Origin of the sequence: Oligoflexus sp. (assembly GCF_035712445.1) — a bacterium.
In the GTDB taxonomy this organism is placed as follows: Bacteria; Bdellovibrionota_B; Oligoflexia; order Oligoflexales; family Oligoflexaceae; genus Oligoflexus.
Map to the genome: position 1 here is coordinate 1 of NZ_DASTAT010000008.1, position 50,923 is coordinate 50,923.

General features: G+C 54.0%; 31 protein-coding genes. 18 read left to right on the top strand and 13 right to left on the bottom strand.

The window, feature by feature from the left end; genetic code table 11:
* Window positions 1-1,766: hypothetical protein (locus VFO10_RS00945; protein WP_325136784.1), on the top strand; the 1,766-nt coding region annotated here is incomplete at its 5' end.
* On the opposite strand, the gene VFO10_RS00950 is transcribed toward VFO10_RS00945, so the two are convergent.
* On the bottom strand, window positions 1,763-2,530 hold the full coding sequence (locus VFO10_RS00950) for a DUF3025 domain-containing protein (protein WP_325136785.1): 768 nt from the start codon (window positions 2,528-2,530) through the stop codon (window positions 1,763-1,765). The genes VFO10_RS00945 and VFO10_RS00950 overlap by 4 nt on opposite strands.
* A 494-nt stretch (window positions 2,531-3,024) precedes the next feature.
* Here VFO10_RS00950 and VFO10_RS00955 point away from each other — a divergent pair, with 494 nt between their 5' ends.
* The 8 genes from VFO10_RS00955 (at window position 3,025) to VFO10_RS00990 (ending at window position 21,111) form a co-directional block, all read left to right on the top strand.
* Window positions 3,025-3,804: a tRNA threonylcarbamoyladenosine dehydratase gene (locus VFO10_RS00955; RefSeq protein ID WP_325136786.1), complete on the top strand. Its 780-nt coding sequence runs from the start codon at window positions 3,025-3,027 to the stop codon at window positions 3,802-3,804.
* Window positions 3,805-4,209: 405 nt separating this feature from the next.
* Entirely contained in the window at window positions 4,210-5,121 is a 912-nt protein-coding gene (locus VFO10_RS00960; RefSeq protein ID WP_325136787.1) for a hypothetical protein, read from the top strand.
* Between the two features lie 19 nt (window positions 5,122-5,140).
* Window positions 5,141-6,385 (top strand): hypothetical protein, encoded by a 1,245-nt coding sequence (locus tag VFO10_RS00965; RefSeq protein WP_325136788.1) that lies wholly within the window; start codon window positions 5,141-5,143, stop codon window positions 6,383-6,385.
* Between the two features lie 78 nt (window positions 6,386-6,463).
* Complete coding sequence (gene gloB, locus VFO10_RS00970) at window positions 6,464-7,267, top strand: hydroxyacylglutathione hydrolase (protein ID WP_325136789.1); 804 nt, start codon at window positions 6,464-6,466, stop codon at window positions 7,265-7,267.
* A gap of 156 nt (window positions 7,268-7,423) precedes the next feature.
* On the top strand, window positions 7,424-13,474 hold the full coding sequence (locus VFO10_RS00975; protein WP_325136790.1) for a non-ribosomal peptide synthetase: 6,051 nt from the start codon (window positions 7,424-7,426) through the stop codon (window positions 13,472-13,474).
* Window positions 13,471-14,268 (top strand): alpha/beta fold hydrolase, encoded by a 798-nt coding sequence (locus VFO10_RS00980; RefSeq protein ID WP_325136791.1) that lies wholly within the window; start codon window positions 13,471-13,473, stop codon window positions 14,266-14,268. Before VFO10_RS00975 ends, VFO10_RS00980 begins: the two co-directional genes overlap by 4 nt.
* A complete protein-coding gene (locus VFO10_RS00985) occupies window positions 14,265-18,938 on the top strand; it encodes a polyketide synthase (RefSeq protein WP_325136792.1) in 4,674 nt (1,557 codons plus the stop codon). The genes VFO10_RS00980 and VFO10_RS00985 overlap by 4 nt, the downstream gene beginning before the upstream one ends.
* Before the next feature lie 283 nt (window positions 18,939-19,221).
* Window positions 19,222-21,111 (top strand): phosphoenolpyruvate carboxykinase (GTP), encoded by a 1,890-nt coding sequence (locus VFO10_RS00990; RefSeq protein ID WP_325136793.1) that lies wholly within the window; start codon window positions 19,222-19,224, stop codon window positions 21,109-21,111.
* Between the two features lie 44 nt (window positions 21,112-21,155).
* Here the strand turns inward: VFO10_RS00990 and trxA are convergent, their stop codons facing one another.
* Complete coding sequence (gene trxA / locus VFO10_RS00995) at window positions 21,156-22,007, bottom strand: thioredoxin (RefSeq protein WP_325136794.1); 852 nt, start codon at window positions 22,005-22,007, stop codon at window positions 21,156-21,158.
* Between the two features lie 91 nt (window positions 22,008-22,098).
* Between trxA and VFO10_RS01000 the strand changes: the two genes are divergently transcribed.
* Both VFO10_RS01000 and VFO10_RS01005 read left to right on the top strand, forming a co-directional pair.
* Window positions 22,099-22,998 (top strand): acyl-CoA thioesterase II, encoded by a 900-nt coding sequence (locus VFO10_RS01000; RefSeq protein ID WP_325136795.1) that lies wholly within the window; start codon window positions 22,099-22,101, stop codon window positions 22,996-22,998.
* Window positions 22,999-23,118: 120 nt separating this feature from the next.
* A complete protein-coding gene (locus VFO10_RS01005) occupies window positions 23,119-24,441 on the top strand; it encodes a hypothetical protein (protein WP_325136796.1) in 1,323 nt (440 codons plus the stop codon).
* A 3-nt stretch (window positions 24,442-24,444) separates the two neighbouring features.
* On the opposite strand, the gene VFO10_RS01010 is transcribed toward VFO10_RS01005, so the two are convergent.
* The 6 genes from VFO10_RS01010 to VFO10_RS01035 form a co-directional block, all read right to left on the bottom strand.
* On the bottom strand, window positions 24,445-26,490 hold the full coding sequence (locus VFO10_RS01010; RefSeq protein ID WP_325136797.1) for a hypothetical protein: 2,046 nt from the start codon (window positions 26,488-26,490) through the stop codon (window positions 24,445-24,447).
* Window positions 26,491-26,495: 5 nt separating this feature from the next.
* Window positions 26,496-27,323 (bottom strand): cytochrome c3 family protein, encoded by an 828-nt coding sequence (locus tag VFO10_RS01015; RefSeq protein WP_325136798.1) that lies wholly within the window; start codon window positions 27,321-27,323, stop codon window positions 26,496-26,498.
* A gap of 1 nt (window position 27,324) precedes the next feature.
* Window positions 27,325-28,632, bottom strand: coding sequence for a hypothetical protein (locus VFO10_RS01020; protein WP_325136799.1), 1,308 nt, complete (start codon window positions 28,630-28,632; stop codon window positions 27,325-27,327).
* Window positions 28,633-28,833: 201 nt separating this feature from the next.
* Window positions 28,834-29,274: a hypothetical protein gene (locus tag VFO10_RS01025; RefSeq protein WP_325136800.1), complete on the bottom strand. Its 441-nt coding sequence runs from the start codon at window positions 29,272-29,274 to the stop codon at window positions 28,834-28,836.
* Window position 29,275: 1 nt separating this feature from the next.
* Complete coding sequence (locus VFO10_RS01030) at window positions 29,276-30,565, bottom strand: NAD(P)-binding domain-containing protein (protein WP_325136801.1); 1,290 nt, start codon at window positions 30,563-30,565, stop codon at window positions 29,276-29,278.
* Window positions 30,566-30,715: 150 nt separating this feature from the next.
* Entirely contained in the window at window positions 30,716-31,570 is an 855-nt protein-coding gene (locus tag VFO10_RS01035; RefSeq protein WP_325136802.1) for a hypothetical protein, read from the bottom strand.
* A 107-nt stretch (window positions 31,571-31,677) separates the two neighbouring features.
* On the opposite strand from VFO10_RS01035, the gene VFO10_RS01040 reads away from it, so the two are divergent.
* The 3 genes from VFO10_RS01040 (at window position 31,678) to VFO10_RS01050 (ending at window position 33,491) form a co-directional block, all read left to right on the top strand.
* Complete coding sequence (locus VFO10_RS01040; RefSeq protein WP_325136803.1) at window positions 31,678-32,103, top strand: hypothetical protein; 426 nt, start codon at window positions 31,678-31,680, stop codon at window positions 32,101-32,103.
* A gap of 112 nt (window positions 32,104-32,215) precedes the next feature.
* Window positions 32,216-32,611 (top strand): hypothetical protein, encoded by a 396-nt coding sequence (locus tag VFO10_RS01045; RefSeq protein ID WP_325136804.1) that lies wholly within the window; start codon window positions 32,216-32,218, stop codon window positions 32,609-32,611.
* Between the two features lie 223 nt (window positions 32,612-32,834).
* Window positions 32,835-33,491 (top strand): inorganic pyrophosphatase, encoded by a 657-nt coding sequence (locus VFO10_RS01050; protein WP_325136805.1) that lies wholly within the window; start codon window positions 32,835-32,837, stop codon window positions 33,489-33,491.
* 3 nt (window positions 33,492-33,494) lie between these two features.
* Here VFO10_RS01050 and VFO10_RS01055 read toward each other — a convergent pair whose 3' ends face one another.
* The 4 genes from VFO10_RS01055 to VFO10_RS01070 form a co-directional block, all read right to left on the bottom strand.
* On the bottom strand, window positions 33,495-36,149 hold the full coding sequence (locus VFO10_RS01055) for a 7TM diverse intracellular signaling domain-containing protein (RefSeq protein ID WP_325136806.1): 2,655 nt from the start codon (window positions 36,147-36,149) through the stop codon (window positions 33,495-33,497).
* A gap of 1 nt (window position 36,150) precedes the next feature.
* Window positions 36,151-38,982, bottom strand: coding sequence for a 7TM diverse intracellular signaling domain-containing protein (locus VFO10_RS01060; RefSeq protein WP_325136807.1), 2,832 nt, complete (start codon window positions 38,980-38,982; stop codon window positions 36,151-36,153).
* 104 nt (window positions 38,983-39,086) lie between these two features.
* Window positions 39,087-40,334, bottom strand: a complete 1,248-nt coding sequence (locus tag VFO10_RS01065; RefSeq protein WP_325136808.1) for a DUF1552 domain-containing protein — start codon at window positions 40,332-40,334, stop codon at window positions 39,087-39,089.
* A gap of 3 nt (window positions 40,335-40,337) precedes the next feature.
* A complete protein-coding gene (locus tag VFO10_RS01070; protein WP_325136809.1) occupies window positions 40,338-42,653 on the bottom strand; it encodes a DUF1592 domain-containing protein in 2,316 nt (771 codons plus the stop codon).
* 169 nt (window positions 42,654-42,822) lie between these two features.
* Between VFO10_RS01070 and VFO10_RS01075 the strand changes: the two genes are divergently transcribed.
* Window positions 42,823-43,764, top strand: coding sequence for a hypothetical protein (locus VFO10_RS01075; protein WP_325136810.1), 942 nt, complete (start codon window positions 42,823-42,825; stop codon window positions 43,762-43,764).
* Between the two features lie 7 nt (window positions 43,765-43,771).
* On the opposite strand, the gene VFO10_RS01080 is transcribed toward VFO10_RS01075, so the two are convergent.
* The gene (locus tag VFO10_RS01080) at window positions 43,772-44,356 is read right to left on the bottom strand and encodes a hypothetical protein (protein WP_325136811.1); all 585 of its coding nucleotides are present in this window, start codon (window positions 44,354-44,356) and stop codon (window positions 43,772-43,774) included.
* 329 nt (window positions 44,357-44,685) lie between these two features.
* Here VFO10_RS01080 and VFO10_RS01085 point away from each other — a divergent pair, with 329 nt between their 5' ends.
* The 3 genes from VFO10_RS01085 (at window position 44,686) to VFO10_RS01095 (ending at window position 50,851) form a co-directional block, all read left to right on the top strand.
* Complete coding sequence (locus VFO10_RS01085; protein WP_325136812.1) at window positions 44,686-45,531, top strand: hypothetical protein; 846 nt, start codon at window positions 44,686-44,688, stop codon at window positions 45,529-45,531.
* A gap of 53 nt (window positions 45,532-45,584) precedes the next feature.
* On the top strand, window positions 45,585-49,565 hold the full coding sequence (locus VFO10_RS01090; protein WP_325136813.1) for a zinc-dependent metalloprotease: 3,981 nt from the start codon (window positions 45,585-45,587) through the stop codon (window positions 49,563-49,565).
* 302 nt (window positions 49,566-49,867) lie between these two features.
* Window positions 49,868-50,851 (top strand): hypothetical protein, encoded by a 984-nt coding sequence (locus VFO10_RS01095; RefSeq protein WP_325136814.1) that lies wholly within the window; start codon window positions 49,868-49,870, stop codon window positions 50,849-50,851.
* The last annotated feature ends 72 nt before the right edge of the window (window positions 50,852-50,923 follow it).

A 50,923-nucleotide genomic window follows, 5' to 3' on the forward strand; every position in this document is an offset into this window, starting at 1 on the left:
AGTTTTTAAAGCTCGAACCGATTGCCGTCACGACAGATGATAATCTTATTCATGGGTGCTGGACCTTTCTTGTCGGGCCGCACGATGCGATTTATTGCATGGGTTCATACATAAACGAGATTTCACAACTCGTCGATAAAAAATGGGTTCGGCTTCCTAATGCTGTTGATCCGACTGAAAGTACAAAATCGTTGGCATTGGAATGGCGAATTCTAAGTAATGGATGGGTTGCAGGCGTATCCACTACCGACCTGTTCCTTTGGAACGGCATCTCATGGACACGAACGACTCTGAACGTCACGGATGAATTCTCGGGATCTCCTGATCTTATCGAGGATTTTAAAGGAGACCTGTGGATTTACGGAAGGTCAAAACAGGCTGAGGCATATGGATTGTATAAGATCGCTGGCGACGCGGTCATATCGTTTCCAGCACCTTCATGGCTGACTCATATTTTTATCCAGATCTCGCATCCGAAATCGTTCGATGGTCTGAATTACTTTCATGCGGGTGCCTATACATTCAATTTCATGACAGAAACATGGGAGCCGAGCCGCTTTCCTGTGCAGGACTCTGGCGAGAATGATAGCCTGCATCCCATGATGAACGATTCAAACAATACTTTTACACTACTTGGTAACAAGGGATTTTTCGAGAGCAACAACGATCTATTGTACTGGCCGATTAAAAGCTTAGGGCATGACGCGCGATCTCAAGGGCAAAGCATCGAACGCGCAGACAAGCTCCTATATTTCATCGACAACTCTAGACCCAATAATTTGAGTCGATTGGTCCGCATCAAGACAAGTTTTGTCTCGTCCTTTGATTCCAGCATGACCGGATCTGCTGATAGCCACGCTACCGGAAGCTGGAACACCACGGACGGACATACGATTGTAACCTTTTATGATGGAACTCAGCTTGAAATCTCAGCCGATCGAATCGAGAAGAAGAAAACCCCAGAAAACTTCCGGGATGCTCTCCAGGTCTTCGCATTGAAATCCGGAGGATACTGTATTTCGCGCGTTAATGGTTATTGGCTCTACGAACCTGAATCGAACAAATACGAAAATTTCGCTCTCGATGATGGCGGACGAGGAAGCCTGCACCAATGCACAGAAGACAGTTCAGGACGTCTTTGGTGGTTTCATTTTTTTGAAAATACGCTTCACGTTTATGATGGCGTAAGGCCGAAGTCTGTGCCTATTCTTCTCAAGGATGGCGAGACCATTAAGGCGATTAAGGCTTTGGCTGGCTATTCCAATCTCCTGATTGCAACAAGCCAACGTTTGGTCCTTTTGGACTCTGATGATCAAATCCAGAGAGTCATCACTTTAAATGAGATCGCAAGTGATGGACAGATTACCGCTCTAGAGAATGCAGTCATGTTGAATAATCAGGAAGTACTTGTTCAGGCTGAAAATCCAGGCAAGCTCAAGATCTTTTTTACCATAGATCTGTTAACAGGTGTTTCTACACCAGAAACCGAATTCAAGAGGATCGTTGGTGACTTTGGGTTGATTCGGTCCGCTCAATGGAACGATACGACTTTCGTTCTTATGGGCGGCCCCAAAGCAGTTTTTATGCAAAGAATTAACCGCAAATGGAAAGAGTTAGGAAACAACATATTCGACTACCAGCACGTCATGATTAACAAGGCCGCCAAACCCTGGTGGTTTACGGTCGACACATCCGGTCGCCTATGGTTCATAGCCTCGCCTTCTCCCTACACCTTCGGTCGCGTCGACCCAGACCTCGCCCCTTAACAGAGCACCCCATCCAAAACAAAAGTCCCGAACCTCCCCCGAGGTTCGGCCATCTCCCTCAGCACGCGCGCCAGCGCCTGATCTTTCTCTTCCCACTCAAGCATCTCAACCACCAACACACTCGCCGTCAGATTCCGTCCGCCCTGATTCCACACTTCCATAAGCCCATGCCCGAAAACCTCGAACCGCTCCAGCCTTCCGCGCGCATACTCCATTTTCCCTGCAGTATCCAGTCCACGCATGAGTTCCCGCACTGCACCGGCATCCTCCCCCGCTCCACAAAAATAAACCAAACCACCCTCATCAAACCGCGTCAGCGCATCCGTCAAATCATTTCGCAGATTCCCCGTCACCGCGGGAGGCATTTCCAAATAAGACCGATAAGCCCGCTCATGCAGCGCAAACTTGGAACGAGGAAAACGGAGCCACACCAGGGAATTAAAATAATCATGCAGGTTCCTCTCCCGCATCGGGATCTGATGATCTTCAAGGATGGAAGCTTCATACCGCCGCAGAGTAGGCCGCCCGGCCTCGCGTTTTTGCTTCGTGAGATTCCGCTTCCGCCTTTGTCCGATCTTGATTTCCGGGAACAGACGTAAAGCATGGGGCAGTGTTTGAAAGACAGGATGCTCATCAAATTTTTTCTGCCAGAACGGAACATCCGGCCAATCATTCTCGGTGAGGATCTCGGGAACGCGGTCCCAAAGACCTTGAAGACGCGGATGCTCGGCCATGAGCCGCAGGCTTTGCAGTGGATATTTCAAACTGGCTCACTCCATCAGCGGAAAGCCCAGACTTAACATAAAAGAAGCCCGCGGTTCAAAAGAATCCGCGGGCTTTTTTGTGTTGGAATGTCATCTCGTCTCTTTTGCCCCAGGCCTGCCGCTGCTTGCTCAGCCGCAGGAACGAGCGCTTCATTCATTATGGTTATAATCCCGCCCCAGCCCCGGGCGCGAGGTTAAAAGAACAATGTGTTCTGTGAAGCCTATTACGAGTGAACATGTTGATTCGCATGACGATATTCACTTATGACGCGGAAAAAAGTCAGAAGGTTATCCACAGGCCCGGTGGAAAACTCCCCAAAGCTCAAGCGGAAGTCGGCTCCCAGCAAGGCTTTGTCCGATATGCTCATTTTTTGTGCAGACAGGCTCTTCCTGCCGTCCACGGCTGCTTTTCTGACACAAACGAGGAATTCCTAATGACAGACCGCTCGGGGTTGGATAGGAAAGAATCCTTATGCTCGACAGGATGATGCAACATGGATGGTTTTCAACAGCGCTTTAATGGAATCGCTCGCCTTTATGGCGAAGCTGCACTCGAACGCTTTCGTACAGCCCACGTGGCAGTCATTGGTGTGGGCGGCGTCGGTTCATGGACCGCCGAAGCCTTGGCGCGCAGCGGTGTGGGCCGGCTGACTCTGATCGATCTGGATGAAATTTGCGTCAGCAACAGCAATCGTCAGCTGCATACGCTCACAGAAACCATAGGCCAAAGCAAGGTCAAGGTCATGGCCGATCGTTTGCGCGCGATCAATCCTGAATTAAGGGTCGATGCCGTGGAAGATTTTTTCACGAGCAGCACAGCCGCGCAACATCTCGCTGACGGCTTTGATGGCCTGGTCGATGCCATTGATAGCCTGAAAAACAAGTGTCTTTTGATCGCTCGCTGCCAGGAGCTGCGCATTCCCCTCGTCACAGTCGGCGGTGCAGGCGGACGACGCAATCCAGCCAAGGTGCAAATCGCCGATTTATCCCAGACGAGCAGCGATGGACTTCTTCGCCAGGTTCGGCGTGAACTGAGACACAGCTACGCTTTTCCCAAAGAGGGACTCTTTCATATTCCAGCCGTCTTCAGCACCGAGGCTCCCGTATTTCCAACTCCCGAAGGCGGCGTTTGCGATAAACCCCAGGCCGGACAAGGCGGCAAAGGCGGATGCGAGCAGGGCTATGGGGCCGCGAGCTTCGTCACCGGCGCTTTTGGTTTTGCTGCGGCATCCGCCATGCTCGATGAACTTCTGCGCGACCCCAAAGCCTCATAACTTTGGCCCGCGACCTGCAGTATCCATGGGGGAAGGGCCCCGAACCCTTCTTTACAAAAGCTGTAAGAATCGAAAGATTCAGGAGTTTCGCGCAACGAGTTGAGCATCAATCGAAATCAGACAAGAGCCAAAACCTCTTTAAATTCAAAAAGCTGCCGCGAATAGAGCCGATAGTCCGAGGACGATGGCTTTCCATCGCTTTTCTGCTCGGCATTTTATCCAATGCTTTCAGTGATTTAGGCGACAAACTTCCCCCAACTCCGAATTCGAATCACGAACACTGATCACTCTCCCTTCCCTTCGAATCCATTAACTCACATGAATTTCAGAGCTTTTCCCTCATCCTGCGGCGGTCCTGTCCTTGCAAAATGGAAAGGGCATACACGAACGGTAGGAGGACTTACCATGAACCGTCCTTTCCAGGGCATGATCCTCACGATCTGCGGTCTCCTCGGCTTTTCCTGCGCCGAAGAAAAAAACCCTTATAAGAATCGCTATGAGACAACCGGCACAACAGGTGGAGCCAGCGCGGCCACCGGCACCGGCAATGCGTCTGTGGATAGCAGTGGCGCTCCCGTCGCCACCGCCAGCGAAGCCGAAACGAAAACGGCCGCCAACACCGAAGCCATTGCCAAGGAAAGTTTAAACGCGGTTCAGATGATCTGTGGCAATCAGCCGAGCCTTGCAAAATTTGCAGCCGAGATGGCTGTCCTTTGCGTCAACGGCCAACCCTCGCAAGCCTTCGCCAATGCTCTGGCGGCGCCTTATAAAGGCGGTGCCAATCCTCCTTTGGTCCTCGTGAAATCCGTGGATAACAACGGCATCAGCGAATTCATTCTGCTCGCCGTTCTTGAAGTTCCCAAACCCATCGCCGATGTCTTTGCCAAACGCGATCTGACTCATAAAGGGACGATGACCGAAGGCAATGCCACCGTCACTCAAACAGAACTCGCGGCCACTCCAGGCAACGGCGCCGAGCAGCTCGGCAGCTACGATGTGAAATTTGATCTGAACGTCCGCGTCGGCATCATCAATGTCGCCGATACCCGCATTCTGCAGCAGGATTTCGTGAGTCTGACGCCGGATAAATCCTTGATCGCTTCGATGAGCTATCTGAAAGCCGGCGCCGCCGACAACACCGATAACATCCTCGCCAACTCGGTTTCCTTCTGGATTGGCGACAAGAATACGACCAAGCTGATCTCGGTCAACCATCAGATGGTGGATAACCGGGGCCAGGCCGCGACCGCCGAGACCACAGTCACCTCGATCGGCCGCCGTACGATGACAGATACCTACACCATGTTCTCGCAGTGAAAAATAGAGGGGATCGTCCATGCGCAGGCTTAAGGCAAGCTTCACGAAAAAGGCCAGAGGTACACTGATAGGCTTGACGTTTGTTTGCAGCGCTCACAAAGCGCGCGCCAACGACATCTTCGATTATCAGGGCGCCTATACCCACGCGTCTGGTGGGGCCGGCGTGACCATGAGCCGCAGTGGAGAAGCGATCCTCCATAATCCAGCCAATCTTTGGGCCAGCCCGACGAGCGACGCCTATGTGGATTTCGCTCCAACCAACCTGAAATATCAGGTCACGACGCCCAGCCCGAATATCAAACCAGGAACGATCAACGTGCCTGTGCTGCCTCTGACCTCGGTGGGCGGCAGCGTAAAGGGCTACACCGGCCCCTTGAGCTTTGGCTATATGTTCGTCCCGACCGGCGTCGGCAGCACGGTGAAGGTCGAAGATTTTCCCATCGCTGTCAACGGCCAGTATCAGACCGCTACAATCAATTCGACTCAAAAAGGTTTTCGCTTCGGCATCGGCTCGGCTTATAAAGTCATGCCTAATCTTTGTCTCGGCTTCAGCATCATGAATAACTACAGCAGCAACAGCACCAAGATCAGCGTCGGTGGCCAGGATTTCCTGGAACTCGAGAATAAATCGAGTTCTTTGCACCTGGCTCTGGGCGTTCGCTATGAAATCGCCTCGATCGCGACGCTGGGTTTCATCTTCCGTCCTTCGACCGATATGCATTACACGCTGAAACTCAAGGCCCTGGGTTCGGACACCCAAAGTTTCTACCGCCGCGATTATCGCCCGACTCTCTATGGCGCCGGCGTTCACAGTAAACCCCTGGGACGCTTCGAGCCTTATCTGCAGTATTCCTACGAGCGCTGGACACCAGCCACCTTCTATGCCCAGGCCCCGACCCAGGCCGTCAGCGGGACCGCGCCTGTGGAATATCTGAATACCCACAGCTATGTGATAGGCTCGCGTTATGCGCTGCACGCCAGCCGCCATCTGTCCTTTGCCTATAGCCATTTTACCAAAAACAAAGGCTCGGGCATCATGGACCCATCGGGTCAGGTGGCCATGCAAGGCCGTGGTGCACAGGATTTTGAAGCCCTCGACCGCACGCATTTGACGGCAGGCCTTGAACTCAACACCAAGCCGGCCGACTGGTTGATCTATAGCAGCTATATCCACGGAACCGCCGAAAGCCCTGAAAATACCCCAAGCGCAGGGTTCTATGAGATGACCGCACTCATGGTCGGCCTCGGCTATGTGAGCAAATAGAGGTCTGTTTGGATCGACGGACTTGCAGGACGCGCGTAAAAAGTTCAGAATGAGTTGCTTCTTGCGGAAGGACCCGACATGACAGCTCATCGCCTCATTTGTGACATTCAGGGCTTGCAGCTCTTCCAATTGCCCGTTCTCACGGATAATTATATTTATATACTCCACGATAGACCCAGTCACCAAACGGTCGTGATTGATCCGGCCGAGGCCGAGCCCGTTATTGAATTTTTGGAAACTCGTGGCTGGACGGTCGATGCTATCTGGAATACGCATCATCATGGCGACCATGTGGGGGGCAATCGGATTCTGCAGGAAAAATACGCCTGCGCGATTTATGGCTCCGAATTTGATAAAGATCGCATCCCGGGCATCACCCAGACCGTCAAGGATCAGGATGAATTTTTACTCGGAACCTGGCGCGTCGATGTCATGGAGACTCCGGGTCACACGCTGGGACACTGTGTTTATCATATCCCCGCGGCTGATATTCTCTTCTGCGGTGATACGCTCTTCGCGCTCGGCTGCGGCCGTCTCTTCGAAGGCACGGCGGACCAAATGTGGAACAGCCTTGCGAAGATTCGTAGCCTGCCCGGAACAACCCGCGTCTGCTGCGCGCATGAATACACTCTGAGCAACGCCCGTTATGCACAGAGTCTCCCGTCCTATGCGCTCGGTCTTTTGAATTACATTGCCGAGCTTCAGTCTCTCCGCAGTCGTGGCGTTCCCACGGTCCCCACGCAGCTGGCGGCAGAAATTGCCTACAATCCCTTTCTGCAGGCGGATCAAACTCCGATGCGCGAGGCGATCGGCCTCGCATCAAACCCAGCCGCTCAGGTGTTCGCCTGGCTGCGTACCGGCAAGGATAGTTTCAAAGGCTGATAGGCCTTTGGTCCTTTCGAAAAAAAATCAGCCCTTCCCCTGTGCTTTTCCTTCAACTCTTTTTGGTTGCTTACAAACCAGTAAAGATCATTGCGTCTTGCGTCGAAACCTAAGAGCGGAATGGTCCCGAAGAACCTGGTTTTCGTGAGGCGTACTGTGAGCACATGGCCTTTCAAAAAAGTGAAGCTCCAAACTCCGGTGGAACGTTTGGTCTGCAGTGTTCCTTTGCCCCGTGGATGGCAAGGCGGCAGTCAAGGAACAGGGGAGCCCCGATGGGAAGCCGCCCTGATCCGCATGACGGAAAATTGGGATGCCGCGCGCTTCGAAAAGAAAATGCAGGCGGTGCTGGAACTCTTCCCGCTTCTGCGCGCTTCCTTAAGCCCGGAAGGCAAGGCCCTCGCGATTCGGGAAACCCAAAAAGTCCACTGGCGTCTGCTTGATCAGGCCGATCTCCTGGAGCAGGTGCTTCACAAAGGCTGGAATGAAGAGGTCAACGCGCTGATCCGCATCGATAGAGCACAGGGTCAACTGTGGGAAGCCCTGGTGGCCGTCACGGATGAAGGCGGATTTTTAGTCTGCCTCGCAGCGCATACATCCATCGCCGATGCCGGCATGCTGCATGCGGCGCTGGCTCATCTTGAATTGCAGTTTAAGATGCTGGCCCCCTCGCCCACGCAGCGCGAGATCATGGCTCGCGAACGACTCGATATTCTGCAAAAAACGGCCTGGGCCAATGCTCAGAAAATGTCCGAGTCCCATGCTCCTCAGCTGCCTCCGAGTCTTCCCAGGAAGGCCCATGAGCCTGGAAAAAGCGGCAGCTGCTCTTTCCGTCTGCCGGCTCACTCCTGGCAAAAAATGAGCGATCACGCCCGCAGTCTTGGTCTGCCTTCCTTTACGGTGGCGGCGATTTTGATGCGTGCGGCTTTGCAGAGACTCTTCCCCGACGATATAGGTCCCATTCTTTTCAAAAACAGCCTCCGCTTCCCCAAAACCCCGCATGTGACATCCAGCAGCGGTTGGGAGGCCCTTCAAGTCGCCTGCAGCCTAGACAATAATTTTACCGACTTCCTGCGCGCCGGTGAGCAGGCGGCTTGGGTGCCCATGCCGCATCCTTCCGATCAAAAATGGGCCGCTGGACTTTGGGTGGGTGTGGGGCTTTTGCCTGCATCCAGCGAAGCGCAGCAGCTCCGCATTCTGAGCAGTGATGCCGGTCCTACCGATCTTCTGTGGCTTTGCCCCGATGGAGATGGCGAAACGTTCCTGACCTGGAGCGATGGCGTCTGGGATTCTGAAGTTCCGCTCAGCCTCGCTGCGCTACTCAAAGAACTCGCGGAAATGTGGAGCGAGTCGGTGGAACAGCCGCTGAAGGCCTTGCCTACCGAACATATCATTCTGCCCCTTTGGCAAAGGTGGAACAGCACATACCAGGCCTGGCCTTTGGAACAAACCATTCCCCAGCTGCTTGCCCCTTCGCTGCAAAAAGCCGGCGACGCGATTGCGATTCGCAGCCGCTCGGGTGATCTTAGCTATCGACAGCTTGATATGCAGTCGAAACAGCTCGCGCTTTGGCTTCAAAGCCAAGGTCTTGGTCCCGGGGATCTGGTCGGAATCGCTCTTTCCCGCACGCCGGCGATGCTCGTGGCCCTGCTCGGAGTTCTGCGCGCCGGTGTCGGCTATGTGCCACTCGACCCAGAGTTTCCAGCCGATCGCCTGCAATTCATGATGAAAGACTCCAAAATCAAAGGAGCCTTCTGTGAAGAAAGCATGCGGCCTCTGATCGAGACCACCTGCAGCGCGTGGGTCTGGAATGAAGTGCAAAGAAAATTGCCGGAGCATATGGCTGATCAATGGCAGGACCCCGGTCATGATCCTTCGTCGATCGCCTATGTGATTTATACCTCAGGATCCACGGGACAGCCCAAAGGCGTGCTGCTCGGTCATCGTTCGGTCGTGAACTTCCTTCTCTCCATGCAGGAAGCTCCAGGGCTCAGCAGCTCGGACCACGTCCTGGCCGTCACGACTCTTTCGTTTGATATTGCCGTTCTGGAGCTCCTGCTCCCGCTCCTCTGCGGCGCGAGTCTCTATCTCGTCAGCGCCGAGGAAGGCAAGGACGGCAATCTTCTGAGGCACCTTGTGGAAGAGGAAGGCATCACCTGCATCCAGGCCACGCCTTCAAAACTCCGGCTCCTCTTGGACGCAGGCTGGAAAGGCTCGAAAATCCGCAAAGCTCTTTGTGGAGGGGAACCCTTCCCGCTCGATATCGCGCGACGCCTTCTGCCGATCGTGGACGAAGTCTGGAACATGTATGGTCCGACGGAAACCACAGTGTGGAGCACCATCCATCGCATTCAGAAAGCTGACGGCCTTATTCCGATCGGACGGCCGATCGCCAACACAGCCATTTATATTCTGGATGAAGAACTCGCGCCCGTCCTGCCTGGTGAGAAAGGTGAAATTTTCATCGGCGGTTCAGGCCTTTCTCTGGGCTATATGGGCCGTAACGATCTGACGGCCGAACGCTTTCAGATGATTCCGTCCGTCTCTGCTTTGGCCTATAAAACAGGGGATTCGGGCCGCTTCCTTTGGAACGGTGAGCTCGAAATCTTTGGCCGGCTCGATCATCAGGTGAAGCTGCGCGGCTATCGTCTGGAACTCGGTGAAGTCGAAGCCGTGATCGCCAGCATGCCGGGCGTCGAGCAGTGTCTCACAGCTGTGAAGGACTTTGGTCCGGATGATCCGCGGCTTGTGGCTTATGTGGTTGCAACGGCGGCCTTTGATGAACGGCAGATTCGTCAGCTGGTCAAGGATAAACTGCCGAACTATATGCTGCCGGCGCATTATGTTGTGCTAGCAAAGATGCCGCTTCTTCCGAATGGAAAAACGGATCGGAAGCAGCTGCCACATCCTTTGGAACAGCGCGACACGCAAAAGCCTGCAGCGCCCGAAGTGAAGGCCGCAGCCGAGCCAGCGCCTGTGGTCGCGACCCAGGCTCCCGAACCAACGCCCGTGGTGAAGAAAAATCCCGACTCACTTCCCACGCAGGCGACAGCCCCGATGCCCATCACACCCTCGCAGGCCCGGATGCTCTTCGTCGAGGATTTTTATCCCGACACGACCGTCCATAACCTTGTGAGCGCCTGGCAGATTCAGGGGGCCATGGATTTCCAGGCCTTCCGCCGCGCTATCGAAGCTTTGATCATTGAACAGGAAAGCCTGCGCATGGCAGCCGTTCCCACCGATGATGGCTATGCCCTTCAGCTCAGCCCGCCCTTTGCACCCGAACTCCGCATTCATGGACGGGAGAAACCCAATATGAGTCTGGACGAGGTCAAGGCCGCGATCATCGATCTTTCCCGCGAAAAACTCGATCCTACCCAGGTTCCGAATTTCCGCATGGGGCTTTTCCGTCTGAACACCGATTCGAGCGTGTTCTTCCTGATCACCCATCACATATTCTGGGATGGTTTTTCCTACGGAGTTCTTTGGAAGAGCATTCAGCGCCTTTACAAGGAAGTCCTGGTCTCCGGCCGCGCCACGCCGCAGATCCCGGCTTTCAATTTCTCGCACTATGCCCGTCAGCGCCAGGCGGAGCTTGAAGCACCGCATATCCGCGAGGAGATGCAGTACTGGATGAACGTCTATCAGGACATTCCTGAGCCGCTGGAACTGGCCTACGACTTCAGCCGCCCGGCTCAGCTGAATCACAAAGCCTCCACGGCCTGGATCCCTTGGGATCAGGCTCTGGATACCAAGCTTCAGCATATAGCCAAGACCCTGGGCTGCACGGTTTATCACGTGCTGCTCGCCGCCTACTACACCCTCCTCTATCGCGTGTCCGGACAGGGCGATCTTGTCATCGGAACTCCCGTGCATGGGCGCCAGCAGGTGGAAGTGTTCGAACTGCTCGGCAACTTTATCAATGTGGTGGCTCTGCGGCAGAAACTGGATCCTGCCATGAAGTTTGTGCAGCTGATCGAACGGGTCAAAGCCATGACTACCGAGGCCATGACGCACAGTGATCTGCCCTTTGAGAATATCATCGCGGCTTTGAAACTGACGCGCGATCCGGGCCGTACACCGCTTTATAACAGCATGTTCTTCTATCAGGATCAATCCCTGCAGCGTGTTCAGTTCGGTTCCACCATCGTGGAGCATATGCGTCTGCCCAACACCACGGTCGATACGGATTTGATTCTGTGGGTCGAGCGCCATGCGCAGACTACCTATGCAGGTTTCAATTTCCGCCTCGACCTTTGGGAGCAGGGCACGATGGAAAGCCTGGCGCTGAGTTTCCGTCAGCTCCTCGATGCCCTCCTGGCGAATCCCGAGCAGGATTTAACGCAGCCTCTTCTGGTCTCTCCAGCCCAGCAGGAGGATTTGATCCGTACCAGAAATCACAGCAGTCTGCCCTCGCCTTCGGAAAAGACGCTGCCGGAGATTCTGGAAAAAAGGGCCCGGATGTCTCCCGAGCAGGTTGTGGTCCGCGATCTGCATGGCGGAAGTCTGAACTGGGGTGAACTCGATAAACGCTCCCGGCAGCTGGCTCAGGTGCTCAGGCAAAAAGGTGTTCAGCCGGGCTCGGTCGTCGGCATCTGCCACAGCCGTAAACTCGATCTGATCGTCGGAATGCTGGCGACCCTGCGGGCCGGCGCCGCGTATCTGCCTTTGGATCCCAACTTCCCCGTCGATCGCCTGAATTATATGGTCGATGATGCGAAGACCAAACTGATTCTGACCGAATCGTCCTTGGTCGATCTTCTGCGCGCGACACCCGTGCCCTTCCTTTGCCTTGATAAGGATAAGACCAGCTGGAGCGCGCTCGATCCCGCTCTTGATCAAGGGCCGCTGCCGGCTCCAACCGATCTTGCGTATATCATCTATACCTCGGGCTCGACGGGCAAACCCAAGGGCGTTGAGATTCAGCATGGAGCCGTGGCCTGCTTTCTCCAGTCCTTCCATGCTGCCGTCGACATTCCCGAGGACCCAAAGACCCTGGCCATCACCACCATCTCGTTTGATATCTCGGTGCTCGAAATATTTGGAACTCTGGCCTGGGGTGGCTGCCTGACCCTTGTGGAACAGGATAAGGTCATGGATGGCCCGGCTTTGATCAAAGCCCTGGCCGATCATCGCATCAATCTTCTCCAGGCCACGCCCGCGACCTGGCGCCTTTTGCTGGAATCCCGTTGGTTTGGTCAAAAGGAACTCACTGCGCTCTGCGGTGGCGAGGCTCTGCCGCGTGATCTGGCTCGTGAACTCATTCCGCGCACCCGCGTGCTTTGGAATGTCTATGGGCCAACCGAAGCCACAGTATGGGCTACCGCATCACGCATCACCGATGCCGACGGGCCTATCACCATAGGCCGCGTGCTGCCGCAGTATGAAGCCTATATTCTGGACGATCAAAAACGTCCCTTGCCACCCGGCACGATCGGATCGCTTTACCTCGGTGGACCTGCTCTGGCGCGAGCCTATCGCAATCGTCCGGATCTGACCCAGGAAAAGTTTGTCGCACATCCCTTCCAGGCCAACGCTCGCGTCTATGATACCGGCGACCTCTGCCGCTATCGTGCCGACGGACAGATCGAATACATCAGCCGGAAGGATAACCAGATCAAGCTGCGCGGCTATCGCATCGAACTCGGTGAGATCGAGAACTCCATGACGAGCCTGCCTGAAATCAAGCAGGCCGTCGTCATCGTGCGTGAGGATCAACCCGGTGATCAACGCCTTGTCGCCTATGCAGTCCTGCAGAACGGCAAGGCCATGACGCTGCCTCTCCTTCTGCAGGCTTTGCGGCAGACTCTGCCGAACTACATGCTGCCGAATCATCTTGTGGTGCTGCCCCAGTTTCCTTTGACAGGCAGCGGTAAAATCGACAAAAAAGCCCTGCCGCCCCCTCGGGAGGAGAAAGAGCAGCCGGTCAGTGTCAAAGCCCATGCTGAAGCCGGTCTTCATCCGAGCGAAGAACGCATCGCTGCGATCTGGCGCGAGATGATAGGCATCAAAAAAGTTCGCCGTTCGGATAATTTCTTTGACCTTGGCGGCCATTCACTTTTGGCCTTGAAAGTTTTGCATCGCTGTCAGCAGGAACTGGGCGCAAGCTTCAAAGTTCGGGATCTTCTTCTGATGAATCTCGCTCAGCTCGCCTCGCAGTTGCCGGCTGAAGTTCCCGCAGCCAATCGTATCGGAGGAGAACGGTCATGACCGCCCTACGAAGTCACCCCCTCTTTCTGAATTCGATGGATCAGCAGATTTTCGCGCTGCATTATCCTGCAGAAAACCGTGCACAGGAAACCATCATCATCTGTCCACCCGCTCCGCAGGAAATCATGCGCTCCCAGGCAGCTCTGGGACAACTTGCGCGACGCCTTCAGGAAGACGGTTATCATGTGCTTCGCTTTGATTACAGCAGCACGGGTGATTCCGAGGGCAGCTCCGACTGCGTTTCGATGGACAGCTGGCTCCAGGACGTACTCAAAGTCTGCGTCTTTGCTGAGGAGCAATCTCCCGGCACGCGCATCTCGCTTCTGGGCCTGCGTCTGGGCGCAGCGTTGGCGATCCGCGCCAGTCAGCAGCGGAAGGTGCATCGCCTTGTCCTTTGGGATCCCATCGTCGATGGCATTCATTATCTGCGGGAAATGGAAGCCTCCCATGCGCGGATGTTTCAGCTGAATCCGATCGAGCCGCCCTTTCCTTCATGGCGCTATGGAAAGGAACAGTGCTGGGGCTTTCCATGGTCGGAATCCTGGCGTTCCCAAATCGCAGCCGTCAGTCCCGTTCTTCTGCTTCCAAAAGCCGATTCGCTGCATATCATACTGAGCGCCACGGATCCTGTGGTTCGCGACGCCAGCCAGAACTGGCAAAAGCAGGGTGTAACGATCGACCTGCAGCATGTCGGCGAGCCCATGTTTTGGGGTGATGAACGCTATATCAAGATTCGCGCCTTTCCTGCCGCTCATTTGCGGCGGATTCAGGCTCTCTGGGAGACAAACGAATGAGTAGAATCGCTCTGCGTTTTGGCAGACAAGAGCACCTGATCGGTGTCATCCATGAAGCGGAAAACCAGCCGCGTTCGGTGGGCGTTCTGCTCTGGAACACAGGCATATCCCATCGGATCGGCCCTTTCCGCGTTCATGTGGAACTGGCCGAAAAAATGGCTCAACTCGGCTTCACCGTCATTCGCTTTGACCTTTCGCGTCTTGGGGACAGCGATCTGGCTGAACACGACGCCTCGATCCAGGATATGTTCACGCGCGATATCCATGATGCCGCGCAGATATTGGAAGACCGCTACCAGATCAAGGACATGATCTCGATTGGAATCTGTTCAGGCGCGGTCGATGCCTGGTATCATGCGAGGCAGGATCCACGGATTCGCGGACTCGTGATGGTCGATAGCTTTGTCTATCCGACCTTCCGCCATGAGTTTCAATTTTTCCTGAAGCGGATCTTCAGTCCCAAACGCTGGAATCGCTATCTGACAAGGGCATTCCTGCCATGGGCGCAAACGAAGGCCCTGGCCCCGGCGAATGATTTCCTCGATCCCAATTATCCCACGCAGGCGGATGCGGCCACGGATACTCAAAAACTGGTGGACCGCGGCACGGAAATGCTCGTGATCTATACCGGAGGATTTCATCCCTGGTACAGCTATAAAAATCAGTTTGCTGCCATGCTTAAGGGCGTGAACTTCAAAAAGAAGCTTCAGCTGGAATTCTGGCCTGACGTTGATCATCTTTTTTCCCTGGTCGAGGATCGCAAGCGCTTCATGCGCCTTGTGCAGATCTGGATCCAGGAAAAATTCCTGCAACCGATCATGGCGCTCGACCAAAGCGAAGTGAAAGTCCAGCGAGATCCCGAGCTGGTGCCGATCCCCAGCACTGTCGAGTCGGAACCGACGGCTCAGCCTGAACCGCAGCCTCTTCTTCCCAGCCCCGAGCCGGTCATGGCTCAGCTTAACGCCGAAGACGAGGTCATGCAGACCCTTGTGCTCAAGACCATGAATGATCTTCTCTACCCAGCGTCCTTGCAGGTGGATGATAATTTCTTTGATTACGGTGGCAATTCCCTCCTCGCCATCAGAGTTTGCCAGGCCCTTGGCCAGGCTCTGGGTCGCCAGGTGCCGATTACTCTTCTCTATATGCATCTGCGTCCGCGCGAACTCGCCGAGGCTCTCATGATGCAGAAAAATGAGCTGCCGCCTGTGCAAGAGGAAGCTCCGCCTGCGTCCGAGCCCTTGGCCAAGGACTCGCCTGCCATCACGAGTGATGCCATTGCCGTGATCGGCTATGCGTGCAAAGTCCCCGGGGCCCGCAATGTTCAGGAATTCTGGTCGATGATTCGCGAAGGCCGCGAAGGGCTTACGCACTTCAAAGCGGACGAGCTGGATGCATCACTGCCCGAGTCTCTCATCAGCCATCGCAATTATGTGGCATCACGCGGCGTCATAGATGGGGATCGCTTCGATCATGAGTTCTTCAGCATGAATCGCCGGGAAGCGATCTTCATGGATCCCCAGCAGCGCGTTCTGATGGAAACGTGCTGGCAGGCTCTGGAAGATGCCGGCTGGGCCCACCGGCGGCAGACGGCCCGCATCGGAGTTTATGCGGGTGTCGGCAACACGAGCTATCAATCACGCAATCTCATGATGGGTCATGCCACGCCGCATTCCGAAGAGGAATTCTTCGCGCAGATGGGGAACGACAAGGACTATGTCGCGACCCATATCGCCTACTACCTGGATCTGAAGGGTCCGGCGGTTTCGGTGCACACCGCCTGCTCAACGTCTCTGGTCGCTGTGGTGGAAGGGATCAAAACTCTTCTGACCGATGAAGCCGATCTTGTGCTGGCCGGGGCAGCATCTGTGAATGCGCCCATGCACAGCGGCCATCTTTATCAGGAAGGCGGCATCTTCAGTCGGGATGGACATTGCCGGCCCTTTGCCGCCGACGCCACCGGGACCCTTTTCTCGGACGGCAGCGCGGTGGTCGTCCTGAAACGCCTGGATAAAGCCCTGGCCGATGGTGATCCCATCCGTGCCGTGATCCATGGCTGGGCTTTGAATAATGATGGTCGCAATAAAAGCAGCTTCGCGGCCCCCAGCGTCGAAGGCCAATCCCAGGCCATAGCCAAGGCTTACGAAAGATCGGGCTGGTCGCCTCGCACCGTCTCTTATATGGAATGTCACGGCACCGCCACACCCATTGGCGATCCCATCGAGATCGAGGGCCTGCGGAAAGTTTTCCAAGTTCACACGCAGGATCAGCATTTCTGTGCGCTCGGTTCGGTAAAAGCCAACATCGGCCATCTGACAGCCGCCGCCGGCACCATCGGTCTGATCAAGGCCGCGCTTGTGCTGGAAAAAGGTGAAATCCCTCCGGCGCTGCATGCCTATCCCTTGAATCCAGAACTCCGTTTGAATCAAAGTCCTTTCCATATTCCGAAGACCTTGCAGAGCTGGCCGCCGTCAGCACCGCGACGCGCGGGCGTCAGTTCCTTTGGAGTCGGCGGCACCAATTCCCATGTTCTTTTGGAAGCCGCACCGACTTCCCACGGGCAGGCGAAATCATTCGATGAACTCGATCCCTGGTTGACCCTCAGCTGGTCGGCGCGTGATCCTCAGACCGCACAAAGACTGCAGGAATCCCTGAGCGCATCGTGGAATGACGCCGCGGTCAGCGCCCATGACCTTTGCTATACGATGGGCCGTTTCCGCTCGCGTTTTCCTCACAGGCAAAGCGTGACAGGCCGTGGTCCTCAGGACTGGCAGCTGGCCCTGACGCGCCTTAAAAAGAACGCCCAGTATTATCCGGAGAAAGCCCTTCCGCTGGTGCTGATGTTCCCGGGTCAAGGCAGTCAGTATACGAACATGGGTCATGACCTGGCTCAGGCATGGCCGCGCTTCAGGCTTCATTATGAAAAAGCGCTGACCGCGTTTCAGCAGCGTTTTGATCTGGACCTGACTCTGGCTTTGGATGGCGTTGAATCCGAATGCGGGCCGCTTTTGAGTTCCACGCTTTACACCCAGCCCGCTCTTTTCTGTTTGGAATGGGCCTTGGCACAAAGCCTTCTGGAAAGCGGATTAAAACCTGCCGCCGTGATGGGCCACAGCATCGGCGAAATCGCAGCCGCGACCGTGGCTGGAGTTTTCCGCTTTGATGACGCTGTGCACCTTGTCTATCATCGCGCGCGGGTTATGCAGTCAGCGCGTCCAGGCACGATGCTGGCGGTCCGTGCGCCGCGGGAAAAACTCCAGGGTCTTCTGCCACAGAGCCTGAACCTTTGCGTGATCAACAGCAATGAAGCCTGCGTGGTCGGAGGCGAACGCGCCGACGTTGATGCCTTCATGCCGGTTCTCAAAGCCAAGGGCATAGCCTTCAAAGCCTTGGATACATCACACGCCTTTCATTCAGCCATGATGGATGAGGTCCTGGATGAATTCCGTAAAGCCATTCAGGATGTGCCCCGGCACAAGCCTTCCTTGCCGATTATTTCGACAGTCACAGCCCAGCGGCTTCGCGATGACGAAGCCCTGTCTCTGAAGTATTGGGTGGATCAGATTCGCCAGCCGGTCAACTTCATGGGCGCTGTTCAGTTCGCCTCCACGCTGCAGGATGCTCTTTTTGTAGAAGCCGGACCGCGGGATGCCCTGAGTCGCTTCGTTCAGCAAATCCTGCGGGAAGAGGGTCGCTGGCCCTCACTGGCCCTGCTCCCCAAAAGCGCGGCCAATGGAGGCGAGGATACCGCCTTCGCGGAAGGCATCAGCGAAATGTCCAACTACGGAGTCAACATCTTCGTGCCGCGCGAAGGTCGTGTGATTTCCGCGCCTGTGTATCCGTTCCAGGGCGAAAGACTGTGGGCGGAACCCAAAGCCATCGCGCCTCGCGAAGCCGCTCCGCTGCGTTCCATCAAACCCGAGCCCGGCATGAGCAGGGCTCCATCCGCGCCTTTCGCTTCCGATCATTGGCTGAAAAAACTCAGCGCATCCCTCGCTCAGATCAGTGGCCTTGAAGCCAGGGATCTGGCGTCGGAATCCTCGTGGGTGAGCCTTGGCCTCGATTCGCTTCTGCTCACTCAATGGTCGCTTAAAATGCAAAAAGAATGGGGCATCAACATGAATGTCAACATGCTGCAAAACGAGCTGCAAAATCTCCAGGCTTTGGCTGCGCACCTGCAAAGCCTTATACCGCAAGAGACTCCGGCAGTTGCCGCGACCCCGCCAATGCCGATGTCACCGCAAGTGAGCATGCCAGCTACGTTGGATGCCACAACCATTGGCAGCCTGCTGCAGCAGCAAATGACTCTGATGAATAAGCAAATCGAGCTGCTGACAGGACTTGTCGGGCATGTGAAAGACGCGCAAGGGAGCGTTCCGGCCGCGGCTCCCGCTAAAACATTGAGCACAATCGAATTCCCGGCAAAAGTCCAGGAAACTGCGCCTGAAGCGTTGGCTGGCTCGCCAATTCAAAAGCCTGTGAACGAACCATTGCCAGGATTTTTAAATCGACTCGTCCACGAAGGCGAAATTGAATTCGCAAACGATCACGGAGTGCTACGCATGCCGCGTTATCGGGGATCATTCCTCGCTCTTGACAGCGATGGCCAACCCGGCCTTTTTATTGAAAATCCCGATCAACTTGGAGAATACTGGCAGATAGCCGCAGAGTAATTCATGGACACGCATAAGCGAACGTGATTGGACAAAACTCTCAGTTTCCTTCATCATTCACCTGTGCTCGACAATGGAGCGAGTCTCCAGCGTCGGAAAGTCCCAGGGTTTGAAGATGATTCTGTTTTCTTCTCTTTCCAGGACTACTTTACGCTTGACCAGGTGGTGATCTCAGAGCAAAGATCACACGCATAAAGAAAGCGGTCCAAGACCCGCAAAGCGGCGACCCAGGCACACTTCGTCCCGTCCGCGGTGATCGGCCGGCCGCGTTTGGGGGTAAGGCATGAATCGTCAGCAAGAGTCAAAAAGTTGGTCGTCACAAGAACTCATTCCTGATTACGTCAAGAACCAGAAGTTGATTCAATGGGTCAAAGACGTTGCTGAGCTGTGCGAACCAGATCGGGTTCAGTGGTGCGACGGCTCTCAGGAAGAGTACGATCGACTCAATAAACAAATGGTCGCCAGTGGAACCTTGATTCCCCTCAATCCGGCCAAGCGTCCTAACAGTTTTCTGGCCCGTTCGGATGTTAGCGACGTGGCGCGCGTTGAGGATCGGACTTACATCTGTAGTCAGCGCAAGCAGGATGCAGGACCCACGAACAACTGGGCCGATCCCGCAGAAATGAAGCAGACTCTCCAAGGTCTTTTCCGCGGTTCGATGCGCGGCCGCACCATGTACGTAATTCCTTTTAGCATGGGTCCGCTCGGCTCGCCGATCGCACACATCGGCGTTGAGATTTCGGATTCCCCCTATGTCGTCGTGAACATGAGAATCATGACGCGCATGGGCCGCAAGGTTCTTGATGTCCTCGGTGACGGGGACTTTGTTCCCTGCCTGCACTCTGTCGGCGCACCTCTGGCTCCTGGACAAAAAGACGTTCCATGGCCCTGTAACCGCGAGCAGAAGTACATCGTGCACTTTCCTGAAGAGCGCACGATCTGGTCCTATGGTTCGGGTTACGGTGGCAACGCCCTTCTGGGTAAAAAATGTTTCGCACTGCGGATCGCCTCGGTCCTGGGCCGCGATCAGGGCTGGCTGGCTGAGCACATGCTGATCCTCGGCGTGGAATCGCCCCAGGGTGAAAAAACCTATGTAGCAGCCGCTTTCCCCAGTGCCTGCGGCAAGACCAACTTTGCGATGCTCGTGCCGCCTGCTGGCCTCGAAGGCTGGAAGGTCACGACCATCGGTGATGACATCGCGTGGATCAAACCTGGTGATGACGGTCGCCTCTATGCGATCAACCCCGAAGCTGGTTACTTCGGCGTGGCACCCGGTACGTCGAGCGCTTCGAACCCGAACGCGATTGCGACCATCAAGGAAAACGTGATCTTCACCAACGTGGCTCTTACGCCCGATGGTGACGTCTGGTGGGAAGACCTTACGGAAACCCCTCCCCCCAAACTCATCGACTGGCAGGGCAATGAATGGACGCCGGATTGCGGCCGCAAGGCAGCGCATCCCAACGCCCGCTTCACCGCCCCCGCTTATCAGTGTCCGTCGATTGACAAGAACTGGGATAACCCAGCCGGTGTTCCCATCAGCGCCATCGTCTTCGGTGGACGCCGGGCGACGACCGTGCCTTTGGTCGTGCAGTCGTTCAACTGGAACTTCGGTGTTTATACCGCCGCCACCATCGGCTCGGAAATGACCGCCGCCGCCTTCGGGAACATTGGTCAGGTTCGTCGTGACCCCATGGCCATGCTGCCCTTCTGCGGTTATCACATGGGTGACTATTTCAACCACTGGCTTGAAATGGGTCGCAAGATTTCCAACCCGCCTCGCATTTTCTGCGTGAACTGGTTCCGCAAAGACGAGAACGGCAAATTCATGTGGCCAGGTTTTGGCGACAACATGCGGGTTCTGAAGTGGGTTGTGGATCGCATCCATGGCCGCGCGTTCGGTGAAGAAAGTCCTCTCGGCTGGATGCCTCGCTACGAAGACATCGAGTGGAAGGGCATGAAAAACTTCACGCGTCAGGACTTCCGTCGTCTGATGACGATCGACCGCGAATCGTGGAAGAGCGAGATCCTCTCGCACGAGGAACTCTTCGAGAAACTTTACGACAAGCTACCTCGCGAATTCATGCTGATGCGTGAACTCCTGCTCTCAAGTCTCTGGCGTTCGCCAGTGAAATGGGAGATGGCGCAGGAACGTTATCTTGAGAATCAATAAGTAGCGAAGACCCGAGCAAGCCCCGCGCAAGCGGGGCGTTCTCACTAGAGCACCAAATTCGCAAATTTCCGCCGATACTGATGCGTCAGCTCATGATCGGGGCCGAGGACTTCAAACAAAGCCAGCATCGCCTGCCGCACCTTGCCTTCTCCATGGTTTTTATTCTTCGCAATGACCTGCAGAAAGCGATCCATCGCGTCCTGAAAACGATCCTCCAGGGTCAGCACCACACCCAGTCGATACAAGGCTTCCAGGTCCTGGGGATTGGCCTTCACCTTGGCCTCGCATTCCGCAACCGTCCCATATTCGGAAGCCGAGCTTGCATAGGCGATCATCTGCTGCAGGCTTTTCACTTCGCTGTCGGATTCCGGCAGAGTCTGGATCAGCTCGCGAGCTTTTTCAAAGTCATGGTGCTGAATGAAAGCCCGCACTAAAAGAAGCTTCGCGTCCTGGGCCCCGGGATCATCCGCCAGCACCCCTTCCAGAATGGAAATGGCTTCCTCCACCTGCCCGCCGCCGATCAGCTGCCGCGCCACATCCAAAGGCTGCTCCTCAGGATCATCGCAATAGCCATCTAAAAAGCGTCGCACTTCACCTTCCGGCTGCGCCCCCTGAAATTCCCCGACCAGATGTCCGTTCTTGAATAATTTACAGGCGGGGATTCCACGGATTCCGAATTGACGAGCCAGGTCCTGATTTTCATCCGTATTCACCTTGGCCAGAATAAAACGGCCGCCGTATTCCGCAGCCAGTTTTTCAAGCACGGGCGTCAAACTTTTGCAGGGTCCGCACCATTCCGCCCAGAAATCCACGAGCACAGGCACATCCTGCGATCGTCTCACCACTTCAGCGCCGAAATTTCTTAAGTTGACATCAATGACATTCGGTTTATTCATGAGCCCCTCCTCAGAGCCCTTCATGCTAGCATTTGGATTCATTTTTTGCCAACATGGACTCCGGGACTCTTTCCCGGGAAGGACAGGCAACATGAGCAAAGTGCTGGAGCAGCTGGTCAAGCTTTTGGATCTGCGCGCCATTGAAACCAACGTGTTCGTAGGCAATAGTCAGGATTTGGGATTCAAGAGCCTTTTCGGAGGCCAGGTTCTCGGCCAGGCTTTGGTGGCCGCAAGCCGCACCGTCGATGGCCAGCGCCCCATCCATTCCCTGCACGGTTACTTTCTGCGGGCGGGCAATCCGAATGAGCCCATCTATTACGAAGTCGATCTGATCCGCAGCGGAAAAAGTTTCTCGACCCGCCGCGTCGTCGCCAAACAGGGCGGGCTCGCCATCTTTAGCATGTCAGCCTCCTTTCAAACCCTGGAAACCGGCTTTGAACATCAGGTCGAAAAGCCTTCGGTACCAGGACCGGACGGGATCCTGAGCGAGCTGCAGCAGATTCTGAATGTGAAGGATAAAATTCCAGACGGCATTCGTGACAAGCTCACGGCCGATCGCCCCATCGAAATCCGCGTGGTCGATCCCGTCGATTACTTTGCTCCGCATAAACGTCCGCCTTTAAAATATTCCTGGTTCAAAGCCAGCGCAAAACTTCCCGATGATCATCTGATTCATACAGCCATGCTCGCCTATGCTTCGGACTTCGGCCTGGCGACGACTTCGCTGCTGCCGCATGGGGTGACCTTCTTCGATCATCGCGTGCAGGTGGCAAGCCTGGATCATGCGATGTGGTTTCATCGGCCCTTCCGTCTGGATGAGTGGCTGCTCTATGTCACCGACAGCCCGTCGGCCTCGGCCGGTCGCGGTTTCAATCGCGGGCAGATCTTCACCAAGGAAGGCATTCTTGTGGCTTCGATCGCGCAGGAGGGCCTGATTCGCCAGACGAAATCGCGTTCGGACCAGGATTCGATGAAGGGACTTGTCACCTGATCAGGCAGTGGCCGAATTCCAGGCAGGATTCGGCAGCTTTCCTTCCAGTAAGAATCAGCACTTGGAACTGGCATAAATCATGAAGAATACAGGGTACCCCATGCGACGGGAGCCATCATCATGTTATCCAGAAGCCATCTGCTGATAGCCGCGTTCAGTCTGATCTTTGCCGCTTGTCAAAAAGCCCCGAAAATGTCGGATAAAAGTCAGGAAGCCAATGGAGTCGGTCCAGGCGAGATCCCTGTGGGTTTGCCGCCGCTTTCCGTGGAATCTTTTCGGGCGAATCTCTACGAGCCCATTCTTCAGCCTTACTGCGAAGAATGCCATGCTCAGACATTTGTGGATTCCAATCTTGAGAATGCGCATACCCAATTCCTGGGTCGCGTGGCCTTCACGAAATTCACAGGCGTGGAACAAACGCCTGTGATTATAAAGATGAAGCAATCTCATAACTGTTGGGAAGGCGAGACGAAAAAATGTGTGGATACTCTGAGTCAGGCCATCGACCGCTGGCTCCTGGATCTGGATGCCGGCGGCTTCAAACCCTCGCCTCCCAGCTACCCTTACAAAACTCAGCCGGTACCTTTCTCTCTGGCCACGCCGACGGCCGTTGAGATTGATAGCACGCAATACGCGGGCGCAGGCGTGGAAACAGCCACAATCGCCGAGCCTTTTGCCAAGGGCACGGATGATATAGATGGCGCCATCCCATCCTATGCGATGGGCAAAGCCGGAACAGCACCGATCGCCGCCGTGGGCCAGGCTCAGGCTGCGCAGGCTGTCACCTTCAATGTGGATGTGAAAGCTCCAGGGACCTATCAGATATGGGCTCGCGTGAAGACGCCGAACGCCGCGAGCAATGGATTTTTCGCCCGCATCAATAACGCCAACGTCGTCTTCAATACACCCGTGACTGACGTCGCCTGGAAATGGGTGCAGCTGACCCGCAATCAAAATAACCAGGTGCAGCCCATCACCATTCAGGTGAACGCGCCCGCTGTGACGCCTGTGCCGATTCTCTTCCGCAACCCGGGAGCGAAGATCAATTATATAGCTCTGACTCAAAAGACCAACGGCTTTGACGGCGAGCAATTTTCCAATCAATTTTTCGACATTCCTGTGGACCTTCCCATACCGGGTGCAAAAATCATTGCAACCGTCTGGGAGAAAACGACCGAGGAAGGCAAGCGATCTTTGGGCGTGAAGGAACTCCGCATCGAATCCCCGAAACCCATTCGGGTCAAAACCATCTATCCCCTCATCAATGGGCTCTTCCATGCGAACCATGGAAGCTACACTCTGGTGGATACGATAGCCGGGGGATCGGCCGAGCGCCGGCAGCAGGTCATCAACACTGGTGGTTCCAATGCTTCGACCTGGCTTGCGGACATTAAAAAAGATGAGCTTTCATTCGCCTTTGAAGTGCTGGAAGAGATCCCCTGAGGGTTATCGAATCACGGCCCCAGGGAATTGATACACCGTATGGCACTGCTCGCACTGGAAGTAATTCGGCTGGGCATGGCTGGGCGCGATCACTCGCGCGGCATCCCCGGCATGACAGCCGCGACAGTCGGTCGGCAGACCTTGATAGACACCCTGATTATGGCAGGCCCTGCATTCGGTCACGCGATGCGCGCCGCGGAGCGGGAACCTTGTCAGGTTATGATCAAAGCGCGTCTGCTCCCAGAAATTCTGCGTGTGACAGTCCTGGCAAGGCATCAGCTGACCATTATGCGGATCATCCTCATGATGGCACTGGCTGCATTCCTGGCTGGAACCCTGCAGTATCCTCTCATTCACATGACAGGCCTTGCAGTCGAGCTGCAGATGCACGCCGGTCAGCAGGAAGTCCTTATGATACTCCGAGGCATTCTTCCAGCCGCTTTCGTTATGGCACTTCGTGCAGAGCGGACCGTTTGATCCCTTGTGAACATCCTTGTGACAGGTCTGGCAGTTGCGCTTCGGAATTTCGGGGAAGAGATATTTCCCTTTGAAATTCTTCGGCGGCGTCCTGAACTTCTCGTCAGTATCCTTGTGACATTCCGTACATTTCACCTGCTTATGCTTGCCCTTCAGTTCGAAGTCGGTTTCCTCGTGATCAAATTCCTTCAGCTTCGGAAACTTCTCGGTCGTATGGCAGACGCCGCAGGGCTTGTTGTAGAACTTCGAGTGGAACATATCCTTATGTTCATTTATGTGGCATTCCTCGCAGAACCCGCGGTTCGCCCCTTCGAACATGAACTTCCCGCCTTTGCGCGGCGGCTTGGTCGGCAGCGTAAGGTTGCTGGGCTTGTGGCATTCGCTGCACTGCTTGCCAATTTCCTCGTGCCGGCCGGTAAGTTTAAAACGTGTGATACTGTGATCAAACTCAGACAGTTTGGCAAAACTACTGGTAGTGTGACAGCTTGCGCAGGATTTTTTCTGGAATTCGCTGTGGAACTGCTCCTTGTGAACGGTCTGATGGCAGTTGACACAGTATTTTTCATCTTTGCTTTCATCAAAGTCAAACTTGTGAGCCGTCTTGGGTGGCTTGGTTGGGAGTTTGTCTTTGGTCGGGACATGACACTTCTCGCAGTTTTTCTCGATCTTCGAATGCTTCCCATCGATCTTGAAGTTGGTGATGTCATGCTGGAACGGAGTCCTCTGCGTGAAATTGGTCGTCGAGTGGCACTTGGCGCAGGACATATTGAAGAACTTCTCGTCAAACTGCTTCTTATGCACACTCGCGTGGCAGGTGACGCAGAAATCACGATCAGCATTCGGGAACTTGAAGACCTCGTTGCCGTCTTTGACATGACACTGCTTGCAGTTCGTCACCTTATGCTTGCCCGTCAGGGGGAAGCGCGTCTTATCATGGAACGAGCGATCGGATTGAATCTGACCCTGAAGACTCATGATCTTCCAGCCATCGGTCGTGTGGCACTTCTCGCAGGTTACGCCTTTGAACTTCTGATGAAAGGAAGCGGGATGCGGCGTCACGTGACAGGTCGCACAGCTCTTCTTCGGCAAATCGGGGAAGGCATAGCGTCGAAGATCGCCGTCCTTGCCCAGCACCTTATGCCCCTGCTCGCCTTTGAAGGTCTGCGGCGCTGTGGTCGGCCGGTGACATTCAAAGCACTTGTTTTCCTTGTGCTTGCCGGTTACGGGGAAGATGGTCTGGGTATTGTGATCAAAGCGCAGGGAATCCTTCCACTTGATATCGTTGTGGCAGGTATCGCACTTCAGAAGCGGGCCTTGCTTGACGCTCACTTCCTTGCCGTAACCATGGTAATCCGCATGGCAGGGGTAGCAATCCTTTCTCAAACCCGCCCATTGGAATGAGCCGGGGCCTTTGGCCAGCACAGCCGGGCTTTGCTTATGACAGTCCTGGCAGGCGATCCTATCGTGCTCGCCCCGCAGAGGAAAGCCCGTCACGCTATGGTCGAATTTCTTCTGCGCCTGCAGGGGAAGACCCCACAGAGCAGACAGAAAAACGAAAATCCATAAGGTCATTCCTCTCATAGAATTAACTTCCAGGTGTCTTGGCTGTGACAGACATCGCACTTGCCGTTACGGAAGCGCGGACTCAGACGATTCTGGTGATGATCCTGATGACAGGACATGCACTGTTTGGTTTCAATCGGGAAATCATAGCGCACATCAGTCTTCGACCGTTTCACATGGCACTTTTCGCACTTGTGCTTGATATGGGCACCGAGCAGCGCATAGCCTGTTTCCTTCTGATGATCAAAGGGCTTGGCCGGCTTCCACTTTTCGGTGGTGTGGCAGAGGCTGCATTCATTCTGTTTGAACTTGCCCTTATAGAAATGCACATCATCTTTCATGTGGCACTTGTTGCAGGAGTTCACCAGACCGGGATAGCTGATCTCGCCATTGCGGGCCGGCTTGCCTGTGCGCTTGGCCGTATGACACTTTTCGCAATCGGCTTTGACGTGAGCCCCATCCAGCTCAAAACCCGTCTTGCTGTGATCAAAGGTCTTGGGATTGATATAGGTCGCATCGAAATTCCGACCCTTGTGATCCTTGTGGCAGTCGATACAGGCTTTGTTATTCATGAGTCCATGGAAATGCTGCTTCGCGTCCACGTCCTTTTTGATTTCCTTATGGCAGTCCAAACAATTTTTGTTCGGAATACCACCCGCAGGCTCATGGCACTTCAGGCAATCATTGTGGGTATGTTCCAGTTTATCGTGACCCAAGAGCAAGGGACCCGGGGCCAGAAGCTGGTTGAGGAGGCCTTCAAATTTCATCTTGGCGGTATCCTGCGCCAAGGCCGGGGATCCACCCAGAAAAAGAAGGGCTATGATGAGTCCGAGCTTTCTCACCTTACATTTCCTCGAATCGTGCCGGTCGGGTGCGCGGCGACGAAGCCGAGACACCAAACTTGTAACCGAACATGATAAAGAGCGCATTGGCTTTGACCTTGCTGTCGCTTTCCATTTCGTAACCGAGGGCGCCGCGGATATCATCGAGCACAAAGATACCGGCGTCCACCATCATGATGCTGCGCTTGTTGGTGGTGCCATCGTCATAGGATTCATTGGACAGCGTATACGCAACACCCACGCTCAAAGTCTTGCCCCAATAATCATAGGCGATCTTGGTGAAATTGTCCTTGCTCAGAAAGTTCTGCCTTACGCCCAGCTGGAGCCGTGTGGAGCTTGTGTCACCCAGGACCTTGGGAAAAAGGAGGCCGGCGGCATATTCGGTGCGGCTTTTGCCATCCGCAGTCCGGGTTCCGCGGTTGACGCTGGCGTCAATGCTGAGGCTCGGCGTCACGCGATAGCGGATATCAGCGTCGATGGTCCGCACGGCGCTCGGGACCAGAACGTCCTGAATCACCTGCTTGATCAGATAGTCCTCGGTGGTGGTCTGGTTCACATAACCACCGGCGCGAAGCCTTTCCGTTTGATAATAGTAGGAAACATAACCGCGACGAAGGCTGGCCTTCGGAGAGAAATCGAACTGCACGAGGCTGCCGAGTCGATGCAGGCCACTGAAAGTGAAGAGGCCCTGCTGGTAATAATAGAGGTGATTCTGAGCATCGGTGATATCGTAGCTTGGCGCCTGCGCCACCGCGTTGGTCAGATAGCTGCTGTCCTCGGGGGTATCCTTGGTTTCATAGTTATAATAGGCCCCGAACTGCGTGGCTGGGATCTCCCGCGTATCCGGATCCACATAAAGCGGTGCGATCACAGCCTTCGCCCCCTGGCCTCCGAATAAACCATAGCGGCTCGCCTTGCTGGTCCGATAGCCGAACTCGACGCCATCGTTGGCCACGATATTAGCTTCCGGCAGGTTGAAGCGCCCCACGGTGAAATACGTTCGATTGCGTTCCCATGGTCTTTGGTAGGCCGCAAGCCGCAGCTCGCGTCTTTCGTAGTTGGAAAGGAGAAGGTTTTCGCGTTCCAGCTTGCCAAAGCCATCACGCTTGTCGCGGAAGTCGAAGAGTATGCGATCTTCGGAATCGTTCAGATCCTCGGCGGTGGCCCGAAGCTGCAGGTTGATCACCTGCTCGTCGTTATTGGTTTCGCCTGCAGTTTGGCCCAGAAAAGAGCCCTGGAACTCGACCTGACGCGAGTAATGGCCAATGCGCGCATCACCTTTGAAGTCCACTGCCCATGCCTTGGGCATGGTGCCTTCGATAACAAGCGCGAGGACCCCAAATATAATTCCTGCGTTAGCGAAAACCTTGCGGTTCCGCGCGATCGGCAGCTGACTGTTGACAGTTATGAGCAAGTGCAATTCTCATTGGAGGAAGTCTATTATTTCCTCCAGTGTAGCACAGCTCAGAATGGTGAGGGTGGAAACCAAACGTGAAAAATTTTGCTCGGTTTATTTGTTGACATCCCACTGCGTTCCGAATCTGTGGCAACCCGCGCAATCGCCGCGCAGCTGCCCATTGCCATGAGCCGCAGGTTTGCTGAATTTCTGCATCTCACCCGGCAGACTATGGCAGCCAAGGCAGGCTGGAGGCGTGGGGCTATGCGAATAGGATTTGGGCGACCAGCTCGGCCCCGTGGCCAGATACTGATGACATTCAGAACATTCACGACCAAAGCCGTGAGCCACGACAGTCAGATCCTTCGTGGCCGGCAGGCGTTTATACTCATGGCAAGCCGCGCAGGGATCGGTGAAACGCGCATGATCGGCCGCTGGCGTTGCGAACTTCGGATTCTCGACCTTCGGCTGTTTCACGCCGCATTGCGAAAGTAAAAGACTCACGAAGAGCCCTGAAAAACAGGCCAATACCACGTGCAGCAGTTTCTTGTTCATGTCATGAACTCGCTTTCACGGCTTCACCGTATTTGGTGTCGATCATGATGCCAAGACTTTTCAGGAAGGCGAAAGGCAGAATCGCGCCGGCGAAGACGAAGAGATAATCGTTCTGCAGACGCAGCATCTGCCCGTCCATTTTCACCATAAGATGATCAGCATGAATCTGCTCCACAGTGGTGTTGTAGCAGATCTTGACCATGCCTTTGCGTTCATAATCTTTGATGATGTTCTGGTTTTCCTCGTTACAACGGTCGAACGTGGGACCGCGCACAAGCAGGAAGACCTTATTGCGAAGGCCCGGCTTGCAAAGGTATTGCGCGGCTTCCACACCGGCGTTACCACCACCGACCACGGCGATCCATTTCTGCTGATACTGATCCGGATCCAAAAGGTTATAGGTGACCTTGGTCATGTCCTCGTTGGGCAGATTCAGCTTCCGCGGCGTTCCGCGCACGCCCATGCCCAGGATGACTTTCTTCGCGGTCATGGGCCCCTTGGACGTCTCGACGTGGAAGACATCGCCTTGTTTCTGCAGGTTGATAAAGCGGCAGTCCTCGATCATGTTGAGGTTACTCTGCTTTTTCAAATGCGTCCAAAGGCTGAGGAGTTCCTCTTTCGAAACCTTGTTCTTATTGAATTTGAACTGACCGACCAGCGGAAAATCCAAAGGATGGGACATGACGACTTTTTGTTTTGGGAAGTTATAGATCGTTCCCCCGAACTTGGCCTGCTCGATGCAAATATATTTGACCTTGGCCTCCGCGCACGCAAGCGAGGCGGCAAGACCTGCAGGACCGCAGCCGACGATCAGGACATCAAACTGCGCGCCGCCTCCGCCGCTCAAAGTTTTGGAGGCATGCAGGGCTGCGAGTTTGCCTTGTTTTACGGCATTCCGAATCAGACCCATGCCGCCCAGCTCGCCGGCTATGTAAAGACCGGGAACGTTGGTTTGGAAATTGGCATCGATGCGGGGAAGCTCCATGCCGCGCGTCTTGGTCCCGAAGACCAATTGAATGGCATCATAAGGACAGGCCACCTGGCAGGCCCCATGACCCACGCAGGCCGTAGGCTCCACCAGGACCGCACGGTGATTGATGAGCTTGATGATCTCGCCTTCAGGACAGGCCGCAACGCAGGCCCCGCAACCGCCGCACAGAGTCGGGTCGATTTCAGGGTGCAAGCTCGCGGGCTCATTCATTTTTTTCGCGACGGCATCATCCCATTTCTTCTTGGCTTCTTTATGATGCTTATCACGCTGGCGCATGCCCCAAACCGCGAGGCCGACCATGAATGCAATTCCTAGCAACCACGTAGATTGCGATAGGAAGATGTAAATCTTCATAAGCATTGGCATCACTCGATAAAAAATTACAGCATGCTATCGGCTGGCCGATGCTGACACTTAAGCTAAATGAAAAAAACAAACAATTACGAGCACTTAAACCTTGAATATGAGCGAGGAGGCGATGTGGATGACGGCCACGATATACATCCATACTGCGAACGGGGAATGGAATGTGCGCCAGTATCCAAAGAGGATTTGGTAGAAATGCATGGACAAAAGACGACGCCGCAGAAGAGCCCATTCACGAAGTTTGACCTTGAAGGGACGCCCCTCCTGCCAGGGCGTGGGCGGGAGCGTGGTCATCATACGCACTTCACCGGAAATGGACTTCACTAAAAATCCCATGAGCCCGAGTCTTTGCAGTTCTGGTCCCTGAACCCCGCCGGCCATCGCAAAGGCATGCGCCTTGGCCATAATCATCGCCTGGGCCGGAATGCGATTGCCATTGCCCTTCTGATACTGATCGAAGGCTTTTTCCAGGGCATCTATTTGATTTTTCAGAACGGGCTTGGCCTGAAGCAGCTGCATATAGAAATACCGGCCCACGATTCCGCTCAGGAACGAAACCACCATGCTCCAGAAGCTGATGCTCACAAGACCGCGCACCTTGAAATCGCAGTGGAAAAGAATAAAGGTGGGACCGAGCATCCCAAAGAATATGTGCCAGTTGAGCCAACCCTGAAGGCTCCCCCAGGACTGCATTGCATGCAGGCGTTTGCGAAGAATATAAAGATTCGTCAAGGCCATGATGCAGAATCCAAGCCACCCGAGGGCATAGCTCAGCGGTTTTCCAGGCAAAGGTGATAAAGCTTTGCAATGCCCCAGCCACTTGCAGGCGGCAAGACTAATATAACTCGGGCCGCTGTAGAGCTTATGCAATACAGCGTATTCGTAGAACATAAAGCCGGTGATCAGGAGCCACAGGTAAACCAAGGGGCGCAGTTTCATGCTCGGAATTCTCCAGTCCCTTCATGTTAGCACAGACACTTGCTCTTGAAAAAGACGGCCCGGCTGCCGATACGAAGCCAAGCGGATCCCTCGTGATGGAGCCATTTATGAAAACTTTTCTCATCACTCTAAGTCTTGGCCTCATATCCACCGGCCTTCACGCCTATGGACCCTGCGACGAGGATGTCCAGAAATTGTGCACAGGTGAATTCCATCAGGAAACCGAGCGCACCTGCCTTCACAAGAAAGTCGAACAGCTCAGCGCCGAATGTAAAGCCTTCGTGAAGAGTAAAGAGGACAGCTGGAAGAAGATCATGACCAGCTGGGATAAGGTAAAAGTCGCCTGTCAAAAAGAGATCGACAAGGAATGCGCCGATGTCAAAGTCAAAGCCGGCGAGCCCAAAGCCGACGAGCCTGTCAAGGCTTTGCAGGTCTGTCTTATGATGGTGAGCGAAAATCTAGGCGGCGACTGCAAGAAGGATATGAATCGCCACATCAAGGAATTCCAACCAAACATTCGGGAAATCCCCTGACCCTTGAATGGACGCGGCTTTAAAAATCCTGAAGCCGCTTCACAAAAGCCCCACCTTGACAGCGCTGGCGTCTTTGCCCATGATCCCCTGAACAATTCACAAGGAGATCAGGATGAAATTCAATGCAAAGACGACAGGACTGATCGCAGCAGGCTTCTGCGGCCTCACTCTGATGGCCGCAATTTCCCGCGCTGATGAAACCCCGGTTCCCGCTGAGCCGAGCACACCTCCAACGTATCAGGATGTCGCGTCGATCATTGCCAACAACTGCGGCTACTGCCATACCGGTGGCGCAGACGGTTTGGGCGGCATTTCGTTCGACACGGAAGCGGAAGTCGTGGCCAACGCAGCCCTGGCCTATGCAGCTGTGGACGCAGGTCTTATGCCCTATGGCGACAGCGAGTGGCGCACGACTCCAGATGGAATTCAATTGCTCGCTTATCTGAAATCGCAAATTCCCGCTGATCCGGCAAAACCGGAAGCGCCTCAGACTCCAGCCGCCAAATAGGCCGAAGTCCAGGACAAGGCTAGTAAAAATCAGCAGTCATTGAGGACTGTTGGACTCTTTTATCCGGCACCGGTTCACACCCAGGTGTCGGTTTTCATTGGTCCCGTTCCGCGAACATTTCCCAGGGCCCGTCCAAAAATCTCGACATTCAGGGTAAATTGTTATAGGCATTTGAGCCCATTGCCCGTCGTGAGGCAAGGAATACACTTTGGAGGACCCCCAGGTGACCCAAGAACTCTCCGTCCTGCTCGAGCAGCTCAAAAAATATTTCAAACCCCATCCTTGGCATGGGATTCCTGTTCAGGCCGAGTCGCCGGCCTTTTTCAACGTCTTCATCGAAATCGTGCCGACCGACACTGTGAAGTACGAACTCGACAAGGCTTCGGGTTACCTTTGCATCGATCGTCCCCAGAAATTCTCGAACTACGTGCCGGCACTCTATGGCTTCATTCCCCGCACCTACTGTATGGAGCGCGTGGCCGCTTATGCAGGCGAACGCACCGGAATGCAGAACCTCGTCGGTGACGGTGACCCCTTGGATATCTGCGTGCTTTCGGAAAAGCCGATCACGCACGGTGACCTTCTTCTGCAGGCCAAGCCCATCGGCGGCCTGCGCATGATCGATAATGGTGAAGTGGATGACAAGATCATTGCCGTTCTGAAAGACGACGCCATCTATGGCCGCTTCGAGGATATCGAAGACTGTCCGCCCAAAATCCTGGCGCGACTCAAGCACTACTTCCTAACTTATAAAGAAATCCCCGGTGAAGGCGGCGAGCGCAAGGTGAGCATCGAAGCGATGTATAACCGGAAGGAAGCGCTGCACATCATCAATCTCTCGGTTCAGGATTATGATGCCGCGTTCCCCTTTCCCCGCTAAGCTTTAGACCGCTTTCAGGTTGGGTGTCACCGGTTCCTCGTCCCGCGGCAGGGTGATGATGAACTCGGTCCCCTGCCCTGGCACCGTGCTGATATCCATCGTTCCATCACAGGCCCGCACAGCTCCATAGACAGCCGCAACCCCGACTCCACGTCCCGAGTAAAGATCGACTTCCTTGGTGGTGCTAAAGCCATCGAGCGAAAGAATCTCGATCAGCTCGGAGATGGGTTTCGTTTCGATATCCTTGACACCAGCCAGACCCTTTTCCACGATCAGCTGCACGATATGATCGCGATCCATTCCATGACCATCGTCTTTGCAGCGAATTTCAAGGCCGCCCTTGCCGGCCTTGAATATCAGGAACACGGAACCGCGTGACGGTTTCTGCCCACGATCCACCTCGATACCATGAATAATGGCATTGCGGACGAGGTGCACAAGGTTTTTGATCACATGCTTTTCGGCATCGGAATAAATTTTGACGTCGGCCCCCTGCAGCTCGAACTGAACTTTACGCCCGCTGCGTTTGGCCAGCTGATTCACATCGTCCACGATGGGCCCCAGAAGGCTGCGGGCCGACCGGGCTGAAATGCTCTTGACCCAGCGATCAAAGAGGGCCAGAAACTCGCGGGATACGCCGAGCAGGTTCAGCTCCTCACGCAGATTCACCAGAGTCGATTGCTTGACCACCACGTCCTCGTCGTGGTCATCATCCCAGCTGATGCCGAGGATATCCGCATGTCGATTCAAAAAGGTCTGAAAGCTCCGCTCCAGTTCCTTGATGTCTTCCAGGCGAAGCGAACCGCTTTCCTCAAGCTTATGGATCCGATCCGCCTGCAGGCGCATATTGAAGATCAGGCAGTTGCCCTTCAGGGTGTGCAGGATAAAAGCTGTCATCTTCTGCTTGCTGCGGACCTCCGGGTCAGCGAGATGCCGCAGGTTTTCGCGGGTGATTTTGATAAAGGAGCGAAACGCGTCCATGTTCTTCAGGATCTTGATCAGCATGGAACTGCGCAGAGCCTCGCGCTGCTTCATGCGAAGCTTGGTGATGTCATTCACCGTGAAGAGGATGGCTTTGGGTTTGCCCGCATCATCCCGGATCAGGCCGCCTTCCAGAATCAAAATGCTGTCGCCGATGCGGAAGGTTCGTGGAATCTGGCTCAGGCTCACCTCTTCCGGCATGCTGTCGGCGAAGACCTGCTGCACGGTCATCTGAAAGATACTGCGCCGTGATCCTTCCAGGCCCAGGACATCCATGATGGATACCTGGTCCTTGATGCGATCCCCCAAAAGGCGGTAGCAGGCCTTGGTAAAACCTGCCTCGACTTCCAGGCGGCTATTGATCGTGAAAAAGCCGCTTTTTACGTGGTCAACGATCGAGCGGATGGTCTGGGTGCGCTCGGCGACGATGCTTTCCACTTCGGCAATCTGCTTCGTGAGCGCGTTGTTCAATGTCCGGATCATCTGTTCGGAGCGGGCCTGCATAAAGTTCATGCGACTGCCAAGGGCCAGGGACATCAGCGCGACTTCCGTGGCGCCTCCCAGGAGGTTCCCCCACTGGGCGAAGAAATTCAAAGGGAAAAGGCCATTGAACATCAGCGTGACGATCATGTTGCCAAGCAGAAGACAGGTCCAGGCCAGGGTATAAAAAACAGCCGGACGGAAGCCGCGCCAGGCGGCAGTGATGCCGGAGGCGATCAAGGTCACGCTTACCACCAAAGTGGAAAACGTCAATTCCCGGCCTAACAGCGCATAGGTTCCAAAGAAGCCATGCACGGTGACGGCGATATTCACCAGAATCAGGACGTTCAGCCACTTCTTCCAGCGGGGCATGTGCTTATGCATATTTAAAAAACGCTGGGCGAAGAGGCAGGCAAAGATATGACTCAGGGAAACAAGGATCAGCCACCCACGGTTCATGATCCAATGCCCAAGCTCACCGCCGATCCATTCAATGCCTGTGGCCTGGATTCCAAACTGCGATGAGACAAAGGTGACGAGATAGAGCACATAGACAAGATAAGTCTGACTTTTAAAAGAGACCATGAGAAAAAGGTTATAGAGCATGAGCACGACCATGCTGCCATAAAGAAGACCAAGGATCAGGTTATCGCGGTGCGCGTAGTTCGTGAAATGTTTCATATCCCACAGAAAAAGGCTGACGACGAAGGTCCCCTTGTTCTGAAGACGCATCACATAGTGGTTCATGCCGGGCTTGACATGCAGGGGATAAACGGGGAAGCGAAAGGCTATGGGACGTTTTTCATAACCCACCTCATCACCCAGGGTCAGCTCGCTGCGCGATCCATCCGCTCCTTCCTGATAAAGGGTCAGATAATCCAAAAGCGGATAGCGGTTTTCCAGGATAAGATCGCGGGCCTTGTCGCTGTGATTTTGAATCGAGAGTTTGACCCAGAAATGGGCATCCGCATTATTGAGACCCGGAAAGTCCCGCGTCGCGGCCTTGAAATCCTGATCGTACTTCCCGGACACGATATCTTCAAACGTCAGCTGTCCCGTCAGATCCTCCAGGATCATCACGCTGCGGCCGAGCAGAAGCTCACGCACATCACCGTTGCCGATTTCCGGCACAGACGCCGCCGCGTTCAGGCTGTAAATCAGGCTCAGGAGCCAAGGCCAAAGTCGAAGCATGCCCATATCAAGCCACCTTCTTTTCTTCTTTGAAAATGGTGAAAAGCGGCGCCGGAAGCTGAATCTCGATTTCAAATTCCGTCGGTTTGATTTCCCCACCGGAATTGATCAGGTGAATGGTCACATCCCCGCCGATTTTTTGCAGATACTCCCGCACGGCGCTCATACCCACGCCACGACCCGAGATATCATTGACTGTCTTCGCCGTCGAAAATCCTGCCATGAAGATAAGTTCCGCAATCCTTTGCGGACGATTCTCGTCTTCCTTGATCAAGCCCTGCCGCACTCCCAAATCGCGAATACGATCGAGCCGCAGACCCGCCCCATCATCCCCGTAAAGGATCTCAAGACGACCCTGTGAACCCAGACTAATATCCATGTGAATCATGCCTTCTGGGGATTTCCCCTTCATCATCCGCGTTTCCGCATCCTCGATGCCATGATCCATGGTGTTGCGCAGCAGGTGAATGAAAATGTTGCGGATGACTTCGCAGCCTTCGTTGCTGATCCCGGCCGGCACGGACTGGAAGCTGACCCGCGGAACCGGCTTTTTCAGGTCCTTGGCAAGGGTCGCAAGGGGTTTGCAGATATCCTCGAAAAGTTTTTCGACTTCCAAATAATAGAGCTGATAAAAAGTCTTGCGGACATAATCGACAAAAGGAGTCATTTTTTCGTCCAGATGGAACTCCTCGATCTCGTGCAGGTGCTTGATGTTTTCCCGCACCGTCTCCAGGTCGATCTTCACGACGTCCAGATTTTCGCTCCGCTTCAGCTTCTGCCGATTGACCGTATCGTAGTCCTGAAAGACCTTCTCGACGTCACTCAGCTGGCTAAGGGCAAGGGCCTGGTTCCAGGCCGCTTCCTTCTTTTGCACATGGGCGTAGGTCTGCTCGCAGTCATGCACCAGGGCCGTCATGCTCTTGAAGCGATAGGTACGCGCAGCACCTTTGATGGTATGCATATTGATGAAGAGGATCTTCAGGGCATCGTCATCCGGCACCGCCGAGCTTTCGATGAGGCGGCGATTTTCCGCGATAAAGTTGCGGCCGGTCTTCATGAAGATATCGAACTTTTCGGGATTGATTTCGATGATTTCCCCGATCAGCTCAATATCACGCTGCTGTTTTCTATTCTGCAGCTCCATGGCTTTCAGCTCGGTGACGTCCCGCAGGGTCACGAGCATCTTTTCCACCACATCCCTGCCCGCATCGACGACAGGCTGCCAATCCAAAAGCAGAATCTTATCCTGACCGCTTGCGGTGTGAAGACGCATCTCGCGGATCAGATTATCCTGGTTCATTTCAAAATTAAGCGGAGATTCATTGATGCTGCTTTCCAGGATGGTCTGGACGATGCTCTTCTGCTCGGCATTCAGGTCGCTGGCCGCAAACACAAGGTCCATGGCGTTGCGATTCTTGATGGAATCGGTATTCAGAATGTGTTCCAGGAATTTCGAATAGTCATCCCCGACGACCAGCCCCGGGGCACGAACCGTAAAGATACCCTGATGGATATTCTGCAGAATCATCTTCACATCGCGGGTCTGCCGGGCCACTTCCAGCTGAAGATCCTTGCTCAATTTATCCGCGGTTCGGAAGGCAAAGGCGAAATGACTTCCGACCACCAGGGACTGGCAGAAGATAAAGGCGACCATTCCATAGTGTCCCACGAAAGGCAGAGGCAGCTGATTCACATACACCAGCACATCATTGGTCATGGCCGCCACGAAGAGCGCGATACCCAGAAAAGCCATGGATGCGCCGCGCACCCGACGCCATGTGGCTCGGGTCAGCTGCCAGAACATCAAGAGCGTAAGGCCGATGATGGGCAAAAAGAAGTGAAACCAAAGTGGCCCGGCCTGCTTCGGGAAGACCAGGGTAAAGGCCGTGTAAGTCAGAGCCGTCGCCCAGCCGATCTGAACAGCCCGGCGCGGGAAATAGCCAGGGAACGCCAGGTGAAAGAAATGGAAATACATGGCAAAACCGAGCGGAAACGCCAGAGCATTCGGATAGATCATAAGACTAAAATTCAAAAGCGTGGGCTCTGGGAATATGCGAGTGAGCAGAGCCTCTGTACTGAAAAAGCGAAGCCCCATGATCAAGCTGAATCCCGCCATCAGAAGACTCGGCCTGTCTTCGGGCCTTAATACAAAAAGCGAGGCGTTACTGATCACGAGCAGAAAAAACATGCCCAGCACAAAGCAGGCTTCCATGATCTGAAACTGGTCTTTCGCAGCCGCGCGCGGCGTCAGCTCGATGGCGGGCGTATCCGCGAATGAGCTGTTCAAATGAAACGAAGATACCCCCATCACCAGATACACATCACTGCCATCGAGTTCCGGAAGAGCGGCGATGATCTTGCGGCTCTGGGGTACGGACGTTGCCTCGCGATCCGTGACCACACCGACGTCCGCAAGGAGTATAGCTTCCCGACGGGCAGGGATATAGAGCCATGTTTTATGGGAATTGATGAACTGGCCAAAGGTGATGCTCAGACCTTCCGGGGGCGTTTTCAGGCCCTGAATATGCAGGACGTAGCTGGCATAACCCTGGGCTGTGATATCGCCGCCCAGGGCATCCCATGATCCCGAGGGATTGGGAATCAGAAAGGTCTTGTCCTTTAAAAAAGCTTCGGTCTTGATTTCATCCGCAGTGAAAAGCCGTTTCCAGTGAAACATCCATTGGCCGCGCAGGGGAAGACCTTCTTTTTGAAAGTCCCAGCCACGGGCATCCAAGGTACCCTGTTTGGCTTCCCGAAGCTGGACTTCAGCCCAAGCTGGTCCGCACCATCCCAGTGGGATGGACAGAAGGATGATCACGATGCGAATGAGCGGACACACGACGCCACCTCCTAAAGTGGAGCTTATGTCTGCTATCGGCAATCCATGGGGAACATTGACGGAAAAGCTGCGGGAATACGTGATTCCCGCCCTTGGTTTTTTCCTTAAACCGTGAACAATCCCTTCAGAGGACCTGCGGATGCATAGGCGCCGCCTGGTGTGCCGCCCATGACCTGAGCCATCGAATAGAGCAGCTGGCTGTGCGAGGCCCCGTTACAGTCGAGTATACGCCCTGGATTGTACCCGGCAAGACCCTTGCCTCCCATCAGGTAATAGGGCATATCCTTTCTGGTGTGCGAAGCGCCCTGGGCGATTTCTGTGACGACCAGGATCAGCGAGTTATCCAGCATGGATCCCGTGCGGCCGGCCCTGGGTTCGGGGCGTGCGGCCAGCAAAGCAAAGAGCGTCGTCAGCTGCTGATTGACCCATTTTTTCTGCTGAGCATGGATAGCGCCGCTGTTATGCGAGGCCTGATGGCTTTCCATAGGCCATTCATTGTTCCAGCGATTCAGCCAATCGTAATCCATCTTGATCGTGCTCGTATGCCGGGAAAACTGCAGCGTGGCCACCCGCGCCAACCCGCATTCCATGGCCTGCACCAGGTTATACATCTGCATTTTCATGATAACAGGAGCGGTCTTGTCATCCCACTTGCGTCCATCATCATAGGCAAAGCTCGAAAGATCATAGCCGCTGCAGCTTCCCGAACTGCTCAAAAGCACCTGGATCTGTTTCAGATGCTGCTGAATCTTGTTCTTCTCGCGTTCGATGTCGGTTTTGGCCAGGAAAGTTTGCAGCTCCTTTTCCACGTTCTTCAGGAGCGCGGCATCCACCGCGTCGGACTCCAAACCACTGCTTTTGAAGAGCCTTTGATAGACAGCCAGAGGACTGTCATCCGCGATTTTCTCCGATCCACCCGGCAGAAAGCTGATGGAGTGTCCCTGATTCTTGCTCGCCTGCACTCCGACATGCAGCAGCGCCTGTTTGAATTGATCGGCAAGATGAACATCCAGCGAACCCTGGCTGGGATTGGTGCTTGCCGACAGGAGGCAGCGGGCCGCCTCCTCATGCCCGTCGCCGTTTCCATCCAGAAGATTCAGGCGGCGCAGGAGCACCAGCTGATCGCGATAGGGTGCGAGCGGCAGAAGGGATTCAGGCAGCGTGCTGATGGATCCTGAAAGAGCTGACGGATGCCACTGCTCCAGAAAAGCCCCGTCCGGATGATAAACCACGATCAGACGCTCGGCCTTTTTAGGATCAAAAGGCGCGGGGGCCTGCCCCAGAAGATTGCGGGCCCACAGCAGTGACGTCATGCCAGCCATATACTGTAAAAAGCTACGACGCTCCATCATCTTTTATTTCCTCCACACAAAGCTGTCCGAGCTGACAAAGTCCATCATCACCGCACGCAGACTCTTATCCTGCTGCAGCTGCTCCCGAATCGAGGTCTGCAGGCACTGGTCCGTGCTCTGCGCGACATGCCCCTGAGCATAGCGGAGGTATTGGATGCCAAGACAGGCTTTGGCCGTTGGGCTTTCACTCAGAAGTGTGCCGAGTTCCGCAAAATTCTGAAAGGGCAGAGCCGTCGGATCGGAAAGATTCAAAGGACTTTTGATCTCGCCCGACACATCGATGGGAAACCCTGGTTTTTCCGCGTAAGCCTCGCGGAAAAGTCCGACTTCATCGAAGCGCTCAAAACCAAAACCGAGTTTATCAATATACTGATGACAGGACGCGCAGGAATTGCTGCCATCACTCTGCTGTCCCTGCGACAGGTGACGAGCCAGCCGCTCGCGCATGGTCAAACCTGGAGCAGGAGGAGGAATGGTCGTATCCACATTCGCCGGTGGTGGCGGCAGATCCTGACAAAGAAGGCGATTCCTGACAAAAACCCCGCGTTTGATGGGCGAAGCTTCCGTGGAATTCGCATAGGTCACGAGGATGGAACCCTGCGCGATCAAACCGCGGCGCTCGCGATCATAATTCACATTCTGCCAATCCTGGGCGGGCGCAGGCAGCCCGTAATGAGCGGCCAGCTTTTGCGTCAGCGGAGTGGAATCGGCTGCGTAGAGATCCTTCACCGATCCATTCTGATCAAAGACGAGATTCGCCAGAAAGCGCCTTGTTTCCTCCATCATGTCAGCACGCAGAGCAGGCGTTAGCTTTTGATTGTCCCGCGTGACAAAGGGCAAGGAACTGATCCCGAGCCACTGCATCGCAAAATCCGCGAACGTCTCGCGAGCCGCATCCGTGCCCAGCAAACGCTCGGCTTCGCGGCGCCGTGTGGCAGGATCTTTGATGCTGCCGTCCGCAGCCGCAGCCAGCAGCGTTTCATCGGGAGGCGTTCCCGTCAGACTATAAGCCAGGGCTGTCGCCACCTCGTAGGAATCCAAAGAGTAGGCATTCATCGGTGATACAAAACTGCCGATTTCCGAGCGATAAAGGAAATAAGGGGACTGCAGCATGGTCTCCAGAACTTTGGTGGGTTCCATCGCGGCGTAAGCATCCACCTCCGTCTGAGTCAAAGGACGCCGATAGAGTTTCAGACCGATTTTTTCGGCAAAGCAGCGACGATCCGAACCGCACGAGGTTTGGGCCTTGGCTTTTTCCGCGATTTCCCGGGCCGATTTGGCAAAGACCACAAGGTGACGGTCGGTGACGACAGCGGCATCAGCATTGTTGTTATACCCAAGGACGTTCGCCGGCTCAGGCCAGAATTTAAGAGCATTGATATCGGTGACACCCAGGATCACCCGCACACTGTTGCGATACTCACGCTCGGTGAGAAGACGCAGCTGACGCCGCCCCAGATTGCTGCCGGGCGCCTTGCAATCAACTGCATCAGCAGGATTCAGGGCGAAGCGGATATAACGCGCTACATCGCGGGCACAGTCCCCTGTGCACTGCCCGACCTTGCCCAAAGGCATGGTCGTACTGATCCGCTCCGTGAGTTTTTCGACCTGACCACAGCTGGTGCATTTGCCAAGACTGATCAGCAGTGGAGTTCCCGCGCCCCCTTCCCCATCCTTGCCGTGACACTTCGCGCACTGGGTTTGATACTGCTTTTGCCCGGGACTCAGATCCTCATAGCCGGCGGTCAGCAGCACATCACGATCCGGCATCGAAAATTGGCTTTCACTTCGTTTGGGGTCAGCAAGAAGAGTGATGTCCCCCGTCCAGCCGGTGAACAGCGAAGGAACAGGTGTTCCGGCTTGAATACGAACGAGGGAACCAGGACTGTATTGACCCGATCCCGATCCATTTTGAATGGTGACCGAATAAAGTCGTTCTTCGGGATTGAGGTCGAACCATTGATTGACGACCTGATTTTGCTTTTTCCAGACGTACCAGCCGTTCTCTTTCCGCGTAAGATCCGGCGTCTGTTCACCGCTGGCGTTGGTGAAGATCAATTTGATGGATTGATCCTTGGGGTCGGTTTGCTTCTGATCGATGAAGCCCCGGTACCAACCGGCTACGTCAGCCAAAGCCTTGCCTGGCCAGCGTCCACTGGTTTCGACCACCTTGTTGTCCTGAACGTACCAGGTGTAAAGATAGACTTGATTCCAGCTCTCCGGTTTCTTGAAGAAGACGTAGAAGCCCGAAACATTGTCCTCGGCCACCAGGCTCCAGCTCCACAGCAGTGCCAAAAAGAAAATCAGCCTTCGTCGCATAGATGTCCCCCTTCTTTGTTTCATTTCTAATGGCCTGGGGTTGGACTGACAATCGTCTTTTTTTTCCGAACATCCAAATGGTCGGCTCTCAAGATGAATTCTGCTTGACCGAAAGGAATATGGCGAAAGTTTACGCAGAGGTATTTGCCTCGTGAAAAGGATGAGACGCATGAGTTTCCGAAGCATCCTGTGGTTCGTGTGCGCTGCTGTCTTGGGTCTGAATCACAATTCCCTGTATGGAAAAGAATACAAAGAACATGAAATCAACTGGGAGCCCTTAAGAAAGCGCCCGGACCTCTATCAGGCTTACTGGGCGATCTATGGCGATGGAAAAGAGCAGAAGACGCTCACCCGCGAGCAGCTGAAGCGCTCCTATGAAATCACGGAAACGATTCTTAAAACCAATCCCAAGTGGGTCGATGGCTATTGGATACTCGGCAGCACCGCGTTCCAGTGGGGTTCGTCCTATAATGACGAGAAGGATCTGCCTTTGGCCCGTGAAATTTTTCTGAAAGGCAAAAAAGCCACGGAATCCTGTTTAAAAATTGATCCGAACCAGCCTCTTTGCAAACTCTTCCTGGGGTCCGCGATCGGCAGCATCGGCAGTATAGATGGAATCCTAGCGTCCCTGAAAAATGCCAAGACCGTGGAAAAGCTCTGGCTGGAAGTCCTGGCCTCCAACGTGAATTACCACTTTTATCCCAGCATTACGATGCAGGGCAGCGTCCGCTATGGGCTTGGGATGTTCTACCGTCTTATTCCGGACATGTGGCTGATCGAATGGCTCTTTGATGTGCGCGGCAGCCTCGACAAAAGCATCAAGCTCCACCGTGAAGGCATTGCCTTCGATGGAACCAATGCCTGTTCCGACATCATGCTGGCCGTCTCCCTGATCTGCAAGGCCAAGGGTGACCGCAAGACCCCGCTTGGACAGGAGGGTTTCGCCCTGCTCGATAAAGCGGCGAGTTCAGATACCGAGAACATCAACCTGAAACTCTGCGTGACGGACGCTCAGAAAGTGGCCGAGGAACCGTCCCGCGCCTGTGGATATACGACCACCAAGCAGCAGGACGTCAGCGAAGAAGCGGTGAAAAAGCAGAATAAATCCTGAACGGCTTTCAGTGCCCTGATTTCAGCAGCGCAAAGTGCTGATGCAAAAGTTCATGGAAGGATTGAAAGCGTTCTTTCGGAAGGGCCGTGCTCATGATCTGATGGGATGCCTCGGGCAGGTGCCCGCGGAAATCGTGAAGACAGTGGCCCAGCTCGTGATAAACAATAGTCTTCAGCGTCAGTGCATCAACCTTAATTCGCCCCACATAACCAGCCGCATCCGGTTTCCGGATCTTGACCGTCCTAAAGCGCATCGACTCATCGGGATGATTCTCATTCATGCGTTCACAGCGGCCTAATACCGTTTCATCACCCTGCTGCCCCAGATCATCTTGCCAAACGACCTGGACGAGCTGGCTCCGCAATTCAGGTGAAACCGGGATGGCATTCGCCTGCGCATCACTCTCGTAAGCCGCGACCAGGGGCATCAGCTCCGACTCAAAACGCGTCTCGGGCTTGGAACTCGCGCCATCTGACGTAGGCGGCTGCGATCCGCAGGCCAAAAGCGGCATAACCAACAGTAATGATGGAAGATTTTTAAAAAAAGAAGACGTGACAGGACGCGAAATCCAGGAAGTCAGCAACAGCAGCATAAATCACCCAGCAACAACACTTTGACATCCATAATCAGCCCAGGCGGGCCGATTGCCCCTTTTTAAGCCAATACAGCATACATGTCAAGCCCCAATGACCGACCCATCCGTCTTAATTTATTCATTAATTTCCCATAGTTAAACAAATGTCCAAGAAGCTCTTTTTATTTGCTCAAGCTGAGGCTGTAATATCCGGTTACGACAATAATGTAGTTGAATCTATCTCAATTAAGATTTATTAATCCGCAAACTGACGCTCGAAGCTCGAAAGGGCTTTTTTTTAGCCAACCAGACTGGCTGGATGGCCGACCGAAGAAGAAGAGGCTGATATGCGGATCTCGAAACTCCTCAATCCATCGACCTGGCTCGTCGGACAACTCATCTGTCTGCAAGCAGCCTCGGCTCAGACAGTCACAGACAAGGTGGAAACCAAGTTAGGTGGCTGGACTCCTTCGGTACAAACTTCGTACCTGCGCAGTGCCGCCGGTCAGGATTCCGCGTATTATCAATCGGTCGCAGCCATCGAATTCAACCTTGTTCACATGCTCCTCGACTCCAGCAGCTTTCTGTTGTCCACTGGCGTGTCACGCGATCTGGATGCTCTGGAAGAGCGCAACATATGGTCCGCGACCTCCCTGGCTTACATAAGCAGTCCCTACGAAGTCGCCAAAAATCTTGAGTTCCGTTACAGAGGAACAGTAGTCGCGCCCACCAACTCGGAATCCCGAGATTATTTGTCCTATCGCGGTTCTGTGGGAGGCAGCGCAAGCCTGACCCGCAGTTGGAAACGCCTGCCCATCGGCAAGAGCCTGGCCGTCGGCCTTTCGGGCAATGCTTCGCGTAACTTCTTTGAGTATGACGCTTCAGAGAACGGCACTCCCAACACGACAGTCGCATTGGGAACAGGTGTATCCGCCGCTCTTGAGGTAACCGATAGCGTTCAGCTTTCCGGTTCTTACGGCTTGAAAAAATCCCGGAAATCAAACGACACCTGGCTCGACACGCGTTACGAGCACAAGCTTGCAGCTGGATACAGCGTAAGCAATCAGCTGGCCTTGAGCGTCAGCCAAGGTACTGAAAACCGTGCCTACAGCTACGATGCGCAAACTGCACAGTTCGCGCTTTATGATTTTCAAACGACGATCTATGAACTTGCGGCGACCTATACGTTTTAATGCATGAGGGTGATCTAGAGGCGCCTTGCCTCGCTGATTGGAAAGGAACTTATATGACGATGTTTAGGGGAACATTTGGAGCGATCCAGACGCTGGCATTAGCCGGTAGTCTTGTGGTCGGCCTTGGCCAGACCGGCTGCGAAAAGAAGCGCGGTCTGCGATTCACCCAAGGGTCAGGGGACAACCTCTACGAAATTAAGCAATTCGAAGGGGACACGTTCACACTCAAAACAGGCGAGAAGCGCTTCAAGGGTCAAACGTCACGCGCTGACGAACTTTTGACTTTGAACGGCTTCGACAAGATCAACAGTCTCGACGCCGTTGAATTCAAGATTGAAGATGGCCTCTTCGCAGGCATCGACATCTCCGACTTCAACTTCTACGGTCGCGAGAACTTCGAGTACACCTTCAAGTACAGCTTCACCGACTACTACGTAATCCTTTCCAAGGTAGCGGCCAAGTCTGACATCCCGAGCCAGGAACTGACCTTTGCCACCGACGCTGGCAACGGCATGTACGAAGTTCCCCTGATGGGTCTTCCCATCTCGCTCTTCACTGTCGAGCAAGTGAAAGACGAGCGCGGCAAGCCTACTCGTCAAATCACAACCTTCGCTCGTGATTACCTGTCGCAGGCGTCTCACTTTAAAGTGAATCCAGGCCAGGTTCAGTACTTCGAAGCGCCTAACAAGCCTGATCTCTTTACTGCAGACTTCTTTAACCCGAATGACGAATGGTTCTTCACCAAGACCCTGGTGGGCCGTTCGATCTCATCGAACGCGATCCTTGGTGAAACAGAGGCTTCGCTCAAAATCAAATTTGCACGTACCAATAACAGTTTGATTGGCGTGGATCTGAACATCGCAAAAGAGCAGCAAGTCCTGGATCCAACCAAGACCATCACCGCTCTTGAAATTCCTGTTCAGTGGGTTGATTTTAAGACCGACACTGCTGGCCCTTCAGCTCGTTTGAAAGAACAGATGCTGGGCGACAAGGAAGGCTCTTCCCGCTTCTGGAAAGAGCGTCAATACGCGCTTGTCGACTTTAACAACGCTGACCGCTTGGACAAGGCGTTTACGCTCGACAACAAACTGGAAAAACTTGAAGTCAGCACTGACTACGTATCGTTCACGATCTATGAGTCGAGCACGGGTAACACCTATAAGTATTCGCTTGCCAAATCCAACCGCCGTGTTGAAGGCCAGCGCATGTATGCTGAAGACACCAAGCTCTTCCACGTATTTGCGGACAAGCGCACTGTGATCAACGGCAACCTTTATACTCAGGAACCGGATCTGAACAAACTGGTCTTCGCCAACCGTTTTTATCCAGAAAACGGCGAGATCGTGTTCCACATCAGCAAAAACACTCCAAATCAGCCTGAGTTCATCGAGGCTATCCAGAATTCAGTTACGGCTTGGGACAAGGCGTTCAAAGAAGCCGGCACTGACATCCGCATTCGTCTGAGTGACGAGCGCGTTGATGTAGGTGACGTACGCTATAACCAGGTTGTCTTCTACGGATACGAAATTGACTCGTCGATGGACGGCGGTATGCTGCTCGGCTTCGGACCTTCGGTCCAGGACAGCCGTTCCGGCCAAACTTTTTCGGCTGCAACTCACATTTATCTGCGTGCTTATCGCGAAGGTATCATTCGCAATATCCGCAACTTCGTCCGTAACGAACTCGGTCTTTACGAAGACAAGACTGTAGGCGGCGTACCTCTTTTCGCAGCGTCTGACGCTGCTCTGGAAGGCGGCACAATCCTGGCTTCGACAGCAGTGATTACGTCGGGTCGCTCGAGTCTTTACAACTATTTCCAATCCACACCCGGTCTCTTCGATCGCGCTCCTGAGGGCATGAAAGAAGGCGTACTCAGCCGCATCGCTCAATTCGACAGCCTTGACTCGCTGCAGAAGGCCAACAAAGCTCGCGAAACAAAGAAAAATGTTATGCAAACCGCCAATGGCCCTGTTTGCGAATTTGCCAATGTCGCTGCATCAGCCAACTCCTGGAGAAAAATCCGCGAGAGCTGTCTCGTTGAAGGCAACCCTTTTGCTGAATACCTGGGCAAATTGAAAGCTGAACATTCGAGCGACCCAAGCGTTCTGAACGGCGAAGGCGAAGAAGAAGCCATCCTTGCTTGTGCTCAGCCTTTGATGAAAGAACTCCTGACATCCACTCTGGTTCACGAAATTGGTCACAACTTCGGTCTGGGCCACAACTTTGCCGCTTCGAGCGATGCCGCTAACTTCGCGAAAGACGAGCAAGGTCGTGTTGCTTATCCATCCTCTTCCGTCATGGATTACCCTGCTCGTGACTTTGACCTCTACGATCGCGTAGGCCCTTACGACGTCGCTGCGATTCGTTACCTTTACGGCCGTAAAGTGGAAACGACCAAAGGTGAGATCCTGGAAGTTCCTGCTAACAAAAGCATCTACAGAGTTGCCAAGGAAGCCAGCACAGAGCTCAAGAACTATGAAATGTGCACAGACGTACTGAATTCGAACAACGAGCCCTTCTTCAACCCTCTCTGTTTGAAGTGGGACATCGGTGCCAAGCCCCAGGAATACGTGAAGTGGGCTATCAGCCAAATTCATGCCGACATTATTCAAAATGGTTACATCTATAACAGCGCTCGTTTCATCGGTTCGGGTGGCGGTTTGAGTTACTTCACGAACTTCAAGCAGATCCATGACCATTTCCGCTTCCTCATCGGTCGTAAGGCCGGCGCATACCTTGAATATGTGACAGATGAAAATGATCTCATTGAAAACGTGATTAAGTCATCCAGAGACAAGACTCTGGCTGACTATTACGAAGCAACTAAATTGATCTTCGACTTTGCTCGTCAGGTTATTGAATTGGCGCCACGCGTTTGTATGCTGACCGTGGACGGTGAAGCCCCCTTCCCCTTCCAGTTCCAAATCCTGCGTAACGCAATTTACGAAACCGAGCAGAAGACCGTTCAGAACTGTAAACAAGCCGAACCTTTCCTTGGTCCATTCTTCGGCTCTGAAGCCGGCCCTGCGACTGTAAAAGCTGAAGACCGCGGTATGGATTTGTTCCCACTTGAACTCAACCTGGACCCAACCAGCGCATCTGACAAACTGAAACGTGGATTCTCGTTCGGGATTTCTGGTGCGGATCTGAGTCCAACCTATTCGTCTGGTGTTGTGAACTATAAGCTGGCTGCCGTTCAGCTCTTAACTGATCGTAATTCGACTCTCGCATCGGTTCAAAACTCTGGTGGTGCTTATAACTTCCTGGACATCCCTTGGTTCAAGAAAACCATCTACGACTCCTTCCTGGCGCAAGCTCTGCTGGGTGTCGATGGTGGCTCGATCGACTCAACCCTGGCTGGCGCGAAGATTCCGTTCTTCCAGGAAACCGGCTCGGTCAACAGTGTAATGCTCAGCTCGTTGTTCAAGGGCTCGAATCTGATCTACAGCCAGGCTTACACCGACGCTCGCAGCTTGACGCCGTCGATCGAGCAGAATACTTCGAACCTCTATAAGTGGGTTCGTGACCAGGGAGATTCCGTGGTGTTCGTGAAGAACGCTAAGAACCAGGTCGTATACGCCTCCAAGGGTTACATCGCAGCGATAATAGATCGCCTTGTTAAGATGAACCAGGTCAGTGCTCTGACCAGCTTTGCTGATGCTAAAGTCAAACCTGTTCTGACTGAACGCCTCAAAGTACAGCTGACGAACCAGAACGAACTCGCAGTGAGCAATCAAGAGAAAATGGTACGCGCCAGCTTCACTTTGCTTGACAGCCTCGGGCTCGCACTCCAGCCTGCTCAGGTAAAAGCTCTGGAACAGCGCTTGGCCAAGTTCACAACCGACACAGGCCTTGCCGCTGAAGGCGTGTCGCTGCAGGACAATGCTCCTGGTATCGTGGACCAGGTTCAAGGCTTCTTGCAGGAAGCGTTGGCAAATCCTGCTTACCAGTCCGTCAAAGAATTCCAAACTCAGTCTGGTCTGGATTTCCAAATCCAGCGCCGGACTCTGCAAGGCTTCGTTGAGACCTTCTAAGTTAAATGCCTACTAGACATCAGGCCCCCGCGTCTTCGGACCGGGGGCTTTTCTTGTTGTTGAGCCTTCGTAACCATCTAATCAAGATAGAGCACTTTACGCACATCTAAGTCATTTTAGCAGTAAATCTTCTTGTCAATTTTTTTACGCCACTTAATCAAATGCGAATCCTTCCATTAGTTGTCCAATTCGGATGAAAACGTTTTTAGTAGACCTAATTTGATCACTGATTGTGGCTTCTAACTACATTTGATAGAGCTAGTTGGCACCGCAGTTTTAAATTTGTACAACAAAGGCTTGGCATGAAGACTAACTCTGTAAAATCTCGAATTATGGGTACCGTGATAGCGGCTTCTATTGCGTGGCAACCTATTTATGGTCAGCGCTTTTCGCTACCTTCCGGAGTAGAAAAGCTTCCTAGTGCACCTAGCGGCGTTCCCGCTATCAATCTGAAACCAGGGCTTTCGGGCGGACTGGGTTCGTTGACTGGCAATACGTCCCAGCTCCCGGGCGTGAAACTTCAAGGAAGCAAATCCTGTAACTCTCCCGACTTTAGTAAATTCAAAGACCTTATTAAAGTTGAGCTAGACAAAGACGCGAAAAACAGTGTTAAAGCACCCATATTCAATGATATTGGCCCTTGCGATTTGGAGCTGTATGCGCAATGCACTCAGACTCTGATGACTGCGCTAAACAACCCTGCCCAAGCACTTGTTGGATTGGACGATGCACGTGACTCTGAAGTAGAACTTGGCTCAAAACCGCAGTATGCTGAACAAGATGTTAGAGCCATCCGTTCTGTTCTCGGACAATTGAATGATGTAAAAGAATCAGTGAAACCCGGATACGATCCTACCAAGTCTTATCGTGCACTCTCAAATGAAGAACGACAGCTAGATACCATCCTCGACATAAGAATTCCGGCGCAAAACGGCGTTCTATCCGCAGAGGATATTGCTACGATAACCTCCATACATCTTGGTTTGTCTTCGCAGTTGGTAGCAATGTCTGAAGCCGCTGACGCAGAACCTTCTTTTGTTAGTTTGGTTAATCCACGTGCTTTGTTACAGGAAATCAATCCGGTTGCTGACTCAGCTTTGGCCTGTTTGTTGGGTTTTAAAAAACCGAACGCAGATCAACCGATCCGTACTGGCAAAAGAAAAGTGATCGGTTACGCCTCGGGCTTCGTCTATGGCGAAGTCGGTGCCGAGAGTCAAGGACTTGTCATTACCTTGGTTGGCGCGGAATGTGTCAGCTATTCTGATACAGTGCTGAAGAAAGTTTAAGAAACTTTTCTACCCAAGTACGAACATGGATTGTCGCGTGACTGGGATGTTGATCCCGACCTTATCCTGCGG

Coding starts and splice junctions, on each gene's coding strand:
- VFO10_RS01020 (WP_325136799.1), bottom strand. CDS start 28,632: ATGCCCAAGGCATGGGCAGTGGACTTCAAAGGTGATGCGCGCATTGGC.
- VFO10_RS01090 (WP_325136813.1), top strand. CDS start 45,585: ATGACGATGTTTAGGGGAACATTTGGAGCGATCCAGACGCTGGCATTA.
- trxA (WP_325136794.1), bottom strand. CDS start 22,007: ATGAATAAACCGAATGTCATTGATGTCAACTTAAGAAATTTCGGCGCT.
- VFO10_RS01065 (WP_325136808.1), bottom strand. CDS start 40,334: ATGATGGAGCGTCGTAGCTTTTTACAGTATATGGCTGGCATGACGTCA.
- VFO10_RS01000 (WP_325136795.1), top strand. CDS start 22,099: ATGAGCAAAGTGCTGGAGCAGCTGGTCAAGCTTTTGGATCTGCGCGCC.
- VFO10_RS00990 (WP_325136793.1), top strand. CDS start 19,222: ATGAATCGTCAGCAAGAGTCAAAAAGTTGGTCGTCACAAGAACTCATT.
- VFO10_RS01080 (WP_325136811.1), bottom strand. CDS start 44,356: ATGCTGCTGTTGCTGACTTCCTGGATTTCGCGTCCTGTCACGTCTTCT.
- VFO10_RS00955 (WP_325136786.1), top strand. CDS start 3,025: ATGGATGGTTTTCAACAGCGCTTTAATGGAATCGCTCGCCTTTATGGC.
- VFO10_RS01055 (WP_325136806.1), bottom strand. CDS start 36,149: ATGGGCATGCTTCGACTTTGGCCTTGGCTCCTGAGCCTGATTTACAGC.
- VFO10_RS00980 (WP_325136791.1), top strand. CDS start 13,471: ATGACCGCCCTACGAAGTCACCCCCTCTTTCTGAATTCGATGGATCAG.
- VFO10_RS01075 (WP_325136810.1), top strand. CDS start 42,823: ATGAGTTTCCGAAGCATCCTGTGGTTCGTGTGCGCTGCTGTCTTGGGT.
- VFO10_RS01070 (WP_325136809.1), bottom strand. CDS start 42,653: ATGCGACGAAGGCTGATTTTCTTTTTGGCACTGCTGTGGAGCTGGAGC.
- VFO10_RS01025 (WP_325136800.1), bottom strand. CDS start 29,274: ATGAACAAGAAACTGCTGCACGTGGTATTGGCCTGTTTTTCAGGGCTC.
- VFO10_RS01085 (WP_325136812.1), top strand. CDS start 44,686: ATGCGGATCTCGAAACTCCTCAATCCATCGACCTGGCTCGTCGGACAA.
- VFO10_RS01045 (WP_325136804.1), top strand. CDS start 32,216: ATGAAATTCAATGCAAAGACGACAGGACTGATCGCAGCAGGCTTCTGC.
- VFO10_RS01005 (WP_325136796.1), top strand. CDS start 23,119: ATGTTATCCAGAAGCCATCTGCTGATAGCCGCGTTCAGTCTGATCTTT.
- VFO10_RS00960 (WP_325136787.1), top strand. CDS start 4,210: ATGAACCGTCCTTTCCAGGGCATGATCCTCACGATCTGCGGTCTCCTC.
- gloB (WP_325136789.1), top strand. CDS start 6,464: ATGACAGCTCATCGCCTCATTTGTGACATTCAGGGCTTGCAGCTCTTC.
- VFO10_RS01040 (WP_325136803.1), top strand. CDS start 31,678: ATGAAAACTTTTCTCATCACTCTAAGTCTTGGCCTCATATCCACCGGC.
- VFO10_RS01035 (WP_325136802.1), bottom strand. CDS start 31,570: ATGAAACTGCGCCCCTTGGTTTACCTGTGGCTCCTGATCACCGGCTTT.
- VFO10_RS01010 (WP_325136797.1), bottom strand. CDS start 26,490: ATGACCTTATGGATTTTCGTTTTTCTGTCTGCTCTGTGGGGTCTTCCC.
- VFO10_RS01030 (WP_325136801.1), bottom strand. CDS start 30,565: ATGGTCGGCCTCGCGGTTTGGGGCATGCGCCAGCGTGATAAGCATCAT.
- VFO10_RS01095 (WP_325136814.1), top strand. CDS start 49,868: ATGAAGACTAACTCTGTAAAATCTCGAATTATGGGTACCGTGATAGCG.
- VFO10_RS00965 (WP_325136788.1), top strand. CDS start 5,141: ATGCGCAGGCTTAAGGCAAGCTTCACGAAAAAGGCCAGAGGTACACTG.
- VFO10_RS00985 (WP_325136792.1), top strand. CDS start 14,265: ATGAGTAGAATCGCTCTGCGTTTTGGCAGACAAGAGCACCTGATCGGT.